The sequence below is a fragment of the Bacillus pumilus genome (genome assembly GCF_038738535.1).
GTDB lineage: Bacteria > Bacillota > Bacilli > Bacillales > Bacillaceae > Bacillus.
Window position 1 is genome coordinate 1491331 of record NZ_CP046128.1, and the last position, 57405, is coordinate 1548735.

At 41.5% G+C, this 57405-nt stretch carries 65 protein-coding genes (2 of these 65 cut by a window edge); all 65 read left to right on the forward strand.

Annotation, left to right across the window (positions count from 1 at the left end; translation table 11 throughout):
* Positions 1-157, forward strand: the 3' end of a protein-coding gene (gene plsX, locus GKC25_RS07375) for a phosphate acyltransferase PlsX (protein WP_187704497.1). Its footprint begins 842 nt before the window's first position; only the last 157 of its 999 coding nucleotides appear in the window; the start codon falls outside the window, past its left edge; its stop codon occupies positions 155-157.
* 15 nt (positions 158-172) lie between these two features.
* Positions 173-1117 (forward strand): ACP S-malonyltransferase, encoded by a 945-nt coding sequence (gene fabD, locus GKC25_RS07380; protein ID WP_034662418.1) that lies wholly within the window; start codon positions 173-175, stop codon positions 1115-1117.
* Positions 1117-1860 carry a 3-oxoacyl-[acyl-carrier-protein] reductase gene (gene fabG / locus GKC25_RS07385; protein WP_060596235.1) on the forward strand — a complete coding sequence of 248 codons (744 nt, stop codon included), beginning with the start codon at positions 1117-1119 and terminating at the stop codon, positions 1858-1860. Before fabD ends, fabG begins: the two co-directional genes overlap by 1 nt.
* Positions 1861-1941: 81 nt before the next feature.
* Positions 1942-2175, forward strand: coding sequence for an acyl carrier protein (acpP, locus tag GKC25_RS07390; RefSeq protein WP_003212028.1), 234 nt, complete (start codon positions 1942-1944; stop codon positions 2173-2175).
* A gap of 184 nt (positions 2176-2359) precedes the next feature.
* Positions 2360-3103, forward strand: a complete 744-nt coding sequence (rnc, locus tag GKC25_RS07395) for a ribonuclease III (RefSeq protein WP_106041872.1) — start codon at positions 2360-2362, stop codon at positions 3101-3103.
* 105 nt (positions 3104-3208) lie between these two features.
* The gene (smc, locus tag GKC25_RS07400; RefSeq protein WP_187704498.1) at positions 3209-6769 is read left to right on the forward strand and encodes a chromosome segregation protein SMC; all 3561 of its coding nucleotides are present in this window, start codon (positions 3209-3211) and stop codon (positions 6767-6769) included.
* A gap of 22 nt (positions 6770-6791) precedes the next feature.
* Positions 6792-7778, forward strand: a complete 987-nt coding sequence (gene ftsY / locus GKC25_RS07405; protein WP_034662411.1) for a signal recognition particle-docking protein FtsY — start codon at positions 6792-6794, stop codon at positions 7776-7778.
* A gap of 142 nt (positions 7779-7920) precedes the next feature.
* Positions 7921-8253, forward strand: coding sequence for a putative DNA-binding protein (locus GKC25_RS07410; protein WP_012009935.1), 333 nt, complete (start codon positions 7921-7923; stop codon positions 8251-8253).
* A gap of 13 nt (positions 8254-8266) precedes the next feature.
* The gene (gene ffh / locus GKC25_RS07415) at positions 8267-9607 is read left to right on the forward strand and encodes a signal recognition particle protein (RefSeq protein WP_066030917.1); all 1341 of its coding nucleotides are present in this window, start codon (positions 8267-8269) and stop codon (positions 9605-9607) included.
* Between the two features lie 105 nt (positions 9608-9712).
* Positions 9713-9985, forward strand: a complete 273-nt coding sequence (gene rpsP / locus GKC25_RS07420; RefSeq protein WP_003212139.1) for a 30S ribosomal protein S16 — start codon at positions 9713-9715, stop codon at positions 9983-9985.
* The gene (locus GKC25_RS07425) at positions 9985-10230 is read left to right on the forward strand and encodes a KH domain-containing protein (RefSeq protein ID WP_012009937.1); all 246 of its coding nucleotides are present in this window, start codon (positions 9985-9987) and stop codon (positions 10228-10230) included. Before rpsP ends, GKC25_RS07425 begins: the two co-directional genes overlap by 1 nt.
* 103 nt (positions 10231-10333) lie before the next feature.
* Positions 10334-10720, forward strand: coding sequence for a YlqD family protein (locus tag GKC25_RS07430; protein ID WP_024424191.1), 387 nt, complete (start codon positions 10334-10336; stop codon positions 10718-10720).
* Between the two features lie 8 nt (positions 10721-10728).
* Positions 10729-11253, forward strand: coding sequence for a ribosome maturation factor RimM (rimM, locus tag GKC25_RS07435; protein ID WP_106049300.1), 525 nt, complete (start codon positions 10729-10731; stop codon positions 11251-11253).
* On the forward strand, positions 11250-11984 hold the full coding sequence (gene trmD, locus GKC25_RS07440) for a tRNA (guanosine(37)-N1)-methyltransferase TrmD (protein ID WP_034662403.1): 735 nt from the start codon (positions 11250-11252) through the stop codon (positions 11982-11984). The genes rimM and trmD overlap by 4 nt, the downstream gene beginning before the upstream one ends.
* Before the next feature lie 137 nt (positions 11985-12121).
* The gene (gene rplS, locus GKC25_RS07445; protein ID WP_008354510.1) at positions 12122-12469 is read left to right on the forward strand and encodes a 50S ribosomal protein L19; all 348 of its coding nucleotides are present in this window, start codon (positions 12122-12124) and stop codon (positions 12467-12469) included.
* Between the two features lie 88 nt (positions 12470-12557).
* Positions 12558-13406 carry a ribosome biogenesis GTPase YlqF gene (gene ylqF / locus GKC25_RS07450; protein WP_034662400.1) on the forward strand — a complete coding sequence of 283 codons (849 nt, stop codon included), beginning with the start codon at positions 12558-12560 and terminating at the stop codon, positions 13404-13406.
* Between the two features lie 76 nt (positions 13407-13482).
* On the forward strand, positions 13483-14247 hold the full coding sequence (locus tag GKC25_RS07455; RefSeq protein WP_342689951.1) for a ribonuclease HII: 765 nt from the start codon (positions 13483-13485) through the stop codon (positions 14245-14247).
* A 26-nt stretch (positions 14248-14273) separates the two neighbouring features.
* A complete protein-coding gene (locus GKC25_RS07460; RefSeq protein ID WP_034662394.1) occupies positions 14274-16010 on the forward strand; it encodes a hypothetical protein in 1737 nt (578 codons plus the stop codon).
* Positions 16007-16282 (forward strand): FlhB-like flagellar biosynthesis protein, encoded by a 276-nt coding sequence (locus GKC25_RS07465; RefSeq protein ID WP_003211418.1) that lies wholly within the window; start codon positions 16007-16009, stop codon positions 16280-16282. Before GKC25_RS07460 ends, GKC25_RS07465 begins: the two co-directional genes overlap by 4 nt.
* 176 nt (positions 16283-16458) lie before the next feature.
* Positions 16459-17619, forward strand: coding sequence for an ADP-forming succinate--CoA ligase subunit beta (sucC, locus tag GKC25_RS07470; protein WP_012009945.1), 1161 nt, complete (start codon positions 16459-16461; stop codon positions 17617-17619).
* A 22-nt stretch (positions 17620-17641) separates the two neighbouring features.
* Positions 17642-18544 carry a succinate--CoA ligase subunit alpha gene (sucD, locus tag GKC25_RS07475; protein WP_003212080.1) on the forward strand — a complete coding sequence of 301 codons (903 nt, stop codon included), beginning with the start codon at positions 17642-17644 and terminating at the stop codon, positions 18542-18544.
* A 63-nt stretch (positions 18545-18607) separates the two neighbouring features.
* Positions 18608-19510, forward strand: coding sequence for a DNA-processing protein DprA (dprA, locus tag GKC25_RS07480; RefSeq protein ID WP_095285166.1), 903 nt, complete (start codon positions 18608-18610; stop codon positions 19508-19510).
* Between the two features lie 193 nt (positions 19511-19703).
* Positions 19704-21779 (forward strand): type I DNA topoisomerase, encoded by a 2076-nt coding sequence (topA, locus tag GKC25_RS07485; protein ID WP_060596250.1) that lies wholly within the window; start codon positions 19704-19706, stop codon positions 21777-21779.
* Between the two features lie 70 nt (positions 21780-21849).
* Positions 21850-23154, forward strand: a complete 1305-nt coding sequence (gene trmFO, locus GKC25_RS07490) for an FADH(2)-oxidizing methylenetetrahydrofolate--tRNA-(uracil(54)-C(5))-methyltransferase TrmFO (protein ID WP_034662383.1) — start codon at positions 21850-21852, stop codon at positions 23152-23154.
* Positions 23155-23216: 62 nt separating this feature from the next.
* Positions 23217-24134, forward strand: coding sequence for a tyrosine recombinase XerC (gene xerC, locus GKC25_RS07495; protein WP_342689642.1), 918 nt, complete (start codon positions 23217-23219; stop codon positions 24132-24134).
* A gap of 14 nt (positions 24135-24148) precedes the next feature.
* Positions 24149-24694, forward strand: a complete 546-nt coding sequence (gene hslV / locus GKC25_RS07500; RefSeq protein ID WP_003211247.1) for an ATP-dependent protease subunit HslV — start codon at positions 24149-24151, stop codon at positions 24692-24694.
* 16 nt (positions 24695-24710) lie between these two features.
* Positions 24711-26111, forward strand: coding sequence for an HslU--HslV peptidase ATPase subunit (gene hslU / locus GKC25_RS07505; RefSeq protein WP_060596254.1), 1401 nt, complete (start codon positions 24711-24713; stop codon positions 26109-26111).
* 34 nt (positions 26112-26145) lie between these two features.
* Positions 26146-26925, forward strand: a complete 780-nt coding sequence (gene codY / locus GKC25_RS07510) for a GTP-sensing pleiotropic transcriptional regulator CodY (protein ID WP_034662375.1) — start codon at positions 26146-26148, stop codon at positions 26923-26925.
* Positions 26926-27212: 287 nt separating this feature from the next.
* Complete coding sequence (gene flgB, locus GKC25_RS07515) at positions 27213-27602, forward strand: flagellar basal body rod protein FlgB (protein WP_012009952.1); 390 nt, start codon at positions 27213-27215, stop codon at positions 27600-27602.
* On the forward strand, positions 27602-28054 hold the full coding sequence (gene flgC, locus GKC25_RS07520) for a flagellar basal body rod protein FlgC (RefSeq protein WP_012009953.1): 453 nt from the start codon (positions 27602-27604) through the stop codon (positions 28052-28054). Before flgB ends, flgC begins: the two co-directional genes overlap by 1 nt.
* Before the next feature lie 11 nt (positions 28055-28065).
* Complete coding sequence (fliE, locus tag GKC25_RS07525) at positions 28066-28383, forward strand: flagellar hook-basal body complex protein FliE (protein WP_007499609.1); 318 nt, start codon at positions 28066-28068, stop codon at positions 28381-28383.
* A 49-nt stretch (positions 28384-28432) separates the two neighbouring features.
* Positions 28433-30025, forward strand: coding sequence for a flagellar basal-body MS-ring/collar protein FliF (gene fliF, locus GKC25_RS07530; RefSeq protein WP_034662370.1), 1593 nt, complete (start codon positions 28433-28435; stop codon positions 30023-30025).
* A gap of 11 nt (positions 30026-30036) precedes the next feature.
* Positions 30037-31053: a flagellar motor switch protein FliG gene (gene fliG, locus GKC25_RS07535; RefSeq protein WP_008344808.1), complete on the forward strand. Its 1017-nt coding sequence runs from the start codon at positions 30037-30039 to the stop codon at positions 31051-31053.
* On the forward strand, positions 31046-31810 hold the full coding sequence (fliH, locus tag GKC25_RS07540) for a flagellar assembly protein FliH (protein WP_034662367.1): 765 nt from the start codon (positions 31046-31048) through the stop codon (positions 31808-31810). The genes fliG and fliH overlap by 8 nt, the downstream gene beginning before the upstream one ends.
* Positions 31807-33123: a flagellar protein export ATPase FliI gene (fliI, locus tag GKC25_RS07545; RefSeq protein WP_034662365.1), complete on the forward strand. Its 1317-nt coding sequence runs from the start codon at positions 31807-31809 to the stop codon at positions 33121-33123. The genes fliH and fliI overlap by 4 nt, the downstream gene beginning before the upstream one ends.
* Before the next feature lie 8 nt (positions 33124-33131).
* Entirely contained in the window at positions 33132-33575 is a 444-nt protein-coding gene (gene fliJ, locus GKC25_RS07550; protein WP_034620036.1) for a flagellar export protein FliJ, read from the forward strand.
* 12 nt (positions 33576-33587) lie between these two features.
* Positions 33588-34289 carry a MotE family protein gene (locus tag GKC25_RS07555; protein ID WP_095285168.1) on the forward strand — a complete coding sequence of 234 codons (702 nt, stop codon included), beginning with the start codon at positions 33588-33590 and terminating at the stop codon, positions 34287-34289.
* Entirely contained in the window at positions 34290-35612 is a 1323-nt protein-coding gene (locus GKC25_RS07560; RefSeq protein ID WP_342689643.1) for a flagellar hook-length control protein FliK, read from the forward strand. It abuts the gene before it with no gap.
* Positions 35612-36058: a flagellar hook assembly protein FlgD gene (gene flgD / locus GKC25_RS07565; protein ID WP_034662358.1), complete on the forward strand. Its 447-nt coding sequence runs from the start codon at positions 35612-35614 to the stop codon at positions 36056-36058. The genes GKC25_RS07560 and flgD overlap by 1 nt, the downstream gene beginning before the upstream one ends.
* Before the next feature lie 17 nt (positions 36059-36075).
* Positions 36076-36867, forward strand: coding sequence for a flagellar basal body rod protein FlgG (flgG, locus tag GKC25_RS07570; protein WP_034662356.1), 792 nt, complete (start codon positions 36076-36078; stop codon positions 36865-36867).
* A gap of 37 nt (positions 36868-36904) precedes the next feature.
* On the forward strand, positions 36905-37120 hold the full coding sequence (locus GKC25_RS07575; protein ID WP_034662354.1) for a flagellar FlbD family protein: 216 nt from the start codon (positions 36905-36907) through the stop codon (positions 37118-37120).
* A complete protein-coding gene (gene fliL / locus GKC25_RS07580) occupies positions 37117-37545 on the forward strand; it encodes a flagellar basal body-associated protein FliL (protein WP_034662353.1) in 429 nt (142 codons plus the stop codon). The genes GKC25_RS07575 and fliL overlap by 4 nt, the downstream gene beginning before the upstream one ends.
* 32 nt (positions 37546-37577) lie before the next feature.
* Positions 37578-38576, forward strand: a complete 999-nt coding sequence (gene fliM, locus GKC25_RS07585) for a flagellar motor switch protein FliM (protein ID WP_003212239.1) — start codon at positions 37578-37580, stop codon at positions 38574-38576.
* The gene (fliY, locus tag GKC25_RS07590; protein ID WP_034662352.1) at positions 38566-39690 is read left to right on the forward strand and encodes a flagellar motor switch phosphatase FliY; all 1125 of its coding nucleotides are present in this window, start codon (positions 38566-38568) and stop codon (positions 39688-39690) included. The genes fliM and fliY overlap by 11 nt, the downstream gene beginning before the upstream one ends.
* Before the next feature lie 27 nt (positions 39691-39717).
* The gene (locus tag GKC25_RS07595) at positions 39718-40080 is read left to right on the forward strand and encodes a response regulator (RefSeq protein WP_007499584.1); all 363 of its coding nucleotides are present in this window, start codon (positions 39718-39720) and stop codon (positions 40078-40080) included.
* Between the two features lie 18 nt (positions 40081-40098).
* Complete coding sequence (fliZ, locus tag GKC25_RS07600; protein WP_034662351.1) at positions 40099-40758, forward strand: flagella biosynthesis regulatory protein FliZ; 660 nt, start codon at positions 40099-40101, stop codon at positions 40756-40758.
* The gene (fliP, locus tag GKC25_RS07605; RefSeq protein ID WP_007499580.1) at positions 40751-41416 is read left to right on the forward strand and encodes a flagellar type III secretion system pore protein FliP; all 666 of its coding nucleotides are present in this window, start codon (positions 40751-40753) and stop codon (positions 41414-41416) included. Before fliZ ends, fliP begins: the two co-directional genes overlap by 8 nt.
* A gap of 16 nt (positions 41417-41432) precedes the next feature.
* Positions 41433-41702 (forward strand): flagellar biosynthesis protein FliQ, encoded by a 270-nt coding sequence (gene fliQ / locus GKC25_RS07610; protein WP_003211206.1) that lies wholly within the window; start codon positions 41433-41435, stop codon positions 41700-41702.
* Between the two features lie 6 nt (positions 41703-41708).
* Positions 41709-42488 (forward strand): flagellar biosynthetic protein FliR, encoded by a 780-nt coding sequence (fliR, locus tag GKC25_RS07615; protein ID WP_034662349.1) that lies wholly within the window; start codon positions 41709-41711, stop codon positions 42486-42488.
* Positions 42485-43573 carry a flagellar biosynthesis protein FlhB gene (gene flhB / locus GKC25_RS07620; protein WP_095285171.1) on the forward strand — a complete coding sequence of 363 codons (1089 nt, stop codon included), beginning with the start codon at positions 42485-42487 and terminating at the stop codon, positions 43571-43573. The genes fliR and flhB overlap by 4 nt, the downstream gene beginning before the upstream one ends.
* A 29-nt stretch (positions 43574-43602) precedes the next feature.
* Positions 43603-45636: a flagellar biosynthesis protein FlhA gene (gene flhA / locus GKC25_RS07625; RefSeq protein ID WP_034662346.1), complete on the forward strand. Its 2034-nt coding sequence runs from the start codon at positions 43603-43605 to the stop codon at positions 45634-45636.
* Entirely contained in the window at positions 45636-46751 is a 1116-nt protein-coding gene (flhF, locus tag GKC25_RS07630; protein ID WP_342689952.1) for a flagellar biosynthesis protein FlhF, read from the forward strand. The genes flhA and flhF overlap by 1 nt, the downstream gene beginning before the upstream one ends.
* Positions 46748-47653 (forward strand): MinD/ParA family protein, encoded by a 906-nt coding sequence (locus GKC25_RS07635; protein ID WP_106156147.1) that lies wholly within the window; start codon positions 46748-46750, stop codon positions 47651-47653. Before flhF ends, GKC25_RS07635 begins: the two co-directional genes overlap by 4 nt.
* The gene (locus GKC25_RS07640) at positions 47650-48723 is read left to right on the forward strand and encodes a protein-glutamate methylesterase/protein-glutamine glutaminase (RefSeq protein WP_060596270.1); all 1074 of its coding nucleotides are present in this window, start codon (positions 47650-47652) and stop codon (positions 48721-48723) included. Before GKC25_RS07635 ends, GKC25_RS07640 begins: the two co-directional genes overlap by 4 nt.
* 5 nt (positions 48724-48728) lie before the next feature.
* Positions 48729-50759, forward strand: coding sequence for a chemotaxis protein CheA (locus GKC25_RS07645; protein WP_060596272.1), 2031 nt, complete (start codon positions 48729-48731; stop codon positions 50757-50759).
* 24 nt (positions 50760-50783) lie between these two features.
* On the forward strand, positions 50784-51245 hold the full coding sequence (locus tag GKC25_RS07650) for a chemotaxis protein CheW (protein ID WP_034662331.1): 462 nt from the start codon (positions 50784-50786) through the stop codon (positions 51243-51245).
* A gap of 12 nt (positions 51246-51257) precedes the next feature.
* Positions 51258-51884 (forward strand): chemotaxis protein CheC, encoded by a 627-nt coding sequence (locus tag GKC25_RS07655; RefSeq protein WP_034662328.1) that lies wholly within the window; start codon positions 51258-51260, stop codon positions 51882-51884.
* Positions 51884-52384: a chemotaxis protein CheD gene (locus GKC25_RS07660; RefSeq protein WP_106030845.1), complete on the forward strand. Its 501-nt coding sequence runs from the start codon at positions 51884-51886 to the stop codon at positions 52382-52384. Before GKC25_RS07655 ends, GKC25_RS07660 begins: the two co-directional genes overlap by 1 nt.
* A 24-nt stretch (positions 52385-52408) precedes the next feature.
* Complete coding sequence (locus tag GKC25_RS07665) at positions 52409-53176, forward strand: FliA/WhiG family RNA polymerase sigma factor (RefSeq protein ID WP_012009976.1); 768 nt, start codon at positions 52409-52411, stop codon at positions 53174-53176.
* Between the two features lie 21 nt (positions 53177-53197).
* On the forward strand, positions 53198-53737 hold the full coding sequence (locus GKC25_RS07670; RefSeq protein ID WP_342689953.1) for a Swarming motility protein SwrB: 540 nt from the start codon (positions 53198-53200) through the stop codon (positions 53735-53737).
* Between the two features lie 155 nt (positions 53738-53892).
* The gene (gene rpsB / locus GKC25_RS07675; RefSeq protein ID WP_003212093.1) at positions 53893-54627 is read left to right on the forward strand and encodes a 30S ribosomal protein S2; all 735 of its coding nucleotides are present in this window, start codon (positions 53893-53895) and stop codon (positions 54625-54627) included.
* A 91-nt stretch (positions 54628-54718) separates the two neighbouring features.
* The gene (gene tsf, locus GKC25_RS07680) at positions 54719-55600 is read left to right on the forward strand and encodes a translation elongation factor Ts (RefSeq protein ID WP_342689954.1); all 882 of its coding nucleotides are present in this window, start codon (positions 54719-54721) and stop codon (positions 55598-55600) included.
* A gap of 134 nt (positions 55601-55734) precedes the next feature.
* Positions 55735-56457 carry a UMP kinase gene (gene pyrH / locus GKC25_RS07685; RefSeq protein WP_008344767.1) on the forward strand — a complete coding sequence of 241 codons (723 nt, stop codon included), beginning with the start codon at positions 55735-55737 and terminating at the stop codon, positions 56455-56457.
* A 1-nt stretch (position 56458) separates the two neighbouring features.
* Positions 56459-57016 (forward strand): ribosome recycling factor, encoded by a 558-nt coding sequence (frr, locus tag GKC25_RS07690; RefSeq protein WP_003212469.1) that lies wholly within the window; start codon positions 56459-56461, stop codon positions 57014-57016.
* A 129-nt stretch (positions 57017-57145) separates the two neighbouring features.
* Positions 57146-57405, forward strand: partial view of an isoprenyl transferase gene (locus tag GKC25_RS07695; RefSeq protein ID WP_034662319.1) — the 5' portion only. It continues 523 nt past the right edge of the window; only the first 260 of its 783 coding nucleotides appear in the window; the start codon lies at positions 57146-57148; the stop codon falls past the right edge of the window.

Genomic DNA, 57405 nt, shown 5'->3' on the forward strand with positions numbered 1-57405 from the left:
TTTATTTGGTTTAAAGGCACCTGTCATTAAAGCACACGGCTCCTCTGATGAAAACGCCATTTTTCATGCAATTCGTCAGGCACGTGATATCGTAGAAAAAGACGTTTCAGCCATCATTCATCAAGAAGTCCAAAAAGAAACCACGAACGAGTCTTAATGGAGGTAAAGCAGCATGACTAAAATTGCATTTTTATTCCCTGGCCAAGGCTCTCAAAAAATTGGCATGGGAAAAGATTTATTTGACCAAGAAGCAGTATCTAAAGCTGTATTTGAAGAAGCAGACAAGACCCTCGGTTTTGACTTATCTTCGATGATTTTTGAAGGAGATGCAGAAGAATTGACGCTCACTTATAATGCGCAGCCAGCTCTTTTAACGACAAGTATCGCCATCTTAAAGAAATTTGAAGAGAGCGGAATCAAAGCAGATTACGCAGCAGGACATAGCCTTGGTGAATATACGGCCCTCGTTGCAGCAGGCGCACTTTCGTTTCAAGATGCTGTCTATGCAGTAAGAAAGCGCGGCGAATTAATGAACGAAGCTGTTCCAGCAGGAGAAGGCGCCATGGCAGCGATTCTTGGCTTAGATCAAGCGGCGCTTCTAGAATTGACAAAAGAAGTGACAGAGAGCGGTCACCTTGTAGAACTCGCTAACCTAAACTGTCCTGGTCAAATCGTCATCTCTGGTACAGCAAAAGGTGTAGAACTAGCTTCAGAGAAAGCGAAAGAAAAAGGCGCAAAACGTGCGATTGCCCTTGAAGTGAGCGGACCTTTCCATTCTGCCTTAATGAAACCAGCCGCTGAAAAATTCACAGATGTTCTGTCAAAGCTAAACATTTCGGATGCCAAAACACCAGTGATCTCAAATGTAACAGCAGACATCGTCACATCTCGTGATGCTATTGAGACAAAGCTCATTGAACAATTGTATTCTCCTGTTCGATTTGAAGAAAGTGTGGAACGCCTCATTGATTTAGGCGTGACAACGTTTATTGAAATTGGTCCGGGCAAAGTACTTTCAGGCCTTGTGAAAAAGGTCAATCGCCGCCTGACAACCATTTCTGTTTCAGATCAGGAAACAATTGAAGCAGCTATTCAAACATTGAAGGAGGATTCTTGATGCTTACAAATAAAACAGCCGTTGTAACAGGTGCATCACGCGGGATTGGCCGTTCCATCGCGATCGATTTAGCGAAGAATGGTGCAAATGTTGTCGTCAACTATTCTGGAAACGAAGCAAAAGCAAATGAAGTCGTAGACGAAATCAAAGCACTTGGCCAGCAGGCATTTGCCGTTAAAGCTGATGTTTCAAATGCTGAAGAAGTACAAGCGCTCATGAAACAAGCGATTGACACATTTGGTTCAATTGACATTCTTGTCAATAATGCAGGGATCACAAAGGACAACCTGCTCATGAGAATGAAAGAAAATGAATGGGATGACGTCATTAACATAAACTTAAAAGGGGTCTTTAACTGTACAAAAGCCGTGACACGTCAAATGATGAAACAGCGCAGCGGAAGAATCATCAACTTGGCTTCAGTAGTTGGCGTATGTGGAAACCCTGGACAAGCAAACTACGTTGCAGCAAAAGCTGGTGTCATCGGATTAACGAAAACAACAGCAAAAGAGCTGGCAACCCGTCATATTACAGTCAATGCAGTAGCACCAGGCTTTATTTCGACAGATATGACAGACAAGCTTGATGAGAATGTGCAGTCTGAAATGCTCAAACAAATCCCGCTTGCACGCTTTGGTGCACCTGAAGATATTAGCAACGTCGTTGTCTTTTTAGCTTCAGAAGGAGCAGGTTATATTACAGGCCAAACCATCCAAGTAGATGGCGGAATGGTTATGTCCTAAGAAATATCAAAATTTCATTAGGTTTTCTCTAGTTTTTTAAAAACGAATCAACTATAATACTTTGAGGGGAGGTGAAAGGCAATGGCAGACGTATTAGAGCGTGTATCAAAAATTATTGTAGACCGCCTTGGCGTTGATGAGGCTGACGTGAAAATGGAAGCTTCATTTAAAGAAGATTTAGGCGCTGATTCCCTTGATGTAGTTGAGCTAGTTATGGAACTTGAAGATGAGTTCGATATGGAAATTTCTGACGAAGATGCTGAAAAAATTGCAACAGTCGGTGACGCTGTGAACTACATAAATAGCCAGCAATAAGCGTAACAAAGTCCCGTCTATTTTCATGACGGGACTTTGAAAATTTATGTTAGTTTCAACACATTCAGCTGATCAATTGTCAGCCTTTTTCAGATGCTAAGGAGCAATGTTTCCTTGCATGTAGAAAGAGAGACTCCATATAATCAGTATCCTTAAAGGCGATTAAGCCTACCTGGAGGTTGCTATGCCAAAACACTATAAAGACAAACAGAAACAGAGCAAAAAACTAGAGCAATTTAGAGAGTTCCAGCAGCGCATTTCTGTACACTTTCAAAATGAAAAACTTCTATATCAAGCCTTTACGCATTCCTCTTATGTGAATGAACACCGGAAAAAGCCATACGAGGATAATGAAAGACTTGAATTTCTAGGAGATGCTGTTTTAGAATTGACGATCTCTCAATTCTTATTTGCGAAATATCCCGCGATGAGCGAGGGAGATTTAACGAAACTAAGAGCGGCAATCGTATGTGAACCGTCACTTGTGTCTCTGGCACATGAGCTGTCCTTCGGTGACCTTGTTCTTTTAGGAAAAGGCGAAGAAATGACAGGCGGGAGAAAACGACCAGCACTCTTAGCGGACGTATTCGAGGCGTTTATCGGCGCACTTTATTTAGATCAGGGGCTGGTGCCAGTGGAACGATTCCTAGAAGCCTATGTCTATCCGAAAATTAACGATGGAGCGTTCTCGCATGTCATGGACTTTAAAAGCCAGCTGCAAGAATTCGTTCAGCGCGATGGAAAAGGTGTACTGGAATACCACATCCTTCATGAAAAAGGACCAGCACATAACCGGGAATTTGAAGCAAATGTATCCCTGCGCGGAGAAGTGCTCGGAATTGGAAATGGCCGCTCTAAAAAAGAAGCAGAACAGCATGCTGCACAGGAAGCACTTGCTAAATTGCAGAAACATCATATGAACCAATAAAATCCCCCTCGTCATTCAGGGGGATTTCACTCTGTTTTCCATCATCTTTTTTCACTTCATATGGTAAGATGATAGTACTTTAAATACATAAGGAGGATCACTCTCATGTTCCTCAAACGTTTAGACGTGATAGGATTCAAATCTTTTGCACAGCGAGTGACCGTGGACTTTGTCAAAGGGGTCACAGCTGTTGTTGGACCAAACGGAAGCGGCAAAAGTAATATTACCGATGCCATCCGCTGGGTACTTGGAGAACAATCAGCGAAAAGCCTCCGCGGAGGAAAAATGGAAGACATCATTTTTGCAGGAAGCGACTCAAGAAAAAGAGTCAATCTAGCAGAGGTGACTTTAACATTAGATAACGAAGATCACTTTTTACCGATCGATTTTCACGAAGTCAGTGTGACAAGAAGAGTCTATCGTTCAGGAGAAAGTGAATTTCTCATAAACAATCAATCTGTCCGCTTGAAGGATATTATTGACCTTTTCATGGATTCAGGTCTTGGAAAGGAAGCTTTTTCAATCATCAGCCAAGGAAAGGTAGAGGAAATTCTATCAAGCAAGGCAGAAGAGAGGAGAAGCATCTTTGAAGAAGCGGCTGGTGTTTTGAAATATAAAACAAGAAAGAAAAAAGCCGAGAATAAACTGTTTGAAACGCAGGACAACTTAAACCGAGTAGAAGATATTCTGCATGAACTAGAAGATCAAGTAGAACCATTAAGAATGCAGGCATCTATTGCAAAGGACTATTTGCAAAAAAAAGAAGAGCTTGAAAATGTCGAAATTGCCTTAACTGTCCATGACATCGAAGCACTTCATGAAAAATGGACAACACTTGGTGAAGCTGTCGAGCGCTTCAAACAAGATGAAATGAAGCAGTCCACAGATATTCAAGCAAAAGAAGCCAAAATTGAAGAGTCAAGAGACCGCATTCAAGCGCTTGACGAATCAATTAATGATCTGCAAGAAGTTCTTCTTTTCACAAGTGAGGAATTAGAAAAGCTTGAAGGAAAAAAAGAAGTATTAAAAGAACGGAAAAAAAATGCAGCTGCAAACCAAGGACAGCTAGAAGAAACGCTCATTCGCTTAACTGAAAAGCAGACGCAGTTAACCGAAAAGATTCAGCAGCAGAAAATCACGCGGGACAGCCTTCAAAAAGAAGTGCAACAGCTAAAAGATGAAGTGAAAACAAAGCAGCATCAACTGTCGCTCCATAGTGAAGATGTGGAAGGTCAAATTGAACAGCTAAAAAGCGATTATTTTGATCTGCTTAATGAACAGGCTACCATCCGCAATGAACGTAAATTACTAGAAGAACAGCAGCGCCAAGCGGCCATGCAGCTGGAGCGGCTCACGCAAAACAACCAAAAACACATCGAAGAACGTGTGTCTGTCAAAGAAAAGAAAATAGAAGCTGAGCAGCAGCTTTCCGCACTTGAAGAAGACATACTGGGTCAGGTCAAGCGCTTTAGGGAAGCGGAACAAAAGCTTGAGCAAATGAAACGTCAATACGAGAAAAAAGAAACGGCTCTTTACCAAGCCTATCAATATGTGCAGCAGGCAAGATCGAAAAAAGAGATGCTAGAATCCATGCAGGAAGACTTTTCAGGCTTTTTCCAAGGAGTGAAAGAGGTCTTAAAGGCAAAAGATCGTGTAGGCGGTATTCACGGTGCCATTGCAGAGCTGATTCAAACAGATCAGCAGCATGAGACAGCGATTGAAATCGCGCTAGGCGCAGCAACGCAGCACGTAGTCACAGAAAATGAAGCAGCTGCGAGACAAGCAATTGCATACTTAAAGCAGCACTCCTTTGGACGTGCGACCTTCCTGCCAATGAATGTGATCAAAGAACGAACCATTCAGCATAGGGACGTCCAAACAGCTGAGCAGCATGCTGCATTTATCGGTGTAGCAAGTCACCTTGTTTCCTTTGATGAAAAGTATCAAAAAGTCATACAGAACTTGCTTGGAACGGTACTTATCGTTAGAGACTTAAAAGGCGCCAATGAACTGGCAAAAATGCTTGGTCATCGTTATCGCATCGTGACCCTTGATGGAGATGTCGTGAACCCCGGCGGTTCAATGACCGGTGGCGGTGTAAAGAAAAAGAACAACTCCCTTCTTTCAAGAAACCGGGAGATCGAAACATTAACAAAGCAGCTCGTTGAAATGGAAGAAAAAACAACGATCCTTGAAAAAGAAACAAAAGAAACGAAGCAATTGATTGCAGTAAACGAAAGCCAATTAAACGAACTGCGTCAACGCGGAGAAACCCTTCGAGAAAAGCAGCAAGAGCTCAAAGGGAAGCTATACGAACTGCAAGTAGCCGAAAAAAATATTAATGCTCACCTTGAACTCTATGATCAAGAAAAAGAAGAATTGCAGCAGCGTTCTACTGAACTTACAGATAAGGACAAAACGCAGGCAGCCCTTGAAGTTTCAATAGGGGAGAAACTGACCACGCTTGATCAAGAGATCAATACATTAACAAAGCGTAAGCAGACTCAAAGCTCAACGAAAGAAACCATTTCTGCCGAATTAACCGAGCTGAAAATCTCGCTTGCCAAAAAAGAGCAGTCCTTAGCGAATGAACAAGAAAAGCTTTCGAGCTTAATGGCCGAATTAGAAGAGGCTGAACAAACGCTGATGGAAACAAAAGAAGACCTGTCACTCTTAACAAGTGAAATGACGTCTAGCTCAAGCGGAGCAGAACAGCTGGAAGAAGCGGCGAAAGAGAAACTGGAAAACAAAAACAAAACAACCGCACTTATTTCAGAGCGTCGTAAACAGCGCCTGGCTCTTTCTGAAACGTTAGAATTTGCTGAACGTGAATTGAAAGAACAAAAGCGTCTTTACAAGCAGCTCACCACAAGCTTAAAAGATGAAGAGATTAAGCTTGGCCGTATGGAAGTTGAGCTCGACAACCTCATCGCTTATTTGAACGAAGAGTATGCCCTTTCGTTTGAAGGGGCAAAAGAGATGTATCATCTGACGTTATCACCAGATGAAGCAAGAAAACGAGTGAAGCTGATCAAATTAGCCATTGAAGAGCTAGGAACAGTGAACTTAGGCAGCATTGATGAGTATGAACGAGTAAATGAACGATATCTCTTTTTAACAGAACAGCGAAACGATCTGACAGAAGCGAAAAATACATTATTCCAAGTCATCGAAGAAATGGATCAAGAGATGACAAAGCGCTTCTCTGAAACATTCTCGCAAATCCGCGGGCATTTTGAATTAGTTTTCCAAGCATTATTTGGCGGCGGAAGAGCAGATCTTAAGCTGACAGATCCAAACGATTTATTAAACTCTGGCGTTGATATTGTCGCGCAGCCGCCAGGGAAAAAGCTGCAAAACTTAAGCCTGCTTTCAGGCGGAGAGAGAGCATTAACAGCGATTGCTTTACTATTCTCTATTTTAAAAGTCAGACCTGTTCCATTCTGCGTGTTAGATGAGGTAGAAGCGGCGCTTGATGAAGCAAATGTTTTCCGCTTTGCGCAATATTTAAAGAAATACAGCCAGGAAACACAGTTCATTGTCATTACGCACCGTAAAGGAACAATGGAAGAAGCAGATGTGCTCTACGGCGTTACGATGCAGGAGTCAGGCGTTTCAAAGCTTGTATCCGTCAAACTAGAAGAAACGAAAGAGCTTGTCCAGTAATTAAAGGAGGTTTTTGAACCAAATGAGCTTTTTTAAGAAATTAAAAGAAAAATTTACGCAGCAAACTGATTCAGTATCAGAAAAGTTTAAAGATGGACTTGAAAAAACGAGAAACTCCTTTCAAGGAAGAGTAAACGAACTAATTTCACGCTACCGTAAAGTCGATGAAGACTTTTTTGAAGAATTAGAAGAGGTTCTGATTGGCGCTGATGTCGGTTTCACAACGGTGATGGAACTGATTGATGAGCTGAAAAAAGAAGTGAAATTAAGAAACATTCAAGACCCAAGTGAAGTACAATCGGTCATCTCTGAAAAACTGGTTGAAATCTACAATAGCGGAGAGGAACAAATCTCTGCGCTGAACATCGAAGACGGCCGATTAAATATCATTTTATTTGTAGGTGTCAATGGCGTTGGGAAAACAACGACTATCGGCAAACTTGCGAATAAGCTGAAAAATGAAGGGAAATCCGTCATTTTAGCAGCAGGTGATACGTTCCGTGCCGGTGCAATTGAGCAGCTTGAAGTATGGGGAGAGCGTTCAGGTGTCCCTGTTGTCAAACAGACGGCTGGCTCTGACCCAGCAGCGGTGATCTATGATGCCGTTCAATCAGCAAAAGCGAAAAATGCAGATGTACTCATCTGTGATACAGCAGGACGACTGCAAAACAAAGTCAACTTGATGAAAGAGCTGGAGAAGGTCAAGAGAGTCATTGAACGTGAGGTTCCAGATGCACCTCATGAAGTACTGCTCGCTCTTGATGCAACAACCGGTCAAAATGCGATGGCACAAGCGAAGGAATTTTCTAAAGCGACGAATGTGACAGGAATTGCTTTAACAAAGCTTGACGGTACTGCAAAAGGCGGAATTGTCCTTGCAATTCGCAATGAGCTGAACATCCCCGTGAAGCTTGTCGGTTTAGGTGAAAAGGTAGACGATCTGCAAGAGTTCGATGCAGAATCGTATGTGTATGGATTATTCTCAGACGTCATTGATCAAGAGGACTAACAAAAATGCCGGCAAAAACTGCTGGCATTTTTATTTATACACCGCTTCATGAAGTGACAAGATAAAAACTTGACACACAGTAGAGAACCGTGTAAACTTAGTTGATGTAAAGGGAATGAACTTAACAAAGGGGAGAGAGCCCATGACGCTTGAAAAAACAACGAGAATGAACTACTTGTTTGACTTCTATCAATCGTTGTTAACCGCAAAGCAAAAGAGCTACATGTCGCTTTACTACCTAGACGATTTTTCCCTCGGTGAAATTGCGGATGAATATGAAGTATCAAGACAGGCTGTTTATGATAATATTAAACGGACTGAAGCGATGCTTGAACAATATGAAGAAAAGCTGCTCTTGTTTAAGAAATTTAAAGAGCGTAAAGAACTTCTCAAAAAAATGAGAGAGCTTGTAGCAGATTCCGCTCAGACGGAAGAAGCAGAAGCTTTAATTGAATCGCTTGAGAAATTAGATTAGGAGGCGGCACAGTATGGCATTTGAAGGATTAGCCGACCGACTGCAGCAGACGATTTCAAAAATCCGCGGCAAAGGAAAAGTGTCAGAGCAAGATGTAAAAGAAATGATGCGCGAGGTACGCCTTGCCCTTCTTGAAGCTGACGTCAATTTTAAAGTAGTCAAAGACTTTGTGAAAAAAGTAAGCGAGCGGGCAGTTGGACAAGAGGTGATGAAAAGCCTTACCCCTGGACAACAGGTCATTAAAGTTGTAAAAGAAGAACTCACTGAATTAATGGGTGGGGAAGAGAGTAAAATCGCTGTAGCGAAAAAATCTCCGACAGTCATTATGATGGTTGGTCTTCAAGGGGCAGGTAAAACAACCACAACTGGGAAGCTTGCCAATTTACTTCGCAAAAAACATAATCGCAAGCCGATGATGGTGGCTGCAGATATTTACAGACCAGCAGCGATCCAGCAGCTTCAAACGCTGGGGAAACAGCTTGATATGCCTGTGTTTTCATTAGGTGATCAAGTCAGTCCTGTCGACATTGCCAAACAGGCAATCGAAAAAGCGAAAGAAGAACACCACGATTATGTCATTTTAGATACAGCAGGACGCCTTCATATCGATGAAGAATTGATGGATGAACTTCAGAAAGTAAAAGAAGTAGCGAGTCCAGAAGAAATTTTCCTTGTTGTTGACTCTATGACAGGTCAAGATGCTGTCAATGTAGCAAAAAGCTTTAATGAACAGCTTGGTTTAACAGGTGTCGTTCTAACGAAACTAGACGGGGATACACGAGGCGGGGCAGCACTTTCCATTCGAGCTGTCACCAATACGCCGATTAAATTCGCCGCACTAGGAGAAAAGCTGGATGCGATTGAACCATTCCACCCGGAGCGGATGGCATCAAGAATTCTTGGCATGGGAGATGTGCTTACACTTATTGAAAAAGCACAGGCAAACGTTGACCAAGATAAAGCGAAAGAGCTTGAACAAAAAATGCGGACCATGAGCTTTACGCTCGATGATTTCCTCGAGCAGCTTGGGCAAGTTCGTAATATGGGTCCACTTGATGAATTGATCCAAATGATGCCGGGAGCCGGTAAAATGAAAGGGCTCAAAAACGTCCAAGTAGACGAAAAGCAGCTCAATCACATCGAAGCGATCATTAAATCAATGACGACCGAGGAAAAAGAACAGCCAGAGGTCATCAATGCAAGCCGAAGAAAACGGATTGCAAAAGGAAGCGGAACATCTGTACAGGAAGTCAATCGCCTTTTAAAGCAATTTGACGAAATGAAAAAGATGATGAAGCAAATGACCAACATGTCCAAAGGGAAGAAAAAAGGCTTTAAATTACCATTTATGTAATTGGTTATACATGATAAAACCGTTGTTAAGAAAAAACACTTTACAAACCCTTTTATCATTGTTAATATACTATCTTGTTGAAATATTTTCGGAGGTGCTAGTAAAATGGCAGTAAAAATTCGTTTAAAACGTATGGGATCAAAAAGATCTCCTTTCTATCGTATTGTTGTAGCAGATTCTCGTTCACCACGTGACGGTCGTTTCATCGAAACAGTTGGAACATACAATCCAGTGTTATCACCAGCTGAGGTGAAAATCAACGAAGAATTAGCGCTTAAATGGCTTCAAAATGGTGCGAAACCATCTGATACAGTTCGCAACCTTTTCTCAAGCCAAGGAATTCTTGAAAAATTTCATAATGCGAAAAACAGCAAATAATGAATGAGCTGTCCTTGGAAGAATTGATTGTGTCCATCGTCGAGCCACTTGTTGATTTCCCTGAAGATATTCACGTATCTTCATTAGAAAAAGATGAGCAAGTGATTTACACACTGTCTGTCAATGCTGAAGATACCGGAAAAGTGATCGGAAAGCAGGGACGTACAGCAAAAGCGATACGAACAGTCATGTTTGCAGCAAGTGCAGAGTCTTCTAAGAAAGTTCAACTTGAGATTGCTGACTAAAAAGGGAGAGGGCTTAGGACCTCCCCTTTTTTTACACGTTTAAATCTATTTTTCGTTATACTGTAGAGGACAAATGCCTTCGGATAGGGGGACAAAAAGGAAGATGCAGATCATTCAACATGTCACCGTCATGCAAGTATTAACTGAAAGCAGTAAGGACAAACTGTTAACGACTTTTTTGGAGAAAAAAGAAAGACTAGAACGTGAATGCAATCAACTATATTTTCAACTGAAAAAACATGAAAAAGAACCACATCAGCAAGAAGCCATCCCTCAATTTCAAAAAGCCATCGATAAACGCCAGGAGAAGATCCGGCAAATTGATTTTCAAGTAGAGCAGCTGCATATTTTGCCGCTTGGAAGTGAAATGAAAGAGACAGAAGTGGATGCGCTGGTTGAAGTGAAAATAGGTGATAAATGGGATGACAAGATGCAAGATAATGTCATCGTCGTGAAAGACGGCACCATTGTGGAAATACGTCAGGGGTGATTGAGAACATGGAACGAGAATGGTTGAATGTTGGAAAGATTGTCAATACACACGGAGTCCGCGGAGAAGTACGCGTCGTGTCAAAGACAGATTTCCCAGAAGAGCGTTACAAAAAAGGAAGCGTCCTCTATATTTTTAAGCAAGGTCAAGGGGAGCCGCTAAAAGTCACTGTCGCATCACATAGGCAGCATAAGCAGTTTGATTTGCTCACATTTGAAGAAATTAGCTCCTTAAATGAAGCAGAGCAGTTGAAAGAATCTATTTTAAAAGTAGAAAAAGAACATCTCGGGTCTTTGGGCGAAGGAGAATTTTATTTCCATCAAATCATTGGCTGTGAAGTATACGATGAAGAGGATCAGCTTGTCGGCCAAATCAAGGAGATTTTAACACCAGGGGCAAATGATGTCTGGGTGGTTGGAAGAAAAGGCAAAAAAGATGCCCTGATTCCTTATATCCCATCTGTTGTCAAAAAGATCGATATCTCATCCAAAACCGTACACATTGAAGTGATGGAAGGACTCATTGACGAATGAAAATCGACTTTTTAACGCTTTTTCCTGAAATGTTCGAAGGTGTGCTTCACTCATCGATCTTAAAAAAGGCACAGGAGAAAGAAGCTGTCTCATTCAATGTTGTCAATTTTAGAGAGTACTCGGATCATAAGCATAAAACAGTGGATGACTATCCGTATGGCGGCGGTGCTGGTATGGTACTGAAAGCACAGCCCGTATTCGATGCGGTAGAAGATTTGACGAAGAAAGCAAGCAAGAAGCCCCGAGTCATTCTTGTCTGTCCTCAAGGGGAAAGATATACACAAAAGAAGGCAGAGGAACTTGCAAAAGAAGAACACCTTATGTTCATTTGCGGCCATTATGAAGGCTACGATGAGCGCATCAGGGAGCATCTTGTCACAGATGAAATCTCAATTGGGGATTTCGTTCTCACAGGCGGAGAACTGCCAGCGATGATGATTGCAGACAGTGTGGTCAGGCTTTTGCCTCATGTGCTTGGAAAAGAAGCGTCTCACATTGAAGATTCATTTAGTACAGGTCTGCTAGAGCACCCGCACTATACAAGACCTGCCGATTATAAAGGACTAAAAGTGCCGGATGTGCTCCTCTCTGGAAATCATGCAAAAATTGAAGAGTGGCGGCGCAAAGAATCCTTGAAGAGAACCTATACAAGACGGCCAGATTTGATCGATTCATGCAAAACGTTAACAGATGAAGAAAAAAGATGGCTTTGGCAGCTTCATAATGACTAGATTGTATTGCACACTGCATAGAGGTATGGTATGATACTACTTGTGACTTGGACGGCTTGCCGATTCAAGTTTGAAAACGATGTTCCGCTGCAATGAAGAAAGAGGACATGAGCATCTGTTGGAAGGAGTTGAAAACGATGCAACATTTGATTGAAGAAATCACAAAAGAACAATTACGCACTGATCTTCCTGCGTTCCGTCCTGGTGACACTTTACGTGTACACGTTAAAGTTGTCGAGGGTACTCGTGAGCGTATCCAGATCTTTGAAGGTGTTGTAATTAAGCGTCGTGGTGGTGGAATCAGCGAAACTTTCACAGTTCGTAAGATTTCTTACGGTGTAGGCGTTGAGCGTACATTCCCTGTACACACACCAAAAATCGCTAAGATCGAAGTTGTACGTCACGGTAAGGTACGTCGTGCGAAACTTTACTACCTACGTGAACTTCGCGGTAAAGCGGCTCGTATCAAAGAAATCAGACGATAATGATATCAAAGGAAAGAGCTTGTTACCTGTAACAGGCTCTTTTTTTGTACAATGTATAGAGATAATCGATAGAAGAGAAGGTGCACATATGACGATTCAATGGTTTCCAGGCCATATGGCAAAAGCAAGACGTGAAGTCACAGAAAAATTAAAGCTCATCGACATCGTATTTGAATTAACCGATGCTAGAATTCCGATGTCCTCTAGAAACCCAATGATCGAAGAAATCCTTCAGAACAAACCCAAAATCATGCTATTAAACAAAGCAGATAAAGCCGATCCTCGTATGACAAAGGAGTGGCAGGCGCACTTTGAGCAGCAAGGCGTTCGGTCACTTGCCATTAACTCTGTCGATGGACAAGGGTTAAATCAGATCATCACAACTTCAAAAGAAATCTTAAAAGAAAAATTCGACCGCATGAAAGCAAAAGGTGTCAAACCGCGTGCAATCCGGGCGCTGATTATCGGGATTCCCAACGTCGGGAAATCGACCTTAATCAATCGTTTAGCGAAAAAGAACATTGCCAAAACAGGAGACCGGCCTGGTATTACCACCTCACAGCAATGGGTGAAGGTAGGGAAAGAACTTGAACTGCTTGATACACCTGGAATCCTCTGGCCTAAGTTTGAAGATGAGCAAGTAGGACTCAGGCTAGCGGTGACTGGAGCGATCAAAGATTCTATCATCAACTTACAGGATGTCGCTGTGTATGGACTTCGCTTTCTAGAAGAGAACTATCCAGAGCGATTAAAAAAACGCTATGACCTGGCGGAGATCCCTGAAGATACGGTTGAGCTGTTTGATGCAATAGGTACAAAGCGCGGCTGTCTCATGAGCGGTGGATTTATTAATTACGACAAAACCACCGAAATCATTATTCGGGATATTCGAACAGAAAAATTTGGTCCCCTCACTTTTGAGAAGCCTGAAAGCTAAAAGACACGCAGCTCATGCGGGTCTTTATTTTTTGCGGAAAACTGCCGATATAAAGAAGGAGGCTGACGAAAAGCTGATGTACACGGTGAAACAAATAAAAGAACTGATAGAAAAGCATTCGCAAGACGAGTCATACATTCGTGAGCTTGTAAAAGATGATACGAGAAAAAGTGTCCAAAAACTGATAGAGAAGTGGCACAAAGAGAGAGAAAAGCAGCAGCAACTTCGTGCAGCATGGAATGAAATGCTGCAATTTGAAAACAAAGCTAAGGCGCAGGGATACACATGTATTGCTGGAATAGATGAAGCAGGAAGAGGACCGCTGGCAGGCCCTGTAGTCGCAGCAGCTGTTATATTAAAGGAAGACACAGCCCTGCTCGGTTTAAACGACTCAAAGCAATTATCTGAGAAAAAAAGATTGGCGTATTATGACCTGATCCAAAAAGAAGCACTTGATATCGGAATCGGCATTGTTGATGCGGCTACGATTGATGAAATCAATATTTACGAGGCATCAAGACTGGCGATGGTGAGAGCTGTGGAGCAGTTAACTCATACACCTGATTATCTACTCATAGATGCCATGACGCTCCCGCTTCCTATTCACCAAGAGAATATCATCAAAGGAGATGCAAAAAGTGCGTCCATCGCAGCAGGTGCATGTATTGCAAAAGTGACAAGGGATCAGATGATGGAAGAATACGGGCGTAAGTACCCTGAGTATCAATTTGAAAAACATAAAGGGTACGGAACAAAAGAGCATCTGGCTGCCATTCTAACACATGGAGCTGTCCCAATCCATCGATTATCGTTTGCGCCAGTGAAATCCGTTATATCATAAATTTTTGACCAAGGAGGCTGCCTGTGATGACAAGAGTTGAGGACATACATACAGCACTGAATAGCCGGTTAAGTGCGGCAGAATCTGTTCCATTAAACACCGAAGGAAAGGAAAATGTGCATCGGCTGATTCTCGGTAAAGTACTGAAAATGCTTGGAGATGATACAGCCCTTGTTCAAATAGGCTCAACAAAAATAAAAGCACAGCTAGCGGCTCAGCTCAAAGCAGACGCATTTTATTGGTTCCAATTTGAACAAGAGGGTGGAGGCAGCCTCAATAAACTAAGGCCAGTACAGCAATTTGATCAAGACCCTAAGACATTAAAGGATGCAGCTGCCAAACTATTAGAAGGTCTCTCACTTAAAAACGGACTTGAAAACATCCTAACAGCCACAGCTTTTTTAAAAGAAAAATCCGTTATCAACGAAGCAGAGTTAAAAACGGCAGTGAAGTGGATCGAACAGCTTCAAGGAGCTGATGTGAAAAAAGGTCTTCAGGCACTCCTATTTGCTTTAAAGAAAGACTTGCCGATCCAGGAAGGAGTGCTTCAATCAATTTTAGCCGTGAAATCATCCTCTGCTCTTCATCAGGATATGACAGCGTTGCTAGAACGATTAACACAGCTCCCGAAGCACTCAGACGCCACACAGGCCCTTACACAAGCCATTCGATCAGTCATAGATGCTGAGACGACCGTCCATGCAGAAAAGCTCTTATCGGTCCTTCTAGCAGCGAGAGAAGGGGCGGCGAAGCAAGGAGGCAGTCTATCTGTAACGCCTCAGCCCAATCTGTCTCAGCCAAAAGAAAATAGCCAAGCTCCAATCGCTCAAGAGCGTCAGACGACCCAAGTTCTTCAATCTAACGTGCAGCAGTCAACAAGTCCAAAAGAGCTGCAAATCCCGCTTCAGCAAATTGAGCGGATAATGGCAAGTTTGACGAAGCAAGGTGCAGATGGGCAGCAAGAGCCTAGCTTAAAACAGCTCACGTCATTGCTGCAAGGGCTTCAGCAGGCAGGATCTCAGCCTGACGCAAAAGCATCCGTGCTTCAAAAAGAATTTCCGTTCCTGTCAAAAACAGAGGCGAAAGCATTGGCTCAGGTGGTGCAGCAGACGGAACCCGCATTAAGCAATAAAACCGATGTGCTCGATTTACTCATGACGATGAAAAAGGCAATAGGTGTACGAGATGAAATCGGTATGCTGAAACTACTCGAAAAAGGCAGCCAGGATGTAAAAAGTCAGGAGCTTCACCAATTAAAGCTCGTCTTAAATGATGTGAGGCAGGCTGATTTACCAGAGCCCGTAAAAAAAGAAGTCGATCAATTGTTTCATAGATTGAACGGGCAGTTATTTGTGCAGCAGGAGAACCAAACCATCAGCCAAATGATGGTCTCTTATCCGCTCTTTTCAAAACATAGTGTTCAAGATTTAACCTTTATTCTAAAAGGACATAAGAAAAAAGATGGCTCTATTGATATTTCTCAGTGCCGTCTCATGTTTTACTTAAACATGGAAAACCTCGAAGAGACATTAATCGACTGTACGATTCAGCAAAAGGTCATGGCAATTACAGTTGAAACCGGTCATGAACTTCAAGGAACCATTAATCCGATGATTCCAGCTGTTCGGGAGAATTTAAATGCCTTAGGATACAGTTTAACGGGAATTACAGCAAAGAAGAGACAAGAGCCAGTAGATCCGTCTCACTTTCTAGATGAACACTTTCATAAAATCAGCGAGAAAGGGCTGGACTTACGAGTATGAAGGATTCAAAACCGCTTAGAAGGGCGGTCGCTCTACATTATGATGAAGAAAAACAAAAGGCGCCAAAAGTCGTCGCAACAGGGAGCGGCTATGTGGCAGACCATATCATTGAAGAAGCAAAAAAGTCGGGAGTTCCTATCCAAGAAGACCGTAATTTAGTCGAACTCATGCGCCACTTAACGCTGGATGAGGAGATCCCTGAAGCGTTATACGATACTGTAGCAGAAATATTTTCGTTTATTTATAGATTAGATCAAAAAATGAAAAAATAAGGTAAAATAAGTGATTTGGCTGAAAAATTTATATTTTTAATAAAATAAAAGTTTGAATGTTTAGAAGGATTTTACGATTTTACATAGAACCCTAGACATTCTCTTTTTTATTCTTTAAAATGAAAGCGCAGTCTATTTTATAATTTTTGTTTCTACATATGTTGGGAGGATGGGAAATGAATATCCATGAGTACCAAGGAAAAGAAATCCTAAGAAAATATGGGGTTTCAGTTCCAAATGGTAAAGTAGCATTTACACCTGATGAAGCAGTGAAAGCATCAGAAGAGCTAGAAAGCTCTGTATATGTCGTAAAAGCACAGATTCATGCAGGCGGCCGTGGTAAAGCAGGCGGGGTAAAAATTGCAAAAACAAAAGATGAAGTGAAAGGGTTTGCAGAGGAATTGCTCGGTAAAACACTTGTCACACATCAAACTGGGCCTGAAGGGCGCGAAATAAAACGCTTACTTATTGAAGAAGGCTGCGATATTCAAAAGGAGTACTACGTTGGACTTGTTTTGGACAGAGCGACATCAAGAATTGTATTGATGGCTTCTGAAGAAGGCGGTACTGAAATTGAAGAAGTAGCAGAAAAAACGCCAGAGAAAATCGTCAAAGTGGTCATCGACCCAGCGATTGGCTTGCAAGGCTATCAGGCAAGAGAAGTAGCGTTTAAAATTAATATTCCAACAAAATTAGTTGGCCAAGCTGTTAAGTTTATGACAAGTCTTTACAATGCGTTTATTGAAAAAGATTGTTCAATTGCTGAGATTAATCCACTTGTTGTAACAGGCGATGGAAAAGTCATGGCACTTGATGCGAAATTAAACTTTGATAGCAATGCTTTATATAGACAAAAAGATATATTAGAATACCGTGACCTTGATGAAGAGGATCCAAAAGAAATTGAAGCATCTAAATATGATCTAAGCTACATTTCTCTAGATGGAAATATTGGCTGTATGGTCAATGGTGCAGGTCTTGCGATGTCTACAATGGATATCATCAAGCATTACGGCGGTGACCCTGCAAACTTCCTGGATGTTGGGGGCGGTGCAACAGCTGAAAAAGTAACGGAAGCATTTAAAATCATCTTATCTGATCAAAATGTAAAAGGGATTTTCGTGAACATTTTTGGCGGTATCATGAAATGTGATGTCATTGCAGAAGGTGTCGTTGAAGCGACGAAACAAGTCGGCTTAACATTACCACTCGTTGTACGTCTTGAAGGAACAAACGTTGAATTAGGGAAGAAAATCCTGAGTGATTCAGGCTTAAATATCACTTCTGCTGAGTCTATGGCTGACGGGGCAGAAAAGATTGTATCTTTAGTCAAGTAGAGCAGAAAGGCAGGGAACCTAAATGAGTGTATTTATTAATAAAAATACGAGAGTAATTGTTCAGGGGATTACCGGTTCAACCGCATTGTTCCATACAAAACAAATGATTGAGTACGGAACAAATATTGTTGGCGGTGTCACACCTGGAAAAGGTGGAACTGAAGTAGAAGGAGTTCCTGTATTTAATACTGTATCTGAAGCTGTTCAAACAACTGGAGCAAATGCTTCTGTTATCTATGTACCAGCACCATTTGCAGCAGATGCCATTTTAGAGGCTGTTGATGCAGAAGTCGATCTAGTCATTTGTATCACAGAACATATTCCAGTGCTTGACATGGTCAAAGTGAAACGGTATATGGAAGGGAAAAAGACAAGACTTGTTGGCCCTAACTGCCCAGGTGTCATTACACCTGAAGAATGTAAGATTGGGATCATGCCTGGCTACATTCATAAAAAAGGTCATGTGGGTGTTGTTTCTCGTTCTGGAACGCTTACATATGAAGCGGTACATCAGCTTTCAGAAGCTGGCGTTGGTCAATCGACAGCTGTAGGAATCGGCGGAGACCCTGTCAATGGGACGAACTTTATTGATGTATTAAAAGCATTCAATGAAGACCCTGATACACATGCTGTGATTATGATCGGTGAAATCGGCGGTACGGCTGAAGAAGAAGCAGCTGAATGGGTAAAAGCAAATATGACAAAGCCAGTCGTTGGCTTTATTGGCGGTAAAACGGCGCCTCCAGGAAAACGCATGGGACATGCTGGTGCCATTATTTCTGGTGGTAAAGGAACAGCTGATGAAAAAGTAAAAACAATGCGTGAATGTGGAATTGAAGTGGCAGAGACACCATCTGTCATGGGAGAAACATTGATTAAAGTGTTAAAAGAGAAGAATCTCTTCGAAGCTTGTAAAACGCATTAATGACACAAGAAGACTTGTTCTTTGACAAGTCTTCTTCTTTCTATCTTAAACTGGAGGAATGGTATGTACAACGTGTCCGAAAGAATGATTTTTCACCGCTTAAAAGGCCTCATCTCACCCTCTTTGTTAACAAAATGGTGGAAAGTCGATCCTGAGCTATATATAAATGAAGAAACACAACATTTCAAACAGGATCGATCATTACAAACGATCGACTTTACCCGCTTAAAACAAGCCGAAGAAAATGAATTCCCCATTTTTCAACACATCGTTCAAGCCTATTTAAAGCAAAACATTCACATGATACCCATCACATCACCCTTATATCCCAGCACACTAAAACATATTTATGATCCTCCCCCTGTGTTATTCCTAAAAGGAAACATATCATATTTAAATGAAGAAAAAAGTTTAGGTGTAGTAGGCACACGAGTTCCATCGTCTTATGGAGAAGCATGTGTGAAGAAAATTGTTGGTGAGCTTGTAAAGGAAGATTGGACGATTGTCAGTGGCTTAGCAAAAGGAATTGATGGACTTTCACATAAAGAGTGCATTCGGAATAAAGGGAAAACCATCGGTATTATAGCAGGCGGATTTCAGCACTTATACCCAAAGGAACATGTGCAAATGGCTCAATACATGGGAGAGCATCATTTGCTTTTATCCGAGCACCCGCCTTATGTGAAACCAGAAAAGTGGCATTTTCCAATGAGGAATCGTTTAATTAGTGCGCTGACAAGTGGAACCATCGTGATTCAGTGCAAAGAAAAGAGCGGTTCGCTCATTACCGCGTATCAAGCACTTGAGCAAGGCAAAGAGGTATTTGCGGTCGCAGGATCTATCTTTGATCCTAATTCCACAGGACCAGCCAGACTTATACAGCAGGGAGCAAAGCTTGTTCATTCAACGAAGGATATTTTAGAGGAATTCTCCTTCCGCAGCGTTCAATATACTGAACTCTCATAAAAATATCGTTTGACAAAAGACATAGGAATATTTAATAATAGTGAGGATTTAAGTTTACACTTTGTTTTTCGTGTTTATAATGATGTTCATCATAAAGAATTTTTAATGATTGCCTGTTAGATAAGTGCAATTAACATAAATATGAATTGTGAAATGTATAAAGAGAGAACACCTCTTAAGGGGGATTTTGAGTATGGCTGATTATTTAGTCATCGTTGAGTCGCCAGCCAAGGCGAAAACGATTGAGCGTTATTTAGGTAAAAAGTATAAAGTAAAGGCTTCAATGGGGCACATAAGGGATTTACCGAAAAGTCAGCTTGGTGTTGACACTGAGCATGACTTCGAACCGAGATATATTACGATTCGCGGGAAAGGCCCCGTTTTAAAAGAATTAAAAACAGCTGCGAAAAAAGCAAAGAAAGTCTATCTCGCAGCTGACCCCGATAGAGAGGGAGAAGCGATTGCTTGGCATTTAGCGCATAGCCTTGACCTTGACCTCTCTTCTGACTGCCGCGTTGTCTTTAATGAGATTACAAAAGATGCCATTAAAGATTCCTTTAAGCATCCACGTATGATCAACATGGATTTAGTTGATGCACAGCAGGCAAGACGGATCTTAGATCGTCTCGTCGGGTATAAAATCAGTCCGATTTTATGGAAGAAAGTGAAAAAAGGCTTAAGTGCCGGTCGTGTTCAATCAGTTGCACTCCGCCTGATTATTGATCGTGAGAATGAAATTAATGAATTTAAACCAGAAGAATACTGGACAATTGACGGTACATTCCTAAAAGGAAAAGAAAGCTTCGAAGCGAGCTTCTTTGGCGTCAATGGCAAAAAGCATCCACTGAAAACAAAAGAAGATGTAAAAGAAATCCTTTCGAAACTAAAAGGGAGCAAATTCTCTGTAGAGAAAGTGACGAAAAAAGAGCGTAAACGCAACCCAGCTGTTCCGTTTACAACCTCTACTTTACAGCAGGAGGCTGCAAGAAAATTAAACTTCCGTGCGAAAAAGACGATGATGATTGCACAGCAATTATATGAAGGAATAGATCTTGGTAAAGAAGGTACAGTCGGACTCATTACATATATGAGAACGGACTCAACACGTATTTCCAATACGGCGATTGAAGAAGTATCTGCTTTCATTGATCAGACGTACGGTAAGAATTTCTTAAATACAACAAAACGAACCGCTAAAAAGAACGAAAATGCACAAGATGCTCACGAAGCCATCAGGCCGACTTCTACGCTAAGAAAACCAGCAGATGTCAAACATGTCTTAAGCCGAGATCAGCTGCGTCTGTATAAATTGATTTGGGAACGATTCGTGGCAAGCCAAATGGCGCCGGCTGTTCTTGATACAATGAGTGTAGACCTTGACAATAACGGGCTTACATTCCGTGCTAACGGGAGCAAAGTGAAATTCCCTGGATTCATGAAGGTATATGTAGAAGGGAAGGACGACCAGTTAGAAGAAAAGGACAAAATGCTGCCTGATCTTAAAGAAGGTGATACGGTTCTTTCAAAAGATATCGAACCTGAACAGCACTTCACGCAGCCGCCTCCGCGCTACACTGAGGCAAGACTTGTCAAAACACTTGAAGAACTGGGTATAGGCCGTCCGTCTACTTATGCACCAACATTAGATACGATTCAAAAGCGCGGCTATGTCGCACTTGATAATAAACGGTTTATCCCAACAGAGCTTGGGGAAATTGTTCTTAACTTAATCATTGAATTCTTCCCTGAAATCATTAACGTGGAATTCACAGCGAAAATGGAAAAAGAACTTGATAGCGTTGAAGAAGGTACGATCGAATGGGTTCGCATTATCGACAGCTTCTATCAAGACTTTGCAAAACGGGTAGAAAAAGCAGAAGCAGAGATGCAAGAAGTTGAGATTGAGCCTGAATACGCCGGAGTCGACTGTGAAGAGTGCGGACATCCGATGGTGTACAAAATGGGTCGATACGGTAAGTTCATGGCTTGCTCTAACTTTCCTGACTGCCGTAACACAAAACCAATTGTCAAAGATATTGGTGTGAAATGCCCGACTTGTCATGAAGGAAACATTGTTGAACGAAAATCTAAGAAGCGCCGCATTTTTTATGGCTGTGATCGTTTTCCAGAGTGTGAATTCGTCTCTTGGGACAAACCAATTGAAAGAAAGTGTCCAAAATGCGAAAATATGCTTGTAGAGAAAAAGCTGAAAAAAGGCATTCAAGTTCAATGTGTGAACTGTGATTATAAAGAGGAACAACAAAAATAGCGGTGAACAGCCTTGTTCACCTGCTTTTTTATGTCATCAAACAGAACTTACGAAATAGGAGAGTTGTACAATGAGTCAATTTGTAAATGTGATCGGAGCAGGTTTAGCCGGAAGTGAAGCGGCATGGCAAATTGCCAAACGCGGAATTAAAGTCAACTTGTATGAAATGAGACCTGTCAAACAAACGCCAGCTCACCATACAGATAAATTTGCAGAGCTTGTATGCAGTAATTCACTGCGTGCCAACGCTTTGACGAATGCGGTCGGTGTATTAAAGGAAGAAATGCGTCATTTAGATTCAGCGATTATCGCAGCAGCAGACGAAAGCTCAGTCCCTGCTGGCGGAGCGCTTGCAGTAGATCGTCATGAATTTGCAGCAAACGTTACCGATCGCGTGAAAAATCATCCGAATGTGACGGTTTTTCAAGAAGAAGTGCAAAGCATTCCTGAAGGTCCGACAATTATTGCAACGGGCCCGCTTACATCTGAAGCACTTTCAAAAGAATTAAAATCGTTAACGGGTGAAGAGTATCTGTACTTCTACGATGCAGCGGCACCTATTCTAGAGAAAGATAGCATTGATATGGATAAGGTGTACTTGAAATCACGCTATGACAAAGGAGAAGCCGCTTATTTAAACTGTCCAATGACAGAAGAGGAATTTGATCGTTTTTATGAGGCGCTCATTTCTGCTGAAACTGTGCCATTAAAAGAGTTCGAAAAAGAAATCTTCTTTGAAGGCTGTATGCCAATTGAAGTCATGGCGAAAAGAGGAAAGAAAACGATGCTGTTTGGTCCGATGAAGCCAGTAGGACTTGAAGATCCGAAAACAGGAAAAAGACCTTACGCTGTTGTTCAATTAAGACAAGATGATGCAGCAGGTACTTTATATAACATCGTCGGCTTCCAGACACATCTGAAGTGGGGCGACCAAAAGGAAGTATTCCGCTTGATTCCAGGTCTTGAAGAAGCAGAAATCGTTCGATACGGCGTAATGCACCGCAATACATTTATTAACTCACCAAGTCTTTTAAAACCAACGTATCAGTTTAAAAATAGAGAGGATCTATTCTTTGCCGGACAAATGACAGGCGTTGAAGGCTATGTCGAGTCCGCAGCTTCCGGACTAGTGGCTGGAATTAACGCCGCTCGTTTTGTCAAAGGAGAAGAGCTTGTGACACTTCCGGAGGAAACGGCGATCGGCAGCATGGCTTATTACATCACATCGACAAACAAGAAAAGCTTCCAGCCGATGAATGCGAACTTTGGCTTGCTGAAAGATCTTGGTGTTCGGATTAAAAACAAACAAGAGCGTTATGCAGAGTACGCTAAGCGCGCAATCGAAACTATTCAAACTATTTCGAAATCTCTGTAGTAAAACATTGCACGGAAAGCAAGATATGTGATACCATTTAAAAGCCTTAAAGAGGTGTAAAAATGACGAATAAACAGCGTCTTGTCCACTTATTCATTGAATATCTGCAAATTGAAAAAAACTATTCTGCTTTAACAATCTCAGGATATACAGAAGCAATTGAAGAGTTTGTCAGATTTATGAACATTCAAGGAATAGACGGTTTTGAAGAGGTATCCTATCAAGATACGAGAATTTATTTAACAGAAGCTTATGAAAAAGGCCTGACAAGAAGAACGATTAGTAAGAAAGTCTCTGCGCTTCGCAGCTTTTATAAATTTCTATTAAGAGAACAGCTTGTGAAAGAAAATCCTTTTTTACTCGTTAGCTTACCAAAGCAGGATAAGCGAATTCCTTCATTTTTGTATGAAGAGGAACTTAAAGAGCTTTTTACAGTTTCTGATGTCAGCACACCGCTTGGGCAAAGAAACCAAGCGATTTTAGAACTTCTTTATGCAACAGGTATGAGGGTCAGTGAGTTATGTTCATTAAAAGAATCTGATCTTGATTTATCGTTGGATACAGTGCTTGTTCATGGGAAAGGCAGCAAGCAGCGGTATGTTCCTTTCGGTTCATATGCTCATGAAGCGCTCATCATTTATTTAGAGGATGGAAGGCAGAAGCTGGAAGCTAAGGGGAATGATCGTGCTGATGCATATGTGTTTTTGAATCAGCGCGGGGCGCCTCTTACAGACAGAGGCGTTCGATTCATTCTCACTGAATTAATGAAAAAGGCGTCAGGCACACTACATATCCATCCTCACATGTTAAGGCACACCTTTGCCACACACCTCTTAAATGAGGGGGCAGATTTGAGAAGTGTTCAAGAACTTCTCGGTCATTCGAATTTATCATCAACTCAGGTGTACACGCATGTATCAAAAGATTCTTTAAGGAAAACATACATGTCTCATCACCCAAGGGCTTTTAAACGATCCTAAAAGGAGGTTTTTTCATGTCATCATTTCATGCAACAACCATCTTTGCCGTTCAACATAAAGGAAAAAGTGCGATGGCTGGAGACGGTCAAGTCACTTTCGGGCAGGCTGTCGTGATGAAACACACGGCAAAAAAAGTGCGCCGTCTTTTCGGAGGCAAGGTGCTTGCAGGTTTTGCAGGTTCAGTAGCAGATGCATTTACACTCTTTGAAAAGTTTGAAACGAAGCTTGAAGAATATGGTGGTAACTTAAAGCGGGCAGCCGTAGAACTAGCGAAAGAATGGCGAAGTGACAAGATGCTCAGACAGCTTGAGGCCATGCTGATCGTTATGAACAAAGACAGCATCCTGCTTGTCTCTGGGACAGGAGAGGTCATCGAACCAGATGACGGTATTTTGGCCATCGGCTCAGGCGGCAATTATGCGCTTAGCGCCGGGAGAGCACTCAAAACACATGCAGGTGATCACCTCACAGCGAGAGATATTGCAAAGGCTGCTCTTGAAACCGCCGGAGAAATCTGTGTCTACACGAACGATCAAATCACTTTAGAAGAGCTTGAATAGAAAGGACATGAGACGTATGGAGAAAAAGCCGTTCACCCCAAGAGAGATAGTTGAAAAGCTTGATCAATATATTATTGGTCAGCTTGATGCGAAAAAAGCAGTGGCGGTGGCTTTAAGAAACCGTTACAGAAGAAGCCTTTTACATGATAAGCTAAAGGATGAAGTCGTTCCGAAAAATATTTTAATGATCGGCCCAACAGGTGTGGGGAAAACAGAGATTGCCCGCAGAATTGCAAAAATTTCTGGTGCGCCTTTTATTAAAGTGGAAGCGACGAAGTTTACTGAAGTTGGTTATGTCGGCCGTGATGTAGAATCGATGGTCAGAGATCTAGTTGAGACAGCGATCAGAATTGTCAAAGAAGAAAAGATGAAAGACGTTCAAGAAGAAGCAGAAAAACAAGCAAATAAACGTCTTGTTCATTTACTTGTTCCTGGAAAGAAAAAAAGCCAGTCTGTGAAAAATCCTTTTGAGATGCTGTTTGGCGGTTCTGATGAAGATGACCGTGATCGAGATCAATCAAGTGAAGAAGTTGAACTTGAATCGACAAGAAAGCGAATCACTCATCAGCTGGCTATGGGAGAACTTGAAGATCATTACGTCACGATCGAAGTTGAAGAGCAGCAGCCATCCATGTTTGATATGCTTCAGGGCTCGGGTATGGAGCAAATGGGCATGAACATGCAGGATGCGCTCGGCAATCTCATGCCTAAAAAGAAAAAACGCAGAAAGCTGACCGTCAGAGAAGCAAGAAAGGCGTTAACTGCTGAGGAAGCTTCAAAACTGATTGACATGGATGAAGTCAGTCAGGAAGCCGTTTATAAAGCAGAACAGCAAGGGATTATTTTTATCGACGAAATCGACAAAATCGCCAAAAGCGGTGGTGCATCATCTGCAGATGTTTCTCGTGAAGGTGTTCAACGTGATATTTTACCGATTGTAGAAGGTTCAACTGTGATGACGAAATATGGGGCAGTAAAAACAGACCATGTGCTTTTTGTAGCAGCAGGTGCATTTCATATGGCGAAACCATCAGATTTGATTCCAGAGCTTCAAGGGCGCTTCCCAATCCGTGTAGAATTAGATAAATTAAGTATCGAAGACTTTGTGAAAATCTTAACGGAACCAGATAACGCATTATTAAAGCAATATAAAGCTTTACTTGAAACAGAAGGTATATCTCTTGAATTTTCTGACGATGCTATTCATAAGATTGCCGAAGTGGCTTATCATGTCAATCAGGAGACAGATAACATCGGTGCAAGAAGGCTTCATACCATACTTGAAAAGCTGCTTGAAGAGCTTTCATTTGAGGCGCCTGATATTACACTGGAGACAGTGACCATTACCCCTCAGTATGTAGAAGAGAAGCTAGGAAAGATTGCAAATAACAAAGACTTAAGTCAATTTATACTTTAACAAATGAATAAAGTAATCTAGGAGGATCATTAATATGGCGTTACTACAAAAAACAAGGATTATTAACTCAATGCTGCAAGATTCAGCAGGGAAACCAGTTAATTTTAAAGAAATGGCGGAAACACTGAGAGATGTCATTGATTCAAACATTTTTGTGTTGAGTAGAAGAGGGAAGCTTCTAGGCTACTCGATCAACCAGCAGATTGAAAATCCGCGTATGAAGAAAATGCTTGAAGACCGTCAGTTCCCTGAAGAATATACAAAGAGTCTATTCAACATCCCTGAAACATCTTCAAACCTTGACATTAACAGTGAGTATACAGCTTTCCCAATTGAGAACCGTGATTTATTCGAATCAGGTTTGACAACCATTGTTCCAATTATCGGAGGAGGAGATCGTTTAGGAACGTTAATCCTGTCTCGTTTGCAAGATACATTCACTGATGATGATTTAATACTTGCTGAGTACGGAGCAACAGTTGTTGGAATGGAGATCCTTCGTGAAAAAGGAGAAGAAATCGAAGAAGAAGCAAGAAGTAAAGCGGTTGTTCAAATGGCGATTAGTTCTCTTTCATATAGTGAGCTTGAAGCCATTGAGCACATCTTTGAAGAACTTGATGGCAACGAAGGGCTCCTTGTGGCAAGTAAAATTGCTGACCGTGTAGGAATCACTCGTTCAGTGATCGTGAACGCCTTACGTAAGTTAGAAAGTGCAGGTGTCATCGAATCTCGTTCTCTTGGAATGAAGGGAACGTATATCAAAGTGTTAAACAACAAATTTTTAATTGAACTTGAAAATTTAAAATCTCATTAATCAAAACCCCTTTTCGGCCAAAATTACAAGCTGAAAAGGGGTTTTTTGTATAAAAAAAGAGGATTTGTCCGAAAAATGACACTCTTTTTTCCAAGAAAACCCTTACAATTCTTAGTTCTTTGAATCTAGGTCTTTATGCCTATTCGTAAAATAGATATATATTACGAGTTTTTTTTACATATACATCATAGACTTTAATCCTATTATTTCTTACAATGAACATATGGTTTTACAAATCTCGACATGATTAAATGGAATGAAATACATATGATTGGAGGTATATGGTTTTGGATATATTTTCTGGAACGATAAGCAACCTTGAGAATGCCTTGGGCAGAGCGAATGTTAAGCAAAAAGTCATAAGCAATAATATCGCGAATATAGACACACCGAACTACAAGTCGAAAAACGTCGCTTTTCATGATATGCTAAACGATGCGTCGATCAAGTTAGATGCTAAAAAAACATACCAAGGTCACATTGATTTTTCTAAAACAGGGTCTAATTATTCAGTTGTTTCGAGCAACCGTACTTCATATCAAGAAAACGGAAATAATGTCGATATTGATCAAGAGATGAGTGAACTCGCTAAAAACCAAATTCAGTATAATGCGTTGGTTGAAAGAATGAGTGGAAAATTCAATTCTCTTAAAACAGTTTTGACAGGAGGTAAGTGATGTCAATTTTTTCAGGAGTTAACGCTTCGGCCTCAGCATTAACAGCTCAGAGGCTCAGAATGGACGTTGTATCCTCTAACCTTGCAAATATGGATACAACAAGAGCGAAACAGGTTGATGGCAACTGGGAGCCTTATAGACGTAAGCTCGTCACATTACAGCCGTCAGGTGAATCGTTTTCATCTATATTGAACTCAAGCATGAATTCGAGCGGCAAATTAGGAAACGGCGTGAAAGCAACGAAGATTACAGAAGACGAAACTCCATTCAACCTTCAATATGATCCTACAAATCCCGATGCCAATGAAAATGGATATGTTCAAACACCTAATGTTGATCCATTAAAGGAAATGGTTGACCTCATCAGCAGCTCAAGGTCATATGAAGCAAACGTGACCGCACTAAATGCGAATAAAAGCATGTTGATGAAAGCTTTAGAAATAGGAAAGTAAGGTGAAAAGAATTGGTTAACGCAATATCTCCTTTCCAGCTTCAAACCGCTCAGCAAGCAAGTGAATTGACGAATGCATCGTCCGTTCAGGCGGCTGCACCTAAAAGTCAAACGAATTTCTCTGATGTGCTGAAGAATTCCATTGAGGCATTAAATCAATCACAGCTGAAATCAGACCAGTATACAAATGCTCTTGCACAAGGAAAAGATGTCAATCTCGATGAAGTCATGATTGCCTCGCAAAAAGCGAGTGTGACACTTACAGCTGCAACGGAGTTTCGAAATAAAGCAGTCGAAGCGTACCAAGAGATTATGAGAATGCAGATGTAGGAGGTGCTGACGGACAAAAAAAGACTGAATGGAATGACCGGGGGTTAAGATGAATCGTACTTTAATGCAATTAAGAACAAAAACAGTTGAGTTTTGGCGAAATCGATCAAAATTACAAAAAATACTCATGATTGGCGGCGTTGCTGCCCTAGCAATCATTATTACGGTTGTTAGCATCTTTGCTTCTTCTGAAAAAATGGTTCCATTGTTTAAAGATTTGTCTGAGGCAGAAGCTGGACAAATCAAACAGGAACTGGATGGCAAAAACGTTAAATCGGAACTTGCGAATAATGGAACAACGATTCTCGTTCCAGAAAAGCAGGCCGACACTTTAAAAGTAACACTCGCATCTGAGGGTCTCCCTAAGACAGGGAATATTGATTATTCCTTCTTTGCGAACAATTCCGGCTTCGGTTTAACAGATAATGAATTTGATGTTCTGAAAGTAGACGCAACTCAGACAGAACTATCCAATCTAATCAACACGATTGATGGGATTAAAGATTCAAAAGTTATGATTAACCTGCCAAAAGATTCCGTTTTTGTTGGAGAAGAGCAAAGTAATGCATCAGCATCCATTGTGCTGCAAGTTGAGCCTGGCTACACGCTCGCGCCGCAGCAAGTAAAAGGCCTTTATCATCTTATTTCAAAAAGTGTGCCGAATTTAAAGACAGAAAACATTGTCATTATGGACCAAGATTCCAACTACTACGACTTAAACAGCAGTTCCGATTCCTATGCAAGTGGAATGGATGCACAGCAGCAGAAAAAAGAAGAGATTGAAAAGAACCTTCAAAGAAAAATTCAACAGCTGCTCGGAACAATGATGGGTCAAGAAAAAGTGGCTGTATCGGTCACAACAGACATTGATTTTACTGAAGAGAAAAGAAAAGAAGATCTTGTAGAACCAGTTGATAAAGAAAACATGCAAGGCATTGCTGTCAGTGCTGAAAAGATTGCTGAAACTTATTCAGGAAATGGTGCAGCAGCTGGAGGCACCGCTGGAACAGGCGACGATGATGTCACAAATTATCAAGGCGCCGATGGAGCGAACGGTAGCGGAGATTACGAAAAGAGCGAAGATCGTATCAACTATGAAGTCAACCGCATTCATAAAGATATCAAAGAGAGCCCTTATAAAATTAGAGATGTTGGCATTCAAGCATTGGTCGAACCACCAACGGCAAACGATGTGAACTCTTTAACACCTGAAAGGCAAGATGATATCAAAAAGATTCTTTCAACGATCATTAGCACTTCAATTGATAAAGAATACACAAATGGTCAAGCGCTCACTCAAGCGGACTTAGATAACAAAATTGTTTTATCTGTATCAAAATTAGACGGTAAACAGCAAACTGCAGCAGAAAACCCATCAAACAATATTCCAATCTGGGTTTATATTGTAGGCGGTGTGCTACTACTTGCAATTATCGCTCTCATTATTCTTCTTGTGCGTAAACGCAGAAAAGAAGAGGAAGAAGAGTTTGAGTTTGATGAACGTACACCAATCCATGTTCCTGATATCGACACTGAACCAGAAACAGAAGAAATGGTGAGAAAAAATCAGCTTGAAAAAATGGCAAAAGAAAAACCAGAAGACTTTGCTAAATTGCTACGCAGCTGGCTGTCCGAGGATTAGGAGGAATACACATGTCGAGAAAAGATCCAAATCGACTAACAGGCAGACAAAAAGCAGCAATCCTAATGATTTCCTTAGGGCTAGACGTGTCAGCATCTGTATACAAACATCTGTCTGAAGACGAAATAGAAAAATTAACATTAGAAATTTCCAATGTACGAAGTGTAGATACTGCTAAGAAAGATGAAATCATCGAAGAGTTTCACAGCATCGCCATCGCGCAGGACTACATATCACAAGGCGGTCTTATGTACGCAAGACAAGTGCTTGAAAAAGCGCTTGGTGAGGACAAAGCGGACAGCATCTTAAACCGATTAACATCCTCGCTTCAAGTGAAACCGTTTGATTTTGCTCGAAAGGCTGACCCAGAACAAATCTTAAACTTTATCCAGCATGAGCATCCACAAACCATCGCGCTCATCCTTTCCTACTTAGATCCAGTCCAAGCTGGGCAGATTTTATCTGAATTAGGTGAGGAAGTACAAACAGAGGTTGCGAGACGTATTGCTTTAATGGACCGCACATCTCCAGAGATCATCAATGAAGTGGAACGCATTCTTGAACAAAAGCTTTCTTCAACCTTTACGCAGGACTATACGCAAACGGGCGGGGTCGAAGCGGTTGTAGAAGTACTAAATGGTGTAGACCGTGCGACCGAGAAGACCATTTTAGACACACTTGAAATTCAAGATCCTGAGCTTGCTGATGAAATTAAGAAACGTATGTTTGTCTTTGAAGATATTGTCACTCTTGACAGTAGAGCGATTCAGCGTGTGATCAGAGATGTTGAAAATGATGACTTATTGCTCGCGCTCAAAGTGGCAAGCGAAGAGGTCAAAGAAATTGTCTTCCGCAACATGTCACAGCGAATGGTCGAAACGTTCAAAGAAGAAATGGAGTTTATGGGACCTGTCCGGCTTAGAGATGTCGAGGAAGCACAAACTCGTATTGTCAGCATCGTAAGACGACTCGAGGAAGCTGGAGAAATCGTCATAGCTCGAGGCGGAGGAGACGATATCATTGTCTAGGATTATCAAACATGAAACATCTGTTATTCCTGAGCAAGGCCGGCAAACGATTCCTTTGCAGCAAGTGGAGTTTAAAAAAGAACATCACGAAGAAGAGCTTGTCAATGAAACAGAAGCATCGCAGCTTGTACTAAGTGATGCTGAAGATCAAGCAAGCCGTATAGTAGAACAAGCAAATAGTGAGCTTGAAAAAACAATGGCTGAAATCAATCAGCGCCGCGCTGCTTTTGAAGAAGAAAGAATGCAGCTCATTGAAGAAGCGAAACAAGCAGGTTACCAAGATGGCTTCCAAAAGGGTGAAACAGATGCGAATATGCAGTACCAATCGATTCTTGATCAAGCGAATGACATTGTCAGTCTTGCCAAGCAGGATTACGAAGAAAAAATTGAAAGCTCCGCAGAAAAAATTGTGGAACTGGCTTTCGAACTCGCCAAACGCGTTTGGTACTCGGCTGAGGACACGAAAGATCAATTTTTGGCTCTCGTGAAGCAGGTCATTTCAGAAGTGAAAGAATATGACGATATTTCCATCTATGTTGACCCTGAACATTACGATCATGTGATGGAGTATAAAGACGAATTAATCAGAATCCTTCAAAAGGATACACACCTTGCCATTTACTCGGATGAAAAAGCGCCAAAAGGGACTTGTTACGTAGAAACAAGCTTTGGAAAAGTGGAAGCGAGTGTTGATACCCAAATGAATCAGTTGAAAGAAAAGTTACTAGAAGTCATTGATTCAGGTGATCACAAATGAACATTGATGTGTTAAAAGAAACAATTGAAACCGCCGATCCTTATAAACGATTTGGCAAAGTCAATCGAGTTGTTGGGCTGATGATTGAATCTAAGGGGCCGGAGAGTTCTATCGGAGACGTGTGTCTCATTCATAAAAAAGGGCGTAGGCACGATCCGATAAAAGCAGAGGTCGTAGGGTTTAGAGATGAAAACATTCTGCTCATGCCTTATGTAGAAGCATCCAATATTTCACCAGGAAGTCTAGTTGAAGCGACAGGTGAGTCGCTGAAGGTCAAAGTTGGGACTGGATTAATCGGCGAAGTCGTTGATGCCTTCGGTGATCCGCTGGACGGCAGTATGCTTCCAAAGGGACTTGCGCCTGTTTCGACAGAACAGTCTCCCCCAAATCCGATGGACAGGCCGCCGATTCGAGAAAAGATGGGCGTTGGTGTCAGAGTGATCGATAGTCTGCTCACAGTTGGCACTGGTCAAAGGATCGGGATTTTTGCTGGAAGTGGTGTTGGAAAAAGTACCTTAATGGGAATGATTGCAAAGCAGACAGAAGCAGATCTGAATGTCATTGCCCTTGTAGGAGAGCGTGGCCGTGAAGTTCGTGAGTTTATTGAAAAGGATTTAGGTGCCGAAGGACTGAAGCGATCGATTGTTGTTGTCGCAACTTCTGACCAGCCTGCACTGACGAGAATGAAAGCTGCTTATACAGCAACAGCTATTGCGGAATATTTTAGAGACAGAGGGAAAAATGTCATGTTCATGATGGACTCTGTTACACGGGTCGCTATGGCACAAAGGGAAATCGGTCTTGCAACTGGCGAACCGCCAACGACAAAAGGATATACACCTTCGGTGTTCGCTATACTGCCTAAATTACTTGAACGAACTGGAACGAATCAGCTTGGTTCCATCACAGCGTTTTACACAGTGCTTGTTGATGGTGACGATATGAATGAGCCAATCGCTGATACAGTCAGGGGGATCTTAGATGGCCACATTGTACTTGATCGTGCTTTAGCCAACAAAGGACAATTTCCTGCTGTCAATATTCTGAAAAGTATCAGCCGCGTTATGAGCAATATCGCAAGTCATGATCACAAGGAGGCGGCCAACCGGTTCCGCCAGCTTTTATCCACTTATCAAAACGCTGAAGACCTCATTAACATTGGAGCTTATAAAAAAGGCTCCTCGAAAGACATTGATGAGGCCATGCAGGCTTATCCTCATCTGATTTCATTTTTGAAGCAGGATGTAGAAGAGGCTGTATCTATTGAAGACAGTGTGAATTTATTGCTCCGTTTGATGAATAGAGAGGATTGACAAAAACAGTGAGATATCAATACAAATTTCAAAAGCTCTTAGAACTGAAAGAAAGTGAAAAAGACAAGTCACTCGCAGCGTACCAACAATCCGTTTCAGCATTTGAGCAAGTCGCTGAAAAACTCTATGAAAATATGAGTAAAAAAGAATTAATGGAAAAAAGCAAAGAAGAAAAGCTGAGAAGTGGTATGAGTGTTCAAGAAATGCGTCATTACCAGCAATTTGTGACCAATTTAGATAACACCATTCAGCACTATCAGCAGCTTGTGATCATGAAACGCCATCAAATGAATGAAAAACAATCTGATTTAACTGAAAAAAACATTGAGTTTAAAAAGTTTGAAAAAATGAAAGAAAAGCAGTATGAAAAGTTTTCCCTTGAACATAAGGCCATTGAAATGAAAGAAATGGATGATATCTCTATCAGCCAATTCATGTTTCAAGGACATTAGGAGTCGAGATGAATGCCTAAGAAGGAAAAAACGAAGGAATCAAGCGGCGGTAAATTTCAATGGATCTTGTTTATTGTCATTATCCCATTGATTGTGCTTGTGATTGTGACTGGCACAATCCTTTATATTGCGGGTTTTGATCTAAAGAAACCGCTCCAAAACATTCCGGTGATCAGCAGTTTGGTTGGTTCAGATGACACCTCAAAAACGTCATCTTCACATAATGATCAAAGCGATGCAGAATTAAAAGAACTGAAAAAAACCATTAAAGAGCAAAAAAATGAACTTGAAATTGCGCAAAAAGATTTAAAAACAAGTGATGAAGAGATTAAAAGACTGAATCAAAAAATCAGTTCGCTTGAAAAAACATCTAAAAATGATGCGAATAATACGTCAGCGAGTGATAGTTCAACAAACAACAGCTCATCAAGCGATACATCAGGTAATAATGCGTCAGGGACAACTTCTGATGGGGCAGGATCCTCTAACCAGAAACCTAAAGGGAAGATTGTCAGTATCTATGAAAGCATGGACGCAGGGAAATCCGCTAAAATTTTATCAGAATTAAGTGATAAAGAGGCATTGAAGATCCTTGAAGAGCTGAGCAAAAATAAACTAACAGATATATTAGCAAAACTAACACCTCAGAAGGCAGCTACATTTACGAAAGAGCTTGCTAAAAAAGAAGAAAGTGAAAATGGGGGTGGACAATAAGTGAAGCTATTGGATATTGGAGCCTTACAGCAATCGTCTCAAGGTCTTTCGGGGCCAAAGGGAGGCGGCGTGGCATCTGCACGCGGGTTGTTTAAACAATTACTTAGCGGGGCAGGCGCACAAAGCGGTCTTGTTAATGCTGAGACAGCGGGTGCCTCTCTTTCCATCAATGATGCGATGCAAATCATTGAAAAATGGATGCAATCACCTGAAGAAGGGGTCGACGGAGACCTTCTTGAAGCGCTTCAAACACTTCAAAGTCAAACGCTTGATTCGTCTGATCTCAAGTCACTAGAAGAGTTATTTCAAAAAATGGAAACATCCATTTACGATGATCAAGCTGATAAGCCAGCTTCTGAACATAGTGAGCAGCTCATACAAGTCCACTTTTTCTTATATCAACTGCTCAATCAACAGCCGCTCAGCTTTGATGCAAAGCTAGTGCAGGATATTGAAGCAAAAGGTCAAGACTTCATCCACTTTCTTTCGAAAAACGGGGTAGATGAGAAACTGATTCAGCAAGTAAAAGAGCAGTTTTTCTCGCAGGGTTCAGCACCAAAGCTGAATTCGATGTCTCAAAGTGAGCTGAAACACTTTAATCAGTTAATCGACCATATGATGGCAAACGCAAAAGGATCAGACAAAGAGTTGAAAATTGCTTTAGGAGAGTTAAAAGAATTGGTCTCTCCAAGACAAGAATCTACTCTTGCTTCTCCGGCAAAAGGTGCTTCCTCCCTTGAATGGCTCATCAAAAAGGAAGTTGTCAAAGGACAAAGCACTGCTGCACCTGCTTCTGAAAAAAACATCACTCATACGCTGTTGCCAGGTCATAAGCAGTTTTTTCAACTGCAATCAGCAGCTCCTGTTCAGCAGACACAAACAAGTGATGAAAAGCCAGGAACGGTTGATCAGCAAATACTAAATACGTGGAAGCAAATGAAATTCACGCCATTTGGAAACTCAAGCGGACGCTTCACAGTTCGATTAAATCCAGAAAATCTCGGATTTATCACGATTCAGCTGACGAAGCAAAATGGTATGTATGCGAGTAAGATTACTGCTTCGACACAAGCAGCAAAAGAGCTGTTAGAGCATCACCTGCCGCAGCTCAAGCAGGCGCTTCCGAATATGTCGGTTCAAGTAGACCGTTTTCATATACCGCTTCAATCAAATGAGCAGCCGCTATTTGGACAATTTAACGAAGAAAACAAGCAGCAGCAGTCAAAAGGGCAGAATTTCCAGAAGCCTGATGAACAGGAAGAAGAATTCCAAGATGTACTGGATGCTCTTGTTGGGTCAGATGAAGAAGAGGAGGAAATCTAATGGCAACAGTTGATGCTACGAATAGAACAGTCGCACAAGCAGACACTTCTTCAAACGCAGCAAAGAAAACAGATACGCTTGGCAAAGACCAATTCTTGAAAATATTGCTTACACAGCTTCAAAACCAAGATCCGACAAACCCACTAGATGACCGTGAGTTTGTCACACAGCTTGCAACATTTTCATCTTTAGAACAGCAAACCAATATGAACGATTCTATCACCAAGCTGAATCAGCTTATGTCTACATTTGTTGCACACCAAGATCCGTTTACGACGTATGTAGGCTGGATTGGTAAAGAAGTATCGGGCAAACTGGATGATAAAGAGATATCAGGCACTGTGAAGTCTGTTAAAAACATAAACAATGAATACTTCTTGTATTTAGAAGATGGAACGAAAATCAGCCCTTGGGATGTTACAGCAGTTGGAGAAAAAACGAAGTAATTCGAGGAGGAAAATAAATGTTACGCTCACTTTACTCAGGAATTAGCGGAATGAAAAACTTCCAATCAAAATTAGATGTTGTAGCCAACAACGTAGCCAACGTCAATACACACGGATACAAAAAAAGCCGTATCACTTTTAAAGATATGGTCAGCCAAACCATTGGAAGTTCTGGTGGACCAACGAACAACTCTGGTTCAATCAACTCAAAACAAATTGGTTTAGGATCATCTTTATCTTCTATTGATAAAATCATGTCAGCGGGATCTTCTCAAAATACAAATGAACCTTACGACTTCTATATCAATGGAGATGGGTTTTTCCGGATTGAAAGTCAAGGAGAAATTCTTTATACAAGAACAGGGAATTTCGACACTGATTCAGAGGGAAGCTTAGTCACCCCTGATGGAAATTATCTGCTTGGAATGAATGGACAAAAGATAACGATTCCAGACGGCGTTTCGAGTGTGAGTGTTGGTCCAGATGGAACGGTTTCGGTTGTTGAAAACAATGTATCAAGAACCGTTGGTCAAGTATCACTCGTATCTTTCCGTAACGCAGGAGGGTTAGACAAAGTTGGTGACAACCTTTACCGCCAGACCTTAAGCTCAGGTGCTCCAAGTAACCCTATCGTACCTGGTGAACAAGGAACGGGCGTCATCCAAACAGGTAAACTTGAAATGTCAAATGTTGATTTAACAGACGAGTTTACTGAAATGATTATCGCACAGCGTGGTTTCCAATCGAATGCAAAGACGATCACAACATCTGATGAAATCCTGCAAGAGCTTGTGAATCTGAAACGATAGGAGGTAGGGGGAGCGGTTTATCGCTTCTCTGCTTAATATGATTGAAGTGACAAGATTAAATGGCAAAGGATTTATGCTGAACGCTCTCCATATCGAGCAAATCGAAAGCTTTCCAGACACGACCATTACATTAGCCAATGGAAAGAAATTCGTTGTGAAAGAAGATAAAGAGCAGCTTCAAGAGAAAATCATTTCTTTCTACAGAAAAATCCAAGTCATTTCATTGAATCAAGGAATAGAGGAGTTTGAATGAAGAAGAAATTAGTCGTAGTAATGCTAATCATGATTATTGCCATCGTCGGAATTGGAGCAGGCATCTTTTTTCTGCTGAATGGGTCAGACGAAGCAAAAGCAGAAAAAGAGCCAACAGCAGATGAAGTCGTAAAAGCTTCTGTTGAAATTCCTGAGATTATTACTAATTTAAAGTCTGAAGGAAATGCTGTCAAACTTGTATTGAATATTGAAACGGACTCTGAAAAAGCAAAAGAAGAGCTCGAGAAAAGAAGTTTTCAAGTGAAAGATGCCGTAATCGACATTTTATCAGACACGAATGCAGATGAACTTGATGGCAAAAAAGGCAGAGAACATTTTAAAACACTAGTCAAAAACAAAGTGAATAACTATTTGCAAGATGGCAAGGTGAAAGAAGTATATATAACCTCCTTTAATCTGCAATAGAGGCGATTAATTGACACGATGGAGGTGAAGAAATGTCAGGAGAAGTGCTTTCCCAGAATGAGATCGATGCATTATTATCCGCCATATCTACAGGCGAAATGGATGCAGAAGAGCTGAAAAAAGAAGAAACGACGAAAAAAGTGAAGGTGTATGATTTTAAACGTGCACTGCGCTTTTCGAAAGACCAGATTCGAAGTTTAACAAGGATTCATGATAACTTCGCTAGACTGCTCACCACGCACTTTTCAGCTCAGCTAAGATCATATATTCAAATTACTGTCAGCTCGGTTGACCAAGTACCATACGAAGAATTTATTCGTTCGATTCCTAATATGACATTATTAAACTTATTTTACGTCAGCCCGCTTGAAGGAAGAATCATGCTTGAAGTGAACCCAACAATCGGCTATGCCATGATGGACAGGCTGATGGGCGGGATTGGCATTAGTCATAATAAGACAGAATCACTTACAGAAATCGAAACAAAGATTATCTCAAACATGTTTGAGGGAGCTTTGGAAAATTACAGAGAAGCGTGGCAGTCCATAACCGACATCGAGCCTGAAATGGCAGATTTCGAGGTAAATCCCCAGTTTGTTCAAATGGTGTCACCAAACGAAACAGTTGTCGTCATTTCTCTTAATACACAAATTGGTGAGGTCAGCGGGGTTATTAACCTATGTATTCCTCATGTTGTATTGGAGCCTATTATTCCGAAGCTGTCTGTACACTACTGGATGCAGTCTGAACGAAATGAACCAAAACAACAAGAAACAAAGGCCATTGAAAAACGGATTATGACGGCAAAAATACCGGTAGTCGCAGAGCTAGGGGAATCGGAAATGACGGTGGAAGAGTTTTTGAATTTGGAAATTGGTGATTGTATTGCCTTGGACAAACCAGTAAATGCGCCTCTTACTGTTATGGTCGGAAATAAACCGAAATTCTTGGGACAGGCCGGCCGCGTGAATCGGAAACAGGCGATTCAAATTCTAGATCACGACATAAGAGGTGAAGAAGATGGAGAATAACGGAAGTAAATTATCACAAGACGAAATCGATGCGCTCCTTAAAGGAGGCAGCAATGACGATATAGAGCCTGATACAATCCTTTCTGCAATGGAGCAAGATGCCATTGGGGAAATCGGAAACATTTCATTCGGTAGCTCTGCAACAGCACTTTCAACCCTATTAAATCAAAAAGTGGAGATTACTACTCCAACTGTTACAGTGATTCAAAAAAGTATGCTGAATGAGGAATTTCCTCATCCGTATGTCGCTATTGAAGTGAATTATACAGAAGGCTTCAGCGCAAGTAACTTGCTTGTCGTCCAGCAAACAGATGCAGCAGTCATTGCGGACTTAATGATGGGCGGAGACGGGACAAATGCTGACCCTTCTTTAAGCGAGATTCACTTAAGTGCAGTGCAAGAAGCAATGAACCAAATGATGGGTTCTGCTGCGACATCCATGTCGACGGTCTTTAATAAAAAGATTGATATTTCTCCGCCGCGCGTCGAATTACTTGATGTGAAAGAAGGAGAAGGGACAGACCGCATTCCAGCTGAAGAAATGCTTGTCAAAGTATCCTTCAGATTAAAAATAGGTGAACTCATCGATTCAAATATTATGCAGCTTTATCCTATTACATTTGCGAAGGATTTAATCGCAGAATTAACAGACCCTGCGCAAGAGGAAGAGCCGGTTCAAGACACTCAAGTGAGCACACCTGAACCTCAGCCGGCAGCTCCGCAAACGCAGTCTGCACCAGCGCAGCAAGCAGCTCCGGCGAAAAGACAGGCGAAGCCAAAGCCGGCAGCACCTGTAAATGTAGCGCCTGTTGAATTTGAAGCGTTCAGTGAGCCTCAGCATACAACAAGCCAGCTTGGAAATCTTGATATGCTGATGGATATTCCGCTTTCCATTACGGTGGAACTTGGAAGAACTCAGCGCAGTGTAAAAGAAGTCCTTGAGCTTTCAGCTGGAAGTATCATTGAACTGGACAAACTTGCTGGGGAGCCAGTAGACATTCTGGTGAACAAACGAATCGTCGCCAAAGGGGAAGTCGTTGTCATTGATGAGAACTTTGGTGTTCGTGTGACTGATATATTAAGTCAGTCAGAAAGACTTTCTAATTTAAAATAAACAAACATATAGGGAGAGAATAAGTAAATGGCTACTAAGGTATTAATCGTAGATGATGCAGCATTCATGAGAATGATGATAAAGGATATTCTTGTAAAAAACGGATTTGATGTCGTAGGTGAAGCAGAAAACGGCGCTCAAGCAGTTGAAAAATACAAAGAAACTTCTCCAGACCTTGTCACAATGGATATCACAATGCCAGAAATGGACGGGATCACAGCGCTAAAAGAAATTAAACAAATCGACGCTTCTGCAAAAATCATCATGTGTTCTGCAATGGGGCAGCAGTCAATGGTTATTGACGCGATCCAAGCAGGTGCAAAAGACTTTATCGTGAAGCCGTTCCAGGCAGACCGTGTACTTGAAGCAATTAATAAAACGTTAGGCTAAAAAAGGGTGTAAGACTTGTTGAAAAAACGTTTGATATGTATAGCAATGATCAGTTTTTTGCTTTTCTTGACGATGCAGCCTGCCTCACTGTTTGCTGAAACGAAAGATCCTGAAAATGGCACAGTGAATGACTGGCTCAAAGAAGAGAAAGGCAGCAAAAAGGATACAGAAAAGACAACCACTGACAATCAAACGAATCCGGCAGAAGAAGTTCCCTCTTCTTCTGTCTCCATTATGGATTTTGTCAAAATGATTGGTGCTTTACTTTTTGTCATCCTGCTCATATATGGTTTGGTGAGATTTGTTGGTAAGCAAAACCGCTTACTTAAACCATTTCGCTATGTTGAAAATATTGGCGGAACGACGGTTGGCCAAAACCGTTCAGTCCAGCTTATCAAAGTGGGCAGACGAGTATTAGTTGTTGGAGTAGCGGACTCAATCCAGCTGCTAAAAGAAATTGATGATGAACAAGAATGTGAAGCGATCGTGAAACAATATGAAGAAGCGATGGAAAGCAAAACAGATTTACCAAAAATCGTTCAAAAATTCACATCGCAGGTAAAGAAACAAAATCAGCCAACCACTTCTTCTTTTTCAGCCAATTTGAAGGCGCAGCTAGCCGAATTGAAAAAGACCCAAGCAGAAGTCAGAAAGAAAGGCCCGAAACAAAATGAATGAGTTTATCGATTTATTTAATTCCAGCGGTGCAGGGAACATTAGCACGTCTGTCCGTCTTCTTTTACTTTTAACCGTATTTTCGGTTGCACCAGGCATTCTCATTTTAATGACATGTTTTACACGAATAGTGATTGTACTTTCATTCGTTAGAACGTCACTTGCAACCAACTCAATGCCGCCAAACCAAGTGCTTGTAGGGCTTGCTTTGTTTCTCACATTTTTTATCATGGCACCCACGTTCTCAGAGATTAATAAAGAGGCACTGACGCCGCTTTTAAATGATGACATTACGCTAAATCAGGCATATGAAAAAGCCGAAGTGCCAATTAAAGAGTTTATGAGTAAACATACGAGACAGAAGGATTTGGCTTTATTTCTTAGTTACGCAAAAATGGATACACCTGAATCGATAAAAGATATTCCGTTAACGGCGATGGTACCCGCTTTTGCTATTTCAGAATTAAAGACGGCATTTCAAATTGGTTTCATGATCTTTATTCCATTTTTAATTATTGACATGGTGGTCGCAAGTGTCCTGATGTCAATGGGGATGATGATGCTTCCTCCGGTTATGATATCGCTCCCTTTCAAAATATTGTTATTTGTTTTAGTCGATGGATGGTATTTGATTGTTAAATCTTTGCTGCAAAGCTTTTAGAGTAGGTGCTTAAAACATGAGTTCAGAATTTGTCATTACGATGGCTGAAAGATCAGTGTATGTGGTATTGCTTGTCAGTGGGCCGCTTCTAGCGCTCGCTCTTATTGTGGGACTGATTGTCAGTGTGTTTCAGGCGACAACCCAAATTCAAGAACAGACGCTTGCGTTCATTCCTAAAATTGTTGCAGTTCTTATTGGGCTTGTTGTGTTTGGTCCATGGATGCTGTCAACCATTGTGTCCTTTACGACAGAGCTGTTCTCGAATTTAGATCGATTTGCAGGTTAACCAGCGATGTCAATCATAGAATTATTCCCTGCTTTTCTGTTAGTTTTTATTCGGATCACCGCTTTTTTTGTGACAGTACCGCTTTTAGCGCATAGAACAATCCCAGCTGTACACAGAGTTGGCTTCTCACTGTTTTTAGCCGTGATTAGTTTTAGCACGATTAAGGAACCGCCAGCACTCGACGTAGACGGTCTTTATATGATGCTTGCAGTGAAAGAAGCAATGGTCGGACTTCTGCTTGGACTGATTGCATATATCATGGTGTCCGCTGTTCAAATTGCCGGCTCATTCATTGATTTTCAAATGGGTTTTGCGATCGCCAATGTGATTGACCCGCAAACAGGGGCACAAACGCCGCTGATGGGGCAGTTTTTTTATACGGTCACATTGCTATTGATGCTGGCAACCAATGCACACCACCTGCTGCTTGATGGAATCTATTACAGCTTTCAATATATTGCAGTTGATCAGTACGCACTGAATTTCGGCAGTGAATCCTTTGCTTACTTTATTGCAAAGAGTTTCAACCAAATGTTCATCATTGCCTTTCAAATCTCGGCACCGGTTGTCGCCAGCTTGTTTTTGGTCGATTTGGCACTGGGCATTGTGGCACGAACAGTTCCGCAGATGAACGTATTTGTGGTCGGACTTCCTATTAAAATGGGTGTGAGTTTTATTATGATCATCATCTGTATGGGCGTCATCTTCGGTGTTGTCCAAAATACATTTGATACGATTGTACTCACCATGAGGAATTTCTTAGCATTGGTCGGTGGTTCGTCATGATGACAAGGCTTAGACTAGACTTGCAATTTTTCGCAGGTGAAAAAACAGAAAAAGCAACGCCGAAAAAGAGACAAGATTCACGTAAAAAAGGTCAGGTTGCCAAAAGTACCGACGTCAATACAGCCATCTCATTTCTATTAATCTTTTTATCATTCTTTTTTATTGGGCCTTTTATGAAAGAGCGTATTATTGCGCTCATTGAACGTTTTTATTCAACAACCATGCTAATGAAGGTTAGCACATCTAATATTCATCAACTATTCGTGGAATTGCTTCAGGAAACAGGGCTCCTTCTCATGCCAATCCTTGGTGTTGGTATGCTGGCAGGCGTCATCAGTAACTATTTACAAGTTGGCTTTCTCTTTTCAACAGAAGTCATCAAACCGAAATTAGAAAAGCTAGATCCTATCAAAGGTTTTAAACGGATATACAGTATTCGAGCCCTCGTAGAGCTATTAAAATCTATTTTGAAAATTGGTTTTGTTGGTTTTGCGACATTTATTGCACTTTGGATGCACTTTGATGAAATTCTGCGGCTTCCTTTATTAACAGCAGAGGAAACCCTTCATTTCGTCGCAAATATGACCTTGATTATGGGTCTATATGCAGCAGGCGCTCTAATGGTCTTAGCAGGGCTTGATTATATGTATCAGAAATTTGATTATGAAAAAAACTTGCGGATGTCCAAACAAGACATTAAAGATGAGTATAAAAAATCTGAGGGTGACCCGCTCATAAAATCAAAGATTAAACAGCGCCAGCGGGAAATGGCCATGAGACGGATGATGCAGGAAGTCCCAAAAGCGGACGTCATCATTACAAACCCAACCCACTATGCAATTGCTTTAAAATATGACGAAGAAAAGATGGACGCGCCCTTTGTTGTGGCAAAGGGAACAGATATTTTGGCTTTGAAAATTAGAACGATTGCGAAAGAGCACGATATCATGACCGTAGAAAACCGGCCGCTCGCTCGTGCACTATATGATCAGGTCGACATCGACCAAGCGGTGCCAGAGGAATACTTTAAGGCGATCGCAGAAATTTTAGCTTACGTATATAAAACGAAACAAAAGATTTTATGAATTTTTGGTTTTAAAAGGAGAGAACAGGCATGGCAGCAAGAGATTTATCTGTTTTATTCAGTGTTATTTTAATTGTGGCGATGCTGGTCATACCATTTCCGCCAATGCTATTAAGTATTTTAATCATTATTAATATATCTCTTGCGCTTATCGTGCTTCTCACCACAATGAACATGCAAGAACCACTGCAATTTTCAATATTTCCATCATTGCTTTTGCTCTTAACGCTGTTCCGCTTAGGGCTTAACATCTCTACAACACGATCTATCCTATCAACTGGAGACGCTGGAAAGGTTGTAGAAACGTTTGGTTCATTTGTTGTTGGAGGAAATATACTCGTTGGTCTGGTGGTCTTCCTTATTCTGATCATCATTCAATTTGTTGTCATTACCAAAGGGGCTGAGCGTGTTTCAGAGGTTGCGGCAAGATTTACCCTCGATGCGATGCCAGGGAAACAAATGAGTATTGATGCAGATTTAAATGCAGGGATGCTGACAGAAAGTGAAGCGAGAAATCGCCGTGAAAAAGTAGCGAGAGAAGCAGACTTTTATGGTGCGATGGATGGGGCAAGTAAGTTCGTCAAAGGAGATGCCATCGCAGGTATTATCATCGTCATTATTAATATTATTTTTGGGATTATTATTGGGATGCTTCAGCAAGGAATGTCGATTCAAGAATCAGCTTCCCACTTTACATTATTAACGGTAGGAGACGGGATTGTTTCACAAATTCCTGCACTTCTCATTTCAACAGCGACAGGGATTGTCGTCACAAGGGCTGCTTCTAATGGGAACCTTGGGTCAGATATCACTGAACAGCTGTTTGCATTCCCAGCTATGCTTTACGTCACAGCAGGTACGATCTTCCTTCTTGGGTTGTTTACTCCAATCGGCGTACTTTTGACAGGACCGATCGCAGGTTTACTTGCCCTCGGTGCATACTTGATGTCAAAAAACAAACAGGATCAAGAAGAAATAGAAGAGGTACTAGAGGAACAGGCAGAGGTAGAAGAGATGAAAAGTCCAGAAAGTGTCATTCACCTTCTCCAAATGGATGCCATTGAATTTGAGTTTGGCTATGGCTTGATTCCGCTAGCCGATGCAAATCAAGGCGGTGACCTGTTAGACCGAATTGTGATGATCCGAAGGCAGCTTGCCCTTGAACTAGGTCTTGTGATTCCAGTTGTCCGAATTCGAGACAACATTGCACTTAACCCAAATGAATATCGACTCAAAATAAAAGGGAACGAAGTGGCAAAAGGCGAGCTGCTGCTTGATCACTACTTAGCGATGTCTCCTACGCCTGATGATGATCCGATTGAAGGAATTGAAACAATCGAGCCATCCTTTGGTCTTCCGGCTAAATGGATCTCAGAAGCAGAAAAAGATCAGGCTGAGATGCTCGGCTATACGGTTGTAGATCCTGCATCTGTTGTGTCTACTCACATCACAGAGAAGATTAGACAAAACACACACGAACTGCTCGGACGTCAAGAAACGAAGCAATTAATCGATCATCTGAAAGAAAGTTATCCTGTGTTAGTGGATGAGGTGACCCCAAATCCACTAGCTGTTGGTGATATTCAAAAAGTGTTGGCAAAACTGTTGAAAGAAAAGGTTTCTATTCGAAATCTTGTCACCATTTTTGAGACGCTTGCAGACTACGGAAAATTAACGACGGATACAGATTTGTTAACAGAGTATGTCAGACAGGCGCTGGCAAGACAGATTACCGCACAATATGCAAGAGAAAATGAATCGCTCAAAGTCGTGACATGCTCAGGCCGAGTGGAAAAGGTGATTGCTGACAGCGTACAGCAGACAGAGCATGGCAACTACTTATCATTAGATCCAGAATCCTCTGAAAGTGTGATTCAATCAGTGGCGAGAGAAATTGAACAGCTTTCGCTTCGTCAGGAAACGCCGGTTCTATTGTGCTCACCTCCTATAAGAATGTACGTCAAGCAGCTGTTAGAAAGATATTTCCCGGATTTACCGGTACTATCTTATAACGAACTAGAAGCAAATGTGGAAGTACAGAGCATCGGAGTGGTGGATATCTAATGAAAATGAAAAAAATCACAGCGAATTCAATGCAGGAAGCAACGATTCAAATTAGGCAGCAGCTTGGGAAGGATGCCGTCATTTTAAATTCCAAAACCGTTGTGAAACGAAAGCTATTCGGTTTAAAGAAACAGCAAATGGTTGAAGTAATAGCTGTGCTGGATCAAGATTTTGAAGAAAGAGCGGGTAAAGGTGGACATCCTGCGCCTCCTCTTCAAGTATTTCCGAAAAAGGAGCAGGTGCAACACCGGCCTGAAGAGCCATCCTTTGCTCCTGAGGCATTGAAACCAGTACCTTCTCATACTCAGCCTTTAGAATATGCGAGGAATGAGCGGCATGCTGGTATTCTGCCCGATCCTCTCATGGCAATCGATCAAAAGCTTAAGGATCAAGGTCTTGATGATTCAATTCGAGACGAATGCCTAAAAGGTCTTTTAACGAAGGGTGCTGTCAAGGAAGATCAAATTCAAAAAGAACTTGAACAACTGCTGACAGGTATGCTGCCGGCTCATACCTCTGATGAGCCGATGATTCGTTCAAAATACATTGTGCTGTTTGGTTCAACTGGGGCTGGTAAAACAACAACAATTGCAAAGCTGGCTGCCAAAACTGCCATTCAGAAGCAAAAGAAAATCGCTTTTATTACAACAGATACGTACCGAATTGCAGCGATCGAACAACTGAAAACATACGCGGAACTGCTCAATGCACCGCTTGAGGTTTGTTATTCGAGAGAGGATTTTGTGAAAGCTCAAGAGACCTTTAAAGAGTATGATCATATTTTCGTAGACACAGCCGGTCGTAACTTTAAAGAAGAAGCGTATATCAAAGAGCTGACAGACATTATTCCATTTGATGAAAGCTTTCAAAGTTTCCTAGTGATGAGTGCGACCTCGAAGTATCAGGACATGAGAGCCATGGTTAAACGATTTGAACACGTTCCAATCGACCAATTCATTTTTACAAAGGTAGATGAAACAGACACGATGGGAACAATCTTTCAAATCATTACAGACTCTCAAATCGGACTTGGCTTTTTAACAAATGGTCAAAATGTACCTGAGGATATTCTTGAGGGCTCTCCTCTTGAATTAACAAGGATGGTCTTACAATGATGAAGCCCGACCAAGCAGAAGGTTTAAGAAAGCTCGTTCAGCAGAATCAAACGATTACACCAGCTCCTCTTGGTATAAGCAAACAGGCAAAAACCATTGCTGTCATGAGCGGTAAAGGCGGAGTAGGAAAATCAAATTTGACGCTGAATATGGCACTGTCTATCGCAAATGCAGGCAAGCGAGTGTTAGTCATCGACCTTGATTTTGGTATGGGGAATATTGATATTTTACTAGGAAAAACATCGACTAGCTCTATATTAGATGTTCTTGTCAGGAAGGAATCTATCCGAGCAGCTATGACACAAGGAACGAACAACCTTTATTACATTTCTGGCGGAAGCGGACTTGAACAGCTGTTTTCTTTAGATAAAGATCAATGGTCGTTCTTTCTAGAGGAAATGGAAAGAATGATCTACGACTTTGATTGTATCTTCTTTGATATGGGTGCCGGCTTGTCAAAAGATCAACTGCCTTTTGTTTTATCAGCAGGAGAAGTTGTGGTTGTGACAACGCCAGAACCAACATCGATCATGGATGCTTACAGCGCAATTAAACACTTAGCTATTCATCAGTTTGAACAATCTGTGCAAATCATTGTCAACCGGTGTAAAACCTCGTCAGAAGGGTCTGAAACCTACCGGAAATTAGCAGGAGTGGTCACATCATTTCTACACAGAAAACTAGTATTTGCTGGTGCTGTGCCAGATGATCCTGCGGTTCCTAAAGCAGTGGCTGAACAAATTCCATTTTATATCAAGCAGCCTCACTCAAGGCTGAGTAAAACGATCAAGATGCTGGCAGAAACACTTTATCAACAGCAGATAAGAGAGGCACAGAGAGAGCAGCATACGTTTATAGATAAGTTGTCCTCTTTTTTTAAAAGGAGGAAGGTGGACTCATGATTAGAGTGCTTGTAGTAGATGACTCGGCCTTTATGCGAAAGCTCATTAGTGATTTCCTAAGTGCCGAGCAAGAAATAGAAGTCGTCGGAACGGCGCGAAATGGGGAAGATGCCTTAAAACGGATCAAGGAACTGAATCCAGATGTTGTCACACTAGATGTAGAAATGCCTGTTTTAAATGGAACAGAAGCATTAAAACAAATTCTGGCTGAACACGACCTTGCCGTGATTATGGTGTCAAGCCAGACAAAGCAAGGGAAAGATTTAACCATCCATTGCTTAGAACTTGGTGCGTTTGACTTTGTGACAAAACCTTCAGGAAGTATTTCCCTCGATTTGCACAAAGTAAGAGGCCAAATTGTAGAGCGGGTGCTTGCGGCAGGGATGTCAAGGAAACGCACAGAAGTGCAGATTTCTCCTAAGCCGGTGATGAAGACGCCAAGTCCAGTGGCTTTTCCTCGCCCGCAAGCAGTAAAAAGCAGCTCACTCCGAAAGATTATTTCAATCGGAACATCGACGGGAGGGCCAAGAGCACTTCAACGAGTCGTCACGAAGCTGCCAAAGGACATAGAAGCACCCATTTTGATTGTGCAGCATATGCCGGCAGGATTTACGGCATCACTTGCTACTAGGTTAGACCATTTATCTCAAATTTCGATTAAAGAAGCACAAGATGGAGATATCGCTAAAAATGGAGTGGCTTACATAGCTCCTGGTGGAATGAATATGTCACTTCATGAACAAGGGGCATCCTTAGTCATCAGGCTGTCTCCAGAGGACACGGAAAGCCGGCACAAACCTTCTGTTAACTATTTATTTGAATCCATCAGCAATATAAAGGGTTACGAGAAAATTGCTGTCATTATGACAGGCATGGGTAGTGACGGCACAGAAGGTGTCAAAAAAATGGTCGCAAGCGGTCATACGAAAGTCATTGCAGAAAAAGAAGAATCATGTGTTGTTTTCGGAATGCCTAAATCAGTCATTAAAGCAGGCCTTGCACATGAAACAAGGCATGTGGATGACATCGCACATGCAATTATAAGCTCCATGAAAAAAGAGAGGGCGTGAACACGTTGGATGTAAACCAATACTTAGATATCTTTTTAGATGAAAGCAGAGAACACTTACAAACTTGTAATGAAAAACTTCTTGATTTAGAAAAGAACCCAACCGACTTGCAGCTAGTGAATGATATATTCAGAGCGGCTCACACATTGAAAGGCATGAGTGCAACGATGGGCTACGCTGATATGGCTCAGCTCACACATCATTTAGAAAACATGTTTGATGCCATTCGAAATGAACAAATGATTGTCACACCTGAGTCAATGGACACGATGTTTGAAGCACTTGATCACCTTGAAGCAATGGTTCAATCAATTGCAGAAGGCGGAGATGGGAAACGCGATGTCACAGAGGTTAGTAAAAAGCTAGATGTGACAGGAAGCCATGCTGAGGCAGCTCCTAGTGTTGAAACAGCGGATGTATCAGCTGCGGCTGCTAACGACTTAGACTATAACGAATTTGAACGAACAGTGCTTGATGAAGCGAGAGAACAAGGCTTTAAATGTTATGAACTCAATGTAACATTAAGTGACGCATGCTTATTAAAAGCTGTTCGTGTCTATATGATCTTTGAAAGACTGAACGAAGCAGGCGAGGTCGTCAAAACAGTTCCAAATGCAGAACTTTTAGAATCAGAAGATTTCGAATCTGAATTTAGTATTTCTTATTTATCTAAACAACCGATGGATGAAGTGAAAAAAATCGTGATGACGATCTCAGAAGTTGAACAAGTTGAGATCTCAGAAGTCTCTGCATTTGAAGACGCGGCTCCAGCTGAAAAACAAGAAGCAAAACCTGAACAGGAAAAAGAAGAAGTCTCCGTGCCTGCTGCGAAAGCACCAGCAAACGATGCGCCAAAAGCAAACGGCAATAACGGTGCAGCTGCCGGCGGAACAAAAACGATTCGTGTCAACATTGACCGTCTCGATTCTCTCATGAATCTATTTGAAGAACTGGTGATTGACAGAGGCCGTTTAGAGCAGATAGCCAAAGAATTAGAAAATAATGAACTTACAGACACAGTTGAAAGAATGACACGTATTTCTGGAGATCTGCAATCGATCATCCTGAACATGAGAATGGTCCCTGTGGAAACAGTGTTTAACCGATTCCCTCGTATGATCCGTCAATTGACAAAAGAGCTGAATAAGAAAATTGAACTGATCATTGAAGGTGCTGAGACAGAGCTTGACCGAACAGTCATCGATGAGATTGGAGATCCGCTCTTACACTTACTTAGAAACAGTCTAGATCACGGTATTGAATCGCCAGAAGAACGTGTGAAAAAAGGCAAGCCAGAAAAAGGCACCGTTCTATTAAAGGCGTATCATAGCGGAAACCACGTCTTCATTGAAGTAGAAGATGATGGCGGCGGAATTAACCGTAAGAAAGTGCTTGAAAAAGCATTAGAGCGCGGGGTTATTACTGAAAGAGAAGCGGAAACGCTTGAAGATCATCAAATTGATTCATTGATCTTTGCAGCAGGTTTCTCTACAGCTGATACGATTTCTGACATCTCAGGCCGCGGTGTAGGCCTTGACGTTGTGAAAAACAAGCTGGAATCACTAGGCGGATCTGTGAGCATCAACTCAACAGAAGGACAGGGCTCACTATTCTCGATCCAGCTTCCGCTTACATTATCGATTATTTCCGTTCTTCTTGTGAAATTGGAAGAGGAAACATTTGCGATTCCGATTTCTTCTATTATTGAAACGGCTGTCATTAAGAAAAGCGACATCCTTCAAACGCATGATCGTGAAGTGATTGATTTCCGCGGATTTATCGTACCGGTCGTGTACTTGAAGAAACAATTCCACGTACCAAATGCGAATGAATTAGAGGAAGAACTGCACATCATCGTTGTTCGTAAAGGAGATAAGCTGACAGCATTTGTGGTCGATTCATTTATTGGTCAGCAAGAGGTTGTATTGAAATCACTAGGAGATTACCTGCCAAACGTGTTTGCGATCTCAGGCGCAACAATCCTAGGTGACGGTCAAGTTGCACTCATCGTTGACTGTAATGCACTGATCAAGTAAAAAACAATAGAGGAGCGGTCTGAAATGAGTACAGATATCAAAACTGGCGAAAAGATGATTGTGTTTATCGTAAACAAAAAAGAATACGCCATTTCAGTATCAGAAGTAAAGTCCATTGAAAAATGGCAGCAGCCGACAAGAGTCCCTGGCGTTGCCCCTTATATATGTGGTGTTATTAATCTGCGCGGTGTCGTGACACCTGTCATCGACCTTAGAGTCAGACTTGGATCAACTGACAACGACATTACAGATGAAACAAGAATGATTATTGTACAAGTTGGTGACATTGAAGTCGGCTGGATTGTTGATGAAGCGAATGATGTCATTACAGTCCATCAAGAAGAAGTAGAATCTTCTCCTGAATCAGCTGAAAAAGAAGGACAATCATGGGTGACAGGTATCATTAAGCATGATCAGCGTCTATTTAATATCATTCATCCTGGTGCCGTCCTCGACAAGAGCGTTCAAGATGCACCTGTTCATTAAGGAGGATGTGAAATGAGCATTTTCAATGAAATAAAAGATGAACAGCTGGATGTATTAAGAGAGGTTGGGAATATTGGAGCAGGCCACGCCGCGTCTGCTCTTGCCAGCCTATTGGATCGCAAAATAGATATGGCTGTTCCGTTTGTCAAGGTTCTCTCGTTTGAAGAATTAATGGATTTCTTTGGCGGTGCAGACCTCCCAGTTGCAAGTATTTTCCTGCGGATGGAAGGAGATTTATCCGGCTCTATCTTTTTCATTATGCCATTTGAGCAAGCAGAGCAATTTGTAAGAGAGCTTGTACAGGATCCGGCATTTGATATTGATACCATTCACGAGCATGTGATGGGGACGTCAGCACTACACGAGCTGGGAAATATTTTAGCAGGCTCTTATTTATCAGCCCTTGCCGATTTAACAAAATTGCAGCTTCACCCAAGTGTTCCAGATGTTACGCTCGATATGTTCGGGGCTGTCATTAGTGAAGGGTTAATGCAATTCAGCCCTCTAGGGGATCAGGCAATTGTGATTGATACATCGATTTTTGATGATCAAAATAAGCAAGAGCTGAAAGGAAATATGTTTCTATTACCAGACTTTGAATCGTTTGAAAAACTATTCAAAGCATTAGGTAACCTGTAATGAACGTTCAGATTCCGGCAGTTGTAAAGGTTGGTATAGCGGATGTTCAGATTGTGAAAACACCGGACCGCATTCGGACATCCGGACTTGGTTCTTGTGTAGGACTTGTTCTGTTTGATCAAGAAAAAAAACTGGCAGGTCTTGTCCATGTCATGCTTCCAGACTCATCCCTTGCAAAAGGGGCAGTGGAGAACTTGGCTAAATATGCAGATACAGGTGTCAAGCATACAATTGATCTGCTTCTTAAAGAAGGAGCACGCAAACATGCGCTAAAGGCAAAACTTGCTGGCGGCGCAGAAATGTTTAAGTTTAAGTCAACCAATGATCTGATGAGAATTGGACCTAGAAACGTATCAGCTGTTAAAGAACATCTGTCTCTTTATCGCATCCCGATCATTAGTGAGGATACGGGCGGGAACAATGGCCGTACGATTGAATTTGATCCGCTTACGACAGAGCTTGAGATCCGCACTGTGAAGCAAGGCACTATGAAGATATAACTAAGGAAGTATAGGGGGAGAAAGATGCAATCCTTAAATTACGAAGATCAGGCGCTATGGGCTAGATGGAAAGAGTGGAAGGACCCAGCTGCTGGAGATGATCTTATGCGCCGCTATATGCCGCTCGTCACATATCATGTTGGAAGAATTTCCATCGGACTCCCGAAGTCAGTGCATAAAGAAGACTTGATCAGTCTAGGGATGCTCGGTTTATATGATGCCCTTGAAAAATTCGACCCCGGAAGAGATCTGAAGTTTGATACATATGCATCCTTCAGAATCCGCGGGGCCATCATCGACGGTCTTCGTAAAGAGGACTGGCTGCCTCGTACATCAAGAGAAAAAACAAAAAAAGTAGAAGCGGCTATTGAAAAGCTTGAACAGCGCTATTTACGAAATGTGACGCCGACAGAAGTGGCAGAGGAACTTGGCATGAGTGAACAGGATGTTGTCACAACAATGAATGAAGGTTTCTTTGCGAATCTGCTTTCAATCGACGAGAAGCTGCATGATCAAGAAGACGGTGAAAACGTCCAAGTCATGATTCGCGACGAGAAAACAGTGACACCTGAAGAGAAGATGCTGAAAGATGAATTAATAGAACAGCTTGCTGAAAAAATGACCGAGCTATCGGAAAAAGAAAAGCTCGTGATCAGTCTTTTCTATAAAGAGGAACTGACGTTAACAGAAATCGGTCATGTGCTCAATTTATCGACCTCGCGCATTTCGCAAATTCATTCAAAGGCATTGTTCAAGCTTAAGCATCTGCTTGATAAAGCCATTCAATCTTAAAGAGTTAGTGAGTGAAAAAATATGTTATGGCTGATTAGCTTCATGCTTCATGCTGCACTTATTTATTTTGTGATCATTTTATATACGAGAATGAATTCGCTGAAGATAACTGAACAAAAGCAGCGAGAACTTCTAGAAGAAACGGAAAATACCCTGGCTGCATTTTTGATGGAAGTCAAAGAAGAGAATGACAAACTATCAAAAGTGGCAGCCGCTTCCCCTGATTTTTCTGCTGAAGAGCTGAAATCGGATTTTCAGACACCAAAGCAGCCACAACCACCAATTGAATCCCAGCAATCGGTAGAAAGTGAAGATCCAGTACCAGAGCACTTGGCGGCTCTCCTTAGTGAAGTTGAAGTGCAGGAAGAGAAGGTAAACGAACCCGTTCCACATCTTGAATCAGAAGCTTCTGTGCCTTCTGAAGGTGAAATAGAAGAAACATTTGAGGACCAAGTGAAGACCTTATATGACAAAGGGCATTCGCTAGAAGAAATAGCGAAAGAACTGAAAACGGGCAAGACAGAAATCGAGCTTTTATTAAAATTTAGCGGAAAGCTGTAAAGGATTCTTGATTGTCAGTCCATCATGTGTTATATTATTTCTTGGTGTTAAATACACACGCTTAATGATTCGTATGAAGGTGCTGCCGTGGCGCAGTTTTATGTGAACATGACTTGAGCGGAGGAAAAAAAACCATTATATTAGGAGGCAACAAAATGTCAGTTATTTCTATGAAACAATTGCTAGAAGCTGGTGTTCACTTCGGTCACCAAACGCGCCGTTGGAACCCAAAAATGAAGCGTTACATCTTTACAGAGCGTAACGGTATCTACATCATCGATCTTCAAAAAACGGTGAAAAAAGTAGAAGAAGCTTACAACTTCACGAAAAACCTTGCTGCTGACGGAGGAAAAATCCTTTTCGTTGGTACGAAAAAGCAAGCACAAGATTCAGTGAAAGAAGAAGCAATCCGTTCTGGTATGTTCTATGTGAACCAACGCTGGCTTGGTGGAACTTTAACAAACTTTGAAACAATCCAAAAACGTATCAAACGTTTAAAAGATATTGAAAAAATGCAAGAAAACGGTACATTCGATGTTCTTCCTAAGAAAGAAGTCGTTCAACTGAAAAAAGAATTAGAGCGTCTTGAAAAATTCCTAGGCGGAATCAAAGACATGAAAGGTCTTCCGGATGCACTTTTCATTATCGACCCTCGTAAAGAGCGTATTGCAGTTGCAGAAGCTCGTAAATTGAATATCCCAATCATCGGTATCGTTGACACAAACTGTGATCCAGACGAAATTGATGTTGTGATCCCTGCAAACGATGATGCAATCCGTGCTGTAAAACTTCTAACTGCTAAAATGGCAGATGCGATTCTTGAGTCTAAACAAGGCGAAGAAGAAGCTGTTGTAGAAGAAACGACAGAAACTGAAACAACAACTGCGTAACCTATTCAAAAGGTGATAAGAGGGAAATGCCTTTTATCACCTTTTTTTCACCTAGTAATCCGTGTTTTAACATAGAAGGAGGAAATGTAAAATGGCTATTACTGCTCAATTAGTTAAAGAACTGCGTCAAAAAACTGGTGCAGGTATGATGGACTGTAAAAAAGCGTTAACAGAAACTGATGGTGACATCGACAAAGCAATCGATCTTCTAAGAGAAAAAGGAATTGCAAAAGCTGCGAAAAAAGCAGACCGTATTGCTGCAGAAGGATTAACTCTTATCAAAACTGACGGCAACACAGGCGTGATCCTAGAAGTGAACTCTGAGACTGATTTCGTTGCGAAAAACGAAGGATTCCAATCACTTCTTAACGAACTTGCTGATCATTTGCTTGCTGCTAAACCTGCAACAATTGAAGAAGCTCATGCTTCTAAAATGGAAAACGGTTCAACTGTTGAAGAGCATATCACATCTGCAATTGCAAAAATCGGAGAGAAAATCACTCTACGTCGTTTCTCTGTTATCACGAAAGAAGATAACGCAGCATTCGGTTCTTACTTACACATGGGCGGACGCATCGGTGTGTTAGCTGTTCTTAACGGAACAACTGACGAAGAGCTTGCAAGAGACATTGCAATGCACGTTGCTGCTGTAAACCCTAAATACATTTCTCGTGACCAAGTGTCAGAAGAAGAAACAAACCGTGAGCGCGAAGTATTAACACAGCAAGCGCTTCAAGAAGGAAAGCCTGAAAATATCGTAGCTAAAATGGTAGAAGGCCGTCTAAACAAATTCTTTGAAGAAATTTGCTTACTTGACCAAGCATTCGTTAAAAACCCAGATGAAAAAGTGAAACAAGTAGTAGCTGCGAAAAACGCAAGCATTCAAACTTATGTTCGCTATGAAGTGGGCGAAGGTATTGAAAAGCGTCAAGACAACTTTGCTGAAGAAGTTATGAGCCAAGTGAAAAAATAATGTTTGAAAAGCTCTCTGGGGCTTTTTTAGGGAGCACAAGCACTGTGTTCCCTATTTTTTAGAGGATATTGATTTACAAAAGACAGTTTCTTACGCATAATAAGAGACGGTATAGTTTACACTTGGAGGTTATCATGAGCAAACCGAAATATAATCGCATTGTACTGAAGCTAAGTGGCGAAGCACTAGCAGGTGATGCTGGAAATGGAATTAACCCAACTGTCATTCAATCAATTGCAAAGCAAGTAAAAGAAATTGCAGAGCTTGATGTTGAAGTTGCAGTTGTTGTAGGCGGAGGAAACCTTTGGCGCGGTAAGACAGGCAGTGACTTAGGAATGGACCGTGCAACAGCAGACTACATGGGCATGCTGGCAACAGTGATGAATTCACTCGCGCTGCAGGACAGCCTAGAAACGCTTGGCATTCAGTCTAGGGTACAAACCTCTATCGAAATGAGACAGGTTGCAGAGCCATACATAAGAAGAAAAGCGATCCGTCATCTTGAGAAGAAACGTGTCGTGATTTTTGCTGCAGGTACTGGTAACCCTTATTTCTCTACAGATACAACGGCAGCACTTCGTGCAGCAGAAATTGAAGCAGATGTCATTTTAATGGCGAAAAATAATGTAGACGGTGTCTACAGTGCTGATCCTCGTACAGATGCGGATGCAGTAAAATATGATAAGCTTTCATATCTTGACGTGTTAAAAGAAGGGCTTGCTGTAATGGATTCTACTGCGTCCTCATTATGTATGGACAATGACATTCCATTAATCGTATTCTCCATTATGGAAGAAGGAAATATTAAACGTGCCGTCAATGGCGAATCAATTGGAACGATTGTGAGGGGGAAATAACGTGTCAAAAGAAGTATTGAACCAAACGAAAGAAAAAATGGAAAAAGCCGTTCAAGCATACGGACGTGAACTAGCAACTGTTCGTGCGGGCAGAGCAAATGCTTCATTGCTTGATAAAGTGACGGTTGATTATTACGGTGCACAAACACCACTCAACCAAATCGCGTCAATCACAGTGCCAGAAGCACGTATGCTGATTATCACACCTTATGATAAAACAGCCATCGGTGATATCGAAAAATCGATCCAAAAGTCTGATCTTGGCATCACGCCAACAAGTGACGGAAATGTGATCCGCATTGCGATTCCTGCATTAACAGAAGAAAGGCGTAAAGAGCTTGTGAAAGTGGTAAGAAAATATTCAGAAGAAGCAAAAGTAGCTGTTCGTAATGTTCGTCGTGATGCAAACGATGAGTTGAAAAAGCTTGAGAAAAATGGTGAGATCACTGAAGATGAATTAAGATCATCGACAGAGGATGTTCAAAAATTGACAGATGAATATGTCGCTAAAATTGATGACGTGACGAAAGATAAAGAAAAAGAAATCATGGAAGTTTAAGAAAAAACTATGTACAATAGATAATAGTGAAAAGACCCTCTTCATGTTTACAGGGGGTTTTTTTGTTAATACTGTTGGTGACTATATTATTAGCGGGAACGCAACCTTTTTGGGTGATGGAGGAATCTCATGCTCAATATACTCAAAAATTGGAAGAATCAGCAAACTGCTGCTTCCAACTTAGAAAGCCTGACAAAAGAAGACATATTAAATGGAGAAATTCCTGAACATATCGCCATTATCATGGATGGGAACGGAAGATGGGCGAAAAAACGTGCTCTTCCACGGGTAGCAGGACATCATGAAGGAATGAAAGTCGTCAAGCGCATGACAAAGCTTGCAAATGAGCTGAATGTCAAAGTGCTGACTTTGTATGCTTTCTCTACGGA

Bases quoted from the DNA above. Each gene is read 5' to 3' on its own strand.
- pyrH (WP_008344767.1), top strand. From the start codon at position 55,735: ATGAGCAAACCGAAATATAATCGCATTGTACTGAAGCTAAGTGGCGAA.
- trmD (WP_034662403.1), top strand. From the start codon at position 11,250: ATGAAAATCGACTTTTTAACGCTTTTTCCTGAAATGTTCGAAGGTGTG.
- rnc (WP_106041872.1), top strand. From the start codon at position 2,360: ATGCCAAAACACTATAAAGACAAACAGAAACAGAGCAAAAAACTAGAG.
- GKC25_RS07430 (WP_024424191.1), top strand. From the start codon at position 10,334: ATGCAGATCATTCAACATGTCACCGTCATGCAAGTATTAACTGAAAGC.
- fliI (WP_034662365.1), top strand. From the start codon at position 31,807: ATGAACATTGATGTGTTAAAAGAAACAATTGAAACCGCCGATCCTTAT.
- GKC25_RS07425 (WP_012009937.1), top strand. From the start codon at position 9,985: ATGAATGAGCTGTCCTTGGAAGAATTGATTGTGTCCATCGTCGAGCCA.
- fliY (WP_034662352.1), top strand. From the start codon at position 38,566: ATGGAGAATAACGGAAGTAAATTATCACAAGACGAAATCGATGCGCTC.
- dprA (WP_095285166.1), top strand. From the start codon at position 18,608: ATGTACAACGTGTCCGAAAGAATGATTTTTCACCGCTTAAAAGGCCTC.
- smc (WP_187704498.1), top strand. From the start codon at position 3,209: ATGTTCCTCAAACGTTTAGACGTGATAGGATTCAAATCTTTTGCACAG.
- GKC25_RS07670 (WP_342689953.1), top strand. From the start codon at position 53,198: ATGTTATGGCTGATTAGCTTCATGCTTCATGCTGCACTTATTTATTTT.
- GKC25_RS07640 (WP_060596270.1), top strand. From the start codon at position 47,650: ATGATTAGAGTGCTTGTAGTAGATGACTCGGCCTTTATGCGAAAGCTC.
- fliM (WP_003212239.1), top strand. From the start codon at position 37,578: ATGTCAGGAGAAGTGCTTTCCCAGAATGAGATCGATGCATTATTATCC.
- flhA (WP_034662346.1), top strand. From the start codon at position 43,603: ATGGCAGCAAGAGATTTATCTGTTTTATTCAGTGTTATTTTAATTGTG.
- fliP (WP_007499580.1), top strand. From the start codon at position 40,751: ATGAATGAGTTTATCGATTTATTTAATTCCAGCGGTGCAGGGAACATT.
- flhF (WP_342689952.1), top strand. From the start codon at position 45,636: ATGAAAATGAAAAAAATCACAGCGAATTCAATGCAGGAAGCAACGATT.
- ftsY (WP_034662411.1), top strand. From the start codon at position 6,792: ATGAGCTTTTTTAAGAAATTAAAAGAAAAATTTACGCAGCAAACTGAT.
- GKC25_RS07595 (WP_007499584.1), top strand. From the start codon at position 39,718: ATGGCTACTAAGGTATTAATCGTAGATGATGCAGCATTCATGAGAATG.
- sucD (WP_003212080.1), top strand. From the start codon at position 17,642: ATGAGTGTATTTATTAATAAAAATACGAGAGTAATTGTTCAGGGGATT.
- flgC (WP_012009953.1), top strand. From the start codon at position 27,602: ATGTCAATTTTTTCAGGAGTTAACGCTTCGGCCTCAGCATTAACAGCT.
- ylqF (WP_034662400.1), top strand. From the start codon at position 12,558: ATGACGATTCAATGGTTTCCAGGCCATATGGCAAAAGCAAGACGTGAA.
- GKC25_RS07660 (WP_106030845.1), top strand. From the start codon at position 51,884: ATGAACGTTCAGATTCCGGCAGTTGTAAAGGTTGGTATAGCGGATGTT.
- rpsB (WP_003212093.1), top strand. From the start codon at position 53,893: ATGTCAGTTATTTCTATGAAACAATTGCTAGAAGCTGGTGTTCACTTC.
- hslV (WP_003211247.1), top strand. From the start codon at position 24,149: ATGTCATCATTTCATGCAACAACCATCTTTGCCGTTCAACATAAAGGA.
- GKC25_RS07650 (WP_034662331.1), top strand. From the start codon at position 50,784: ATGAGTACAGATATCAAAACTGGCGAAAAGATGATTGTGTTTATCGTA.
- fabD (WP_034662418.1), top strand. From the start codon at position 173: ATGACTAAAATTGCATTTTTATTCCCTGGCCAAGGCTCTCAAAAAATT.
- rpsP (WP_003212139.1), top strand. From the start codon at position 9,713: ATGGCAGTAAAAATTCGTTTAAAACGTATGGGATCAAAAAGATCTCCT.
- flhB (WP_095285171.1), top strand. From the start codon at position 42,485: ATGATGACAAGGCTTAGACTAGACTTGCAATTTTTCGCAGGTGAAAAA.
- GKC25_RS07465 (WP_003211418.1), top strand. From the start codon at position 16,007: ATGAAGGATTCAAAACCGCTTAGAAGGGCGGTCGCTCTACATTATGAT.
- codY (WP_034662375.1), top strand. From the start codon at position 26,146: ATGGCGTTACTACAAAAAACAAGGATTATTAACTCAATGCTGCAAGAT.
- acpP (WP_003212028.1), top strand. From the start codon at position 1,942: ATGGCAGACGTATTAGAGCGTGTATCAAAAATTATTGTAGACCGCCTT.
- fabG (WP_060596235.1), top strand. From the start codon at position 1,117: ATGCTTACAAATAAAACAGCCGTTGTAACAGGTGCATCACGCGGGATT.
- flgD (WP_034662358.1), top strand. From the start codon at position 35,612: ATGGCAACAGTTGATGCTACGAATAGAACAGTCGCACAAGCAGACACT.
- flgG (WP_034662356.1), top strand. From the start codon at position 36,076: ATGTTACGCTCACTTTACTCAGGAATTAGCGGAATGAAAAACTTCCAA.
- ffh (WP_066030917.1), top strand. From the start codon at position 8,267: ATGGCATTTGAAGGATTAGCCGACCGACTGCAGCAGACGATTTCAAAA.
- GKC25_RS07665 (WP_012009976.1), top strand. From the start codon at position 52,409: ATGCAATCCTTAAATTACGAAGATCAGGCGCTATGGGCTAGATGGAAA.
- xerC (WP_342689642.1), top strand. From the start codon at position 23,217: ATGACGAATAAACAGCGTCTTGTCCACTTATTCATTGAATATCTGCAA.
- GKC25_RS07575 (WP_034662354.1), top strand. From the start codon at position 36,905: ATGATTGAAGTGACAAGATTAAATGGCAAAGGATTTATGCTGAACGCT.
- GKC25_RS07655 (WP_034662328.1), top strand. From the start codon at position 51,258: ATGAGCATTTTCAATGAAATAAAAGATGAACAGCTGGATGTATTAAGA.
- sucC (WP_012009945.1), top strand. From the start codon at position 16,459: ATGAATATCCATGAGTACCAAGGAAAAGAAATCCTAAGAAAATATGGG.
- fliF (WP_034662370.1), top strand. From the start codon at position 28,433: ATGAATCGTACTTTAATGCAATTAAGAACAAAAACAGTTGAGTTTTGG.
- GKC25_RS07555 (WP_095285168.1), top strand. From the start codon at position 33,588: ATGCCTAAGAAGGAAAAAACGAAGGAATCAAGCGGCGGTAAATTTCAA.
- rimM (WP_106049300.1), top strand. From the start codon at position 10,729: ATGGAACGAGAATGGTTGAATGTTGGAAAGATTGTCAATACACACGGA.
- fliL (WP_034662353.1), top strand. From the start codon at position 37,117: ATGAAGAAGAAATTAGTCGTAGTAATGCTAATCATGATTATTGCCATC.
- fliQ (WP_003211206.1), top strand. From the start codon at position 41,433: ATGAGTTCAGAATTTGTCATTACGATGGCTGAAAGATCAGTGTATGTG.
- GKC25_RS07635 (WP_106156147.1), top strand. From the start codon at position 46,748: ATGATGAAGCCCGACCAAGCAGAAGGTTTAAGAAAGCTCGTTCAGCAG.
- topA (WP_060596250.1), top strand. From the start codon at position 19,704: ATGGCTGATTATTTAGTCATCGTTGAGTCGCCAGCCAAGGCGAAAACG.
- GKC25_RS07460 (WP_034662394.1), top strand. From the start codon at position 14,274: ATGACAAGAGTTGAGGACATACATACAGCACTGAATAGCCGGTTAAGT.
- GKC25_RS07410 (WP_012009935.1), top strand. From the start codon at position 7,921: ATGACGCTTGAAAAAACAACGAGAATGAACTACTTGTTTGACTTCTAT.
- fliR (WP_034662349.1), top strand. From the start codon at position 41,709: ATGTCAATCATAGAATTATTCCCTGCTTTTCTGTTAGTTTTTATTCGG.
- trmFO (WP_034662383.1), top strand. From the start codon at position 21,850: ATGAGTCAATTTGTAAATGTGATCGGAGCAGGTTTAGCCGGAAGTGAA.
- rplS (WP_008354510.1), top strand. From the start codon at position 12,122: ATGCAACATTTGATTGAAGAAATCACAAAAGAACAATTACGCACTGAT.
- fliG (WP_008344808.1), top strand. From the start codon at position 30,037: ATGTCGAGAAAAGATCCAAATCGACTAACAGGCAGACAAAAAGCAGCA.
- hslU (WP_060596254.1), top strand. From the start codon at position 24,711: ATGGAGAAAAAGCCGTTCACCCCAAGAGAGATAGTTGAAAAGCTTGAT.
- GKC25_RS07455 (WP_342689951.1), top strand. From the start codon at position 13,483: ATGTACACGGTGAAACAAATAAAAGAACTGATAGAAAAGCATTCGCAA.
- tsf (WP_342689954.1), top strand. From the start codon at position 54,719: ATGGCTATTACTGCTCAATTAGTTAAAGAACTGCGTCAAAAAACTGGT.